This is a genomic window from Stenotrophomonas maltophilia, assembly GCF_006970445.1.
Taxonomy (GTDB): Bacteria; Pseudomonadota; Gammaproteobacteria; order Xanthomonadales; family Xanthomonadaceae; genus Stenotrophomonas; species Stenotrophomonas maltophilia_AU.
Map to the genome: position 1 here is coordinate 3658382 of NZ_CP033877.1, position 55639 is coordinate 3714020.

Annotated in this window: 56 protein-coding genes, 1 other RNA gene and 1 riboswitch (2 of these 58 cut by a window edge); of the genes, 27 read left to right on the plus strand and 30 right to left on the minus strand. The window is 66.8% G+C overall.

Going from position 1 to position 55639, the window contains the following annotated elements:
- A protein-coding gene (gene pepQ, locus EGM71_RS16755; RefSeq protein WP_188485802.1) for a Xaa-Pro dipeptidase crosses the window boundary here: on the plus strand, window positions 1–44 show its 3' end. Its footprint begins 1288 nt before the window's first position; only the last 44 of its 1332 coding nucleotides appear in the window; its start codon lies off the left edge, out of view; it ends in the stop codon at window positions 42–44.
- A 545-nt stretch (window positions 45–589) separates the two neighbouring features.
- Here the strand turns inward: pepQ and EGM71_RS16760 are convergent.
- Entirely contained in the window at window positions 590–1912 is a 1323-nt protein-coding gene (locus EGM71_RS16760; RefSeq protein WP_188489871.1) for an aminopeptidase P N-terminal domain-containing protein, read from the minus strand.
- A gap of 5 nt (window positions 1913–1917) precedes the next feature.
- Complete coding sequence (locus tag EGM71_RS16765; RefSeq protein WP_188485804.1) at window positions 1918–2466, minus strand: YecA family protein; 549 nt, start codon at window positions 2464–2466, stop codon at window positions 1918–1920.
- 152 nt (window positions 2467–2618) lie between these two features.
- Here EGM71_RS16765 and EGM71_RS16770 point away from each other — a divergent pair, with 152 nt between their 5' ends.
- The 8 genes from EGM71_RS16770 (at window position 2619) to EGM71_RS16805 (ending at window position 6767) form a co-directional block, all read left to right on the plus strand.
- A complete protein-coding gene (locus tag EGM71_RS16770) occupies window positions 2619–2840 on the plus strand; it encodes a TIGR02449 family protein (RefSeq protein ID WP_005410898.1) in 222 nt (73 codons plus the stop codon).
- Window positions 2837–3133 carry a cell division protein ZapA gene (locus EGM71_RS16775; protein ID WP_005410899.1) on the plus strand — a complete coding sequence of 99 codons (297 nt, stop codon included), beginning with the start codon at window positions 2837–2839 and terminating at the stop codon, window positions 3131–3133. Before EGM71_RS16770 ends, EGM71_RS16775 begins: the two co-directional genes overlap by 4 nt.
- A gap of 153 nt (window positions 3134–3286) precedes the next feature.
- Window positions 3287–3472, plus strand: a non-coding RNA gene (gene ssrS / locus EGM71_RS16780) — 6S RNA.
- 83 nt (window positions 3473–3555) lie between these two features.
- Entirely contained in the window at window positions 3556–4149 is a 594-nt protein-coding gene (locus tag EGM71_RS16785) for a 5-formyltetrahydrofolate cyclo-ligase (protein WP_188485806.1), read from the plus strand.
- A complete protein-coding gene (locus EGM71_RS16790; RefSeq protein WP_188485807.1) occupies window positions 4146–4625 on the plus strand; it encodes an EVE domain-containing protein in 480 nt (159 codons plus the stop codon). The genes EGM71_RS16785 and EGM71_RS16790 overlap by 4 nt, the downstream gene beginning before the upstream one ends.
- 22 nt (window positions 4626–4647) lie before the next feature.
- Window positions 4648–5295: a ribose-5-phosphate isomerase RpiA gene (rpiA, locus tag EGM71_RS16795; protein WP_006389802.1), complete on the plus strand. Its 648-nt coding sequence runs from the start codon at window positions 4648–4650 to the stop codon at window positions 5293–5295.
- Between the two features lie 21 nt (window positions 5296–5316).
- The gene (locus tag EGM71_RS16800) at window positions 5317–5760 is read left to right on the plus strand and encodes a DUF192 domain-containing protein (protein WP_100440217.1); all 444 of its coding nucleotides are present in this window, start codon (window positions 5317–5319) and stop codon (window positions 5758–5760) included.
- A 161-nt stretch (window positions 5761–5921) separates the two neighbouring features.
- Window positions 5922–6767 (plus strand): SirB1 family protein, encoded by an 846-nt coding sequence (locus EGM71_RS16805; RefSeq protein WP_188485809.1) that lies wholly within the window; start codon window positions 5922–5924, stop codon window positions 6765–6767.
- 59 nt (window positions 6768–6826) lie between these two features.
- On the opposite strand, the gene EGM71_RS16810 is transcribed toward EGM71_RS16805, so the two are convergent.
- Complete coding sequence (locus EGM71_RS16810) at window positions 6827–7051, minus strand: rubredoxin (protein WP_188485811.1); 225 nt, start codon at window positions 7049–7051, stop codon at window positions 6827–6829.
- Between the two features lie 34 nt (window positions 7052–7085).
- Between EGM71_RS16810 and thiE the strand changes: the two genes are divergently transcribed.
- Together thiE and hemL are read left to right on the plus strand one after the other, a co-directional pair.
- Complete coding sequence (gene thiE, locus EGM71_RS16815; RefSeq protein ID WP_188485813.1) at window positions 7086–7712, plus strand: thiamine phosphate synthase; 627 nt, start codon at window positions 7086–7088, stop codon at window positions 7710–7712.
- A 16-nt stretch (window positions 7713–7728) separates the two neighbouring features.
- Window positions 7729–9018 (plus strand): glutamate-1-semialdehyde 2,1-aminomutase, encoded by a 1290-nt coding sequence (gene hemL, locus EGM71_RS16820; protein ID WP_188485815.1) that lies wholly within the window; start codon window positions 7729–7731, stop codon window positions 9016–9018.
- 69 nt (window positions 9019–9087) lie between these two features.
- Here the strand turns inward: hemL and azu are convergent, their stop codons facing one another.
- On the minus strand, window positions 9088–9537 hold the full coding sequence (gene azu, locus EGM71_RS16825) for an azurin (RefSeq protein WP_188485817.1): 450 nt from the start codon (window positions 9535–9537) through the stop codon (window positions 9088–9090).
- A 122-nt stretch (window positions 9538–9659) separates the two neighbouring features.
- Between azu and EGM71_RS16830 the strand changes: the two genes are divergently transcribed.
- Window positions 9660–10262, plus strand: coding sequence for an HAD-IA family hydrolase (locus tag EGM71_RS16830; protein ID WP_188485820.1), 603 nt, complete (start codon window positions 9660–9662; stop codon window positions 10260–10262).
- Between the two features lie 53 nt (window positions 10263–10315).
- Here the strand turns inward: EGM71_RS16830 and EGM71_RS16835 are convergent, their stop codons facing one another.
- Complete coding sequence (locus EGM71_RS16835; protein WP_188485822.1) at window positions 10316–11542, minus strand: acetylornithine transaminase; 1227 nt, start codon at window positions 11540–11542, stop codon at window positions 10316–10318.
- Window positions 11543–11605: 63 nt separating this feature from the next.
- On the opposite strand from EGM71_RS16835, the gene EGM71_RS16840 reads away from it, so the two are divergent.
- Entirely contained in the window at window positions 11606–12478 is an 873-nt protein-coding gene (locus EGM71_RS16840; RefSeq protein ID WP_014648300.1) for an ion transporter, read from the plus strand.
- 81 nt (window positions 12479–12559) lie between these two features.
- Here the strand turns inward: EGM71_RS16840 and EGM71_RS16845 are convergent, their stop codons facing one another.
- Window positions 12560–13378: an SDR family oxidoreductase gene (locus EGM71_RS16845; protein ID WP_188485824.1), complete on the minus strand. Its 819-nt coding sequence runs from the start codon at window positions 13376–13378 to the stop codon at window positions 12560–12562.
- Between the two features lie 108 nt (window positions 13379–13486).
- Between EGM71_RS16845 and EGM71_RS16850 the strand changes: the two genes are divergently transcribed.
- Window positions 13487–14170 carry a hypothetical protein gene (locus EGM71_RS16850; RefSeq protein WP_188485826.1) on the plus strand — a complete coding sequence of 228 codons (684 nt, stop codon included), beginning with the start codon at window positions 13487–13489 and terminating at the stop codon, window positions 14168–14170.
- A gap of 80 nt (window positions 14171–14250) precedes the next feature.
- On the opposite strand, the gene EGM71_RS16855 is transcribed toward EGM71_RS16850, so the two are convergent.
- Window positions 14251–14757, minus strand: a complete 507-nt coding sequence (locus tag EGM71_RS16855; protein WP_188485828.1) for a DUF2867 domain-containing protein — start codon at window positions 14755–14757, stop codon at window positions 14251–14253.
- Entirely contained in the window at window positions 14754–15416 is a 663-nt protein-coding gene (locus tag EGM71_RS16860; RefSeq protein ID WP_032956028.1) for a serine/threonine-protein kinase, read from the minus strand. Before EGM71_RS16860 ends, EGM71_RS16855 begins: the two co-directional genes overlap by 4 nt.
- A gap of 85 nt (window positions 15417–15501) precedes the next feature.
- On the opposite strand from EGM71_RS16860, the gene EGM71_RS16865 reads away from it, so the two are divergent.
- Window positions 15502–17499, plus strand: coding sequence for a bifunctional DedA family/phosphatase PAP2 family protein (locus tag EGM71_RS16865; protein ID WP_188485830.1), 1998 nt, complete (start codon window positions 15502–15504; stop codon window positions 17497–17499).
- 124 nt (window positions 17500–17623) lie between these two features.
- Here EGM71_RS16865 and EGM71_RS16870 read toward each other — a convergent pair whose 3' ends face one another.
- From EGM71_RS16870 to EGM71_RS16880, 3 genes are all read right to left on the minus strand, one after another.
- Window positions 17624–18202 (minus strand): LON peptidase substrate-binding domain-containing protein, encoded by a 579-nt coding sequence (locus tag EGM71_RS16870; protein ID WP_188485832.1) that lies wholly within the window; start codon window positions 18200–18202, stop codon window positions 17624–17626.
- Window positions 18199–19563, minus strand: coding sequence for a UDP-N-acetylmuramate:L-alanyl-gamma-D-glutamyl-meso-diaminopimelate ligase (gene mpl / locus EGM71_RS16875; RefSeq protein WP_188485834.1), 1365 nt, complete (start codon window positions 19561–19563; stop codon window positions 18199–18201). Before mpl ends, EGM71_RS16870 begins: the two co-directional genes overlap by 4 nt.
- Window positions 19564–19892: 329 nt before the next feature.
- The gene (locus tag EGM71_RS16880) at window positions 19893–20456 is read right to left on the minus strand and encodes an adenylate kinase (protein WP_014038375.1); all 564 of its coding nucleotides are present in this window, start codon (window positions 20454–20456) and stop codon (window positions 19893–19895) included.
- A gap of 136 nt (window positions 20457–20592) precedes the next feature.
- Here EGM71_RS16880 and EGM71_RS16885 point away from each other — a divergent pair, with 136 nt between their 5' ends.
- From EGM71_RS16885 to EGM71_RS16895, 3 genes are all read left to right on the plus strand, one after another.
- Complete coding sequence (locus EGM71_RS16885) at window positions 20593–21849, plus strand: 6-phosphofructokinase (protein ID WP_188485836.1); 1257 nt, start codon at window positions 20593–20595, stop codon at window positions 21847–21849.
- Between the two features lie 165 nt (window positions 21850–22014).
- Entirely contained in the window at window positions 22015–22809 is a 795-nt protein-coding gene (locus tag EGM71_RS16890; protein ID WP_049446584.1) for a hypothetical protein, read from the plus strand.
- A 120-nt stretch (window positions 22810–22929) separates the two neighbouring features.
- On the plus strand, window positions 22930–23319 hold the full coding sequence (locus EGM71_RS16895) for a DUF488 domain-containing protein (RefSeq protein WP_188485838.1): 390 nt from the start codon (window positions 22930–22932) through the stop codon (window positions 23317–23319).
- Window positions 23320–23484: 165 nt separating this feature from the next.
- On the opposite strand, the gene EGM71_RS16900 is transcribed toward EGM71_RS16895, so the two are convergent.
- Window positions 23485–23988, minus strand: coding sequence for a hypothetical protein (locus EGM71_RS16900; protein ID WP_188485840.1), 504 nt, complete (start codon window positions 23986–23988; stop codon window positions 23485–23487).
- Between the two features lie 282 nt (window positions 23989–24270).
- Here EGM71_RS16900 and EGM71_RS16905 point away from each other — a divergent pair, with 282 nt between their 5' ends.
- Window positions 24271–26298, plus strand: coding sequence for a sodium-translocating pyrophosphatase (locus EGM71_RS16905; protein ID WP_188485841.1), 2028 nt, complete (start codon window positions 24271–24273; stop codon window positions 26296–26298).
- A gap of 43 nt (window positions 26299–26341) precedes the next feature.
- On the opposite strand, the gene EGM71_RS16910 is transcribed toward EGM71_RS16905, so the two are convergent.
- The 6 genes from EGM71_RS16910 to EGM71_RS16935 form a co-directional block, all read right to left on the minus strand.
- Complete coding sequence (locus EGM71_RS16910) at window positions 26342–26647, minus strand: hypothetical protein (RefSeq protein WP_188485843.1); 306 nt, start codon at window positions 26645–26647, stop codon at window positions 26342–26344.
- A gap of 117 nt (window positions 26648–26764) precedes the next feature.
- On the minus strand, window positions 26765–27484 hold the full coding sequence (locus EGM71_RS16915; RefSeq protein ID WP_188485845.1) for an energy transducer TonB: 720 nt from the start codon (window positions 27482–27484) through the stop codon (window positions 26765–26767).
- Window positions 27481–27906 (minus strand): TonB system transport protein ExbD, encoded by a 426-nt coding sequence (gene exbD / locus EGM71_RS16920; RefSeq protein ID WP_188485848.1) that lies wholly within the window; start codon window positions 27904–27906, stop codon window positions 27481–27483. Before exbD ends, EGM71_RS16915 begins: the two co-directional genes overlap by 4 nt.
- A gap of 9 nt (window positions 27907–27915) precedes the next feature.
- On the minus strand, window positions 27916–28644 hold the full coding sequence (gene exbB, locus EGM71_RS16925; protein WP_188485850.1) for a tonB-system energizer ExbB: 729 nt from the start codon (window positions 28642–28644) through the stop codon (window positions 27916–27918).
- Window positions 28631–29098, minus strand: a complete 468-nt coding sequence (locus EGM71_RS16930; RefSeq protein WP_049446594.1) for a YbaN family protein — start codon at window positions 29096–29098, stop codon at window positions 28631–28633. Before EGM71_RS16930 ends, exbB begins: the two co-directional genes overlap by 14 nt.
- 31 nt (window positions 29099–29129) lie before the next feature.
- Window positions 29130–29717 (minus strand): biliverdin-producing heme oxygenase, encoded by a 588-nt coding sequence (locus tag EGM71_RS16935; protein ID WP_049400694.1) that lies wholly within the window; start codon window positions 29715–29717, stop codon window positions 29130–29132.
- 106 nt (window positions 29718–29823) lie between these two features.
- Here EGM71_RS16935 and EGM71_RS16940 point away from each other — a divergent pair, with 106 nt between their 5' ends.
- On the plus strand, window positions 29824–30081 hold the full coding sequence (locus EGM71_RS16940; protein ID WP_188485852.1) for a DUF2789 domain-containing protein: 258 nt from the start codon (window positions 29824–29826) through the stop codon (window positions 30079–30081).
- Between the two features lie 78 nt (window positions 30082–30159).
- On the opposite strand, the gene EGM71_RS16945 is transcribed toward EGM71_RS16940, so the two are convergent.
- The 5 genes from EGM71_RS16945 to EGM71_RS16965 form a co-directional block, all read right to left on the minus strand.
- On the minus strand, window positions 30160–33078 hold the full coding sequence (locus EGM71_RS16945; protein ID WP_188485854.1) for a TonB-dependent receptor: 2919 nt from the start codon (window positions 33076–33078) through the stop codon (window positions 30160–30162).
- A gap of 189 nt (window positions 33079–33267) precedes the next feature.
- Window positions 33268–34200, minus strand: coding sequence for a FecR family protein (locus tag EGM71_RS16950; RefSeq protein ID WP_188485856.1), 933 nt, complete (start codon window positions 34198–34200; stop codon window positions 33268–33270).
- A gap of 104 nt (window positions 34201–34304) precedes the next feature.
- A complete protein-coding gene (locus EGM71_RS16955) occupies window positions 34305–34805 on the minus strand; it encodes an RNA polymerase sigma factor (RefSeq protein WP_188485858.1) in 501 nt (166 codons plus the stop codon).
- 83 nt (window positions 34806–34888) lie between these two features.
- Window positions 34889–35362: a hypothetical protein gene (locus EGM71_RS16960; RefSeq protein ID WP_188485860.1), complete on the minus strand. Its 474-nt coding sequence runs from the start codon at window positions 35360–35362 to the stop codon at window positions 34889–34891.
- A complete protein-coding gene (locus EGM71_RS16965; protein WP_188485862.1) occupies window positions 35362–35853 on the minus strand; it encodes a hypothetical protein in 492 nt (163 codons plus the stop codon). Before EGM71_RS16965 ends, EGM71_RS16960 begins: the two co-directional genes overlap by 1 nt.
- A 185-nt stretch (window positions 35854–36038) precedes the next feature.
- Between EGM71_RS16965 and ppa the strand changes: the two genes are divergently transcribed.
- Both ppa and EGM71_RS16975 read left to right on the plus strand, forming a co-directional pair.
- Entirely contained in the window at window positions 36039–36575 is a 537-nt protein-coding gene (ppa, locus tag EGM71_RS16970; protein ID WP_005410935.1) for an inorganic diphosphatase, read from the plus strand.
- Window positions 36576–36727: 152 nt separating this feature from the next.
- The gene (locus EGM71_RS16975; RefSeq protein ID WP_188485864.1) at window positions 36728–37849 is read left to right on the plus strand and encodes an HDOD domain-containing protein; all 1122 of its coding nucleotides are present in this window, start codon (window positions 36728–36730) and stop codon (window positions 37847–37849) included.
- Window positions 37850–37908: 59 nt separating this feature from the next.
- Here EGM71_RS16975 and EGM71_RS16980 read toward each other — a convergent pair whose 3' ends face one another.
- From EGM71_RS16980 to thiC, 6 genes are all read right to left on the minus strand, one after another.
- Window positions 37909–38118: a hypothetical protein gene (locus EGM71_RS16980; RefSeq protein WP_188485866.1), complete on the minus strand. Its 210-nt coding sequence runs from the start codon at window positions 38116–38118 to the stop codon at window positions 37909–37911.
- Window positions 38119–38288: 170 nt separating this feature from the next.
- Window positions 38289–41135, minus strand: a complete 2847-nt coding sequence (locus EGM71_RS16985) for a TonB-dependent receptor (RefSeq protein WP_188485868.1) — start codon at window positions 41133–41135, stop codon at window positions 38289–38291.
- 49 nt (window positions 41136–41184) lie between these two features.
- A complete protein-coding gene (locus tag EGM71_RS16990; protein ID WP_049446610.1) occupies window positions 41185–42084 on the minus strand; it encodes a helix-turn-helix transcriptional regulator in 900 nt (299 codons plus the stop codon).
- 115 nt (window positions 42085–42199) lie between these two features.
- On the minus strand, window positions 42200–44524 hold the full coding sequence (locus tag EGM71_RS16995) for a winged helix-turn-helix domain-containing protein (protein WP_188485870.1): 2325 nt from the start codon (window positions 44522–44524) through the stop codon (window positions 42200–42202).
- 259 nt (window positions 44525–44783) lie between these two features.
- Window positions 44784–45455 carry an ion channel gene (locus tag EGM71_RS17000; RefSeq protein ID WP_014038397.1) on the minus strand — a complete coding sequence of 224 codons (672 nt, stop codon included), beginning with the start codon at window positions 45453–45455 and terminating at the stop codon, window positions 44784–44786.
- A gap of 92 nt (window positions 45456–45547) precedes the next feature.
- Window positions 45548–47392 carry a phosphomethylpyrimidine synthase ThiC gene (gene thiC, locus EGM71_RS17005; RefSeq protein ID WP_188485872.1) on the minus strand — a complete coding sequence of 615 codons (1845 nt, stop codon included), beginning with the start codon at window positions 47390–47392 and terminating at the stop codon, window positions 45548–45550.
- Between the two features lie 82 nt (window positions 47393–47474).
- A riboswitch (TPP riboswitch) is annotated at window positions 47475–47576 on the minus strand.
- Window positions 47577–47822: 246 nt separating this feature from the next.
- Here thiC and EGM71_RS17010 point away from each other — a divergent pair.
- A complete protein-coding gene (locus EGM71_RS17010) occupies window positions 47823–49400 on the plus strand; it encodes a BCCT family transporter (protein WP_188485874.1) in 1578 nt (525 codons plus the stop codon).
- 637 nt (window positions 49401–50037) lie between these two features.
- Here the strand turns inward: EGM71_RS17010 and ggt are convergent.
- The gene (gene ggt / locus EGM71_RS17015) at window positions 50038–51831 is read right to left on the minus strand and encodes a gamma-glutamyltransferase (protein ID WP_223224489.1); all 1794 of its coding nucleotides are present in this window, start codon (window positions 51829–51831) and stop codon (window positions 50038–50040) included.
- 611 nt (window positions 51832–52442) lie between these two features.
- On the opposite strand from ggt, the gene ilvC reads away from it, so the two are divergent.
- From ilvC to EGM71_RS17035, 4 genes are all read left to right on the plus strand, one after another.
- A complete protein-coding gene (gene ilvC / locus EGM71_RS17020) occupies window positions 52443–53417 on the plus strand; it encodes a ketol-acid reductoisomerase (RefSeq protein ID WP_188485876.1) in 975 nt (324 codons plus the stop codon).
- A gap of 38 nt (window positions 53418–53455) precedes the next feature.
- Complete coding sequence (ilvG, locus tag EGM71_RS17025) at window positions 53456–55192, plus strand: acetolactate synthase 2 catalytic subunit (protein ID WP_188485878.1); 1737 nt, start codon at window positions 53456–53458, stop codon at window positions 55190–55192.
- A complete protein-coding gene (locus EGM71_RS17030; RefSeq protein ID WP_014038403.1) occupies window positions 55176–55427 on the plus strand; it encodes an ACT domain-containing protein in 252 nt (83 codons plus the stop codon). Before ilvG ends, EGM71_RS17030 begins: the two co-directional genes overlap by 17 nt.
- Window positions 55428–55523: 96 nt before the next feature.
- Window positions 55524–55639: the 5' end (the start) of a threonine dehydratase gene (locus EGM71_RS17035; RefSeq protein ID WP_188485880.1), read on the plus strand. Its footprint extends 976 nt past the window's final position; the window shows 116 of its 1092 coding nt (coding positions 1–116); its start codon is at window positions 55524–55526; the stop codon falls past the right edge of the window.

Consider the following 55639-nt stretch of genomic DNA (forward strand, 5'->3'; position numbering starts at 1 on the left):
CGGACAACCTGACGCGGCCGGAGTTTGCGGCGGCCAACGGCTGAGCCCCTCGTGGTTGGCCGCTTGGAGCAAAAGCCGCGCTTGGCGGTGCGGGTGGGCCATGCAGGGGACGCTGCAAGTACGTCCCTGTAAGCTCGATGGCGCCATCCATGGCGCCAACGCCCCTGCATGGCCCACCCGCCCCACCTTTGACAGTTTCCTGCGCGCGTCCAACCACGGAAAAGAAAAAGGAAAAGCAAAAGCGGGTCGCTCGCTGCGCTCGCTCCGTGTCGACCAAGGTCGACACCTACCAACAGCCGCAGCAGCCAGTAGATCCACGCCATGCGTGGATGATTCATTCGATATCTGACAGATGTGCCGACCAACGGTCGGCACCCACCAACAGCCGCAGGAACCTGTCAGATGTGGGGCGGTGTGGGTGGGCAGGACCGTTGGCGCCATGGATGGCGCCATCGAGCCCCCATGGATGGGTTTACGGCGTGTCCTGACCACCCACACCGCCCCGCCATCCCACGGAATGCCGCTCTTGCTTTCGCCGTTGCCGTTGCATTGAGCAGGTGCAGGGCTGCAAGCCCTGCAGAAAAGCCCCTTACCCCGCCATTACCGCTTCGATCTCGTCGGCGCTGCGCGCCAGGCCTTCGGTCAGCACGCGATGGCCGTCATCGGTGATCAGCACGTCATCCTCGGTACGGATGCCGATACCGCGCCAGCGCGGTTCCACCGTCGTATCGTCCACGCCGACATACAGCCCCGGCTCGATGGTGAACGCCATGCCCGGCTCCAGCAGGCGCGAATCGCCCGCCAGGCGGTAATCGCCCACATCGTGCACGTCCAGCCCGATCCAGTGCCCGGTCTTGTGCCGGTAGAAACGCTGGTACTGGCCTTCGGACAGGTTCTTTTCCAGCGTGCCCTTCAGCAGGCCCAGCCGCAGCAGGCCCTCGGTCAGGGTCTGCACCGCCGCCAGGTGGCCGGCCTCGTACGGCACGCCCGGCTTGGCCTGGGCCAGCGCCGCAGCCTGCGCATCGCCGACCAGGTCGTGCAGCGCGCGCTGCTCGGCACTGAAGCGGCCATTCACCGGGAAGGTGCGGGTGATGTCGCTGGCATAGCCGCGATATTCCGCGCCGGCATCGATCAGCACCAGCTCGCCGTCACGCGAACGTGCGTTATTGTCGCGGTAATGCAGGATGCAGCCGTTGCGGCCCGCACCGACGATGCTGCAGTAGGCCGGCACGGCATCGTTGGCGCGGAACACGCGTTCCAGTTCGGCCTGCAGTTCGTATTCGTGGATGCCGGCCTTCGCCACTTTCATCGCCGCCAGATGTGCGCGCACACTGATCTGCGCGGCGTGGTGCATCAGCGCCACTTCCGCGCCGGACTTGAACAGGCGCTGCTCGTGCAGCAGGTGGCCCAGCTCCAGGAACTCATGCGGCGGCTGCGCACCGTGGCGCACCTGCGAACGCACGCGGTTGACCCAGCCGATCAGCTTCAGGTCGAAATCGGCGTCACGGCCGAAGTGGTAGTAGACGCGCGAACGCCCTTCCAGCAGGCCCGGCAGGATGTCGTCCAGATCGTCGATCGGGTACGCATCGTCCATGCCGTACTGCGCCACCGCGCCTTCCTGGCCGGCGCGGCTCCCGTCCCAGGCCTCACGCTCGGCATCGCGCTCGCGGCAGAACAGGATGGCCTCGCCGTGGCGTCGCCCCGGGATCAGCACCAGCACTGCTTCCGGCTCCGGGAAGCCGCTCAGGTACTGGAAGTCCGAATCCTGGCGGAACGGGTAATGGGTATCGAGGCTGCGCACCTTCTCGGCCGCGGCCGGCAGCACGAGGATCGCGTCCTCGCCGGCCATGTCCATCAGCTGGCGGCGGCGACGCTTGTATTCGCCGGCCGCGATGCCGGTGCGCTGCTTGATATCCATCAGTTCAGGCGCTGCCGATGGCGCGAGGCCAGCACCACGTCACCGTGCAGCAGCAGTACCGCCACGCGGATGAATTCCTCGATCTCCGAGAGGGCTTCGTCGTCATCATCTCCACCGGCTTCGAAATCCTCGCTGGAGGCACGGGCCAGGCTGGCCATGTCGGTCAGCGCTTCTTCGCCCTCTTCGGACAGGGTCGGGCGACGGCCGCCGCTGCCCAGGCCGAAGCCGCCCAGGAAGGAACGGGTCCAGCTGAACATGGCATCGGCCTGCGCGGACACGTCGTCAGTGTCGGTCAGCAGCAGCTCGAAGGCGAAGTCGCGGTCTTCCAGCTGCTTGATGGTGGCCTGCAGCAGCTGCCCCAGCACGCTGTCGGCGGCCACCGGCGGCAGGTTGTCGTCGGCCAGCACGCGCGCCGGCCAGTCATTGCCGGGGGCGCCGCCGGCGGCCAGCCAGCCACACAGCGCGCCGTGCAGCTCGGCAGCGGTGGCGCCCAGGCCCAGCTCCTGGCTGGCGCGGGTAACGTCGTCGACGGAGGGAAGTTCGGTCATCGTGCGGCTCGTTCGGAATAAGGAAACCGGGGCGCACACGCGCGCCCGTGAGACCCCGTAGTGTAGCAACCCGACGGCATCCTCTCTGCGGCCGTCAGGCCTTGCTGCGACAACGCTTGACCGCCCTTACCCGGCTTGCCTATCGTGCCTGCATGGAACCCGCCGACCCCCTTGCCCAGCTGCAGGACTTCGCCGCCCGCGTGGAAGCGTTGCTTGAACGCAACCAGCGCTTGGCCGAGGAGAACCGCAGCCTGCGCCACCAGCAGGAACAGCTGGTGGCCGAGCGTTCCACGCTGCTGGCCAAGAATGAGCAGGCGCGCTCGCGGGTGGAAGCAATGATCAGCCGGCTCAAATCCCTGGAGCAGCACACATGAGCGCCGAACCGGTCAGTGTCCGCATCCTCGATCGTGAATACACCGTGGGTGTCGGCGGCGACGAACGCGACAGCCTGATGGCTGCTGCGCGCCTGCTCGATGCGCGCATGCGCGAGATCCGCGGCAGCAACCGCATGGCCGCCGTGGACCGCGTCGCCGTGCTGGCCGCGCTGAACCTGGCCCATGAACTGCAGCTGCTGCGCGACGAGAACGCCCGCCAGGCAGTGGCACTGCAGCAGACGCTGGCCGACCTGAACCGGCGCCTGGACCGCGCGATCGACGGCACCCCATAGAAAAAGGGGACGGAGGGAATTAAGGCGCATTCGCCCCTTCCGTGCTGGAAACGCCTTAATTCCCTCCGTCCCCTTTTCGCGTATCTGAATTGGCACGGACTGTTGCCGACGAACGGCCTATCCAGATCGTGCGTGCTGGCTATAATGGCCACGCGTTCTCTGCGGTACTCGACGGCATGTGCAAACATTCGCCTTGTCCCTTAAGAACGACACCGGGAGCGCGACAGCGCCGGGAGTGCAGGTCCGCCTTGTAGCGGGAAGCCCGATGGTTCTCCAGCGTTCCCACTTGAGCCCCCGGGTTCAAGGTCGTTTCGCATGCATCGACATTGCGGAGAATGCAATATTCCAGCAAGGGCGGCGTCTTCGGGCGTCGCCCTTGTTCTTTCCGGCACAATAACGGCTGATCCTCGCCGCTCGCTGCCATGACCGACCCGCGCCAGGCCCTGCGCCACGACCTGCGGCAACGCCGCCGTGACCTTTCCGCCGGTGAGCGTATCGCCGCCGCCGAATCGCTTGCCGATGCCCTGCTCGCCCTGCCGTTCGCCCCGCGCGAAGGCGCCGTGGCCGGCTACTGGGCGCTGGATGGCGAAATCGCCCTGCACCGCTGGCAGCTGCAGCTGCCCGAAGGGCTCACCTACTGCCTGCCGGTACTGGCGGGTGACGTGCTGCGCTTCGCACCGTGGCGCCCCGGGCAGCCGCTGACCAGCAACCGCTATGGCATTCCCGAGCCGGACGTGGCGATGGAAGACACCCTGGAACCGGCGCAGATGGCGCTGGTAGTGACCCCGCTGGTGGGTTTCGACACACAGTGCCGGCGGCTGGGCATGGGGGGCGGCTGGTATGATCGCAGCTTCGCCTTCCGCCACGACCGGCCGGCGCCGCCCTGGCTGGTCGGTGCTGCATTCGCGGTGCAGCAGGTCGAGTCCTTGCCGGTGGCGTCGTGGGACGTGCCGGTGGATGCGATCTGCACCGAAGACGGCACCCTGTTCCCCTCCGCTGCCCCCGTGAACGCATGACCGCCCGCAAGCGCTACTGGCTGATGAAGTCCGAACCGGACGCCTTCTCCATCGATGACCTCGCCAAGGTCAAGGTCGAACCCTGGAACGGGGTGCGCAACTACCAGGCGCGCAACTTCATGCGCGATGGCATGCAGGTCGGCGACGGCATCCTGTTCTACCACTCCAATACCAAGGTGCCCGGCATCGTCGGCCTGGCCACGGTCGCCAGCCCGGCCTACCCGGACGATACCCAGTTCGATCCCGAATCCGACTACCACGACCCCAAGAGCACGCGCGAGAACCCGCGCTGGATGCTGGTGGACGTGGGCTTCGACCGCAAGCTCAAGCAGGTGATCGCGCTGGACGAGATCAAGCTGCACGCCGAGGAGCTCGGTGAAGGCTTCCCGCTGGTTGCCAAGGGCAACCGCCTGTCGGTGTTCCCGGTGACCGCCGCGCAGTGGAAGCTGCTGCTGTCGCTGGAAAAGAAATCCTGATTCCCTGCCTGAGAGTTCTCCCATGTCCGAAGCCAAGCGCCTGGCCGCCGAGAAAGCCATCGAGTACGTTGAAGACGGCATGATCGTCGGTGTCGGCACCGGTTCCACCGTGGCCTATTTCATCGATGCCCTGGCCCGCATCCAGCACCGCATCAAGGGTGCCGTGTCCAGTTCCGAGCAGAGCACCGCGCGCCTGAAGCAGCACGGCATCGAGGTGATCGAGCTGAACCACAGCGGCAACCTGTCGCTGTACGTGGACGGCGCCGATGAGTGCGACGCCAACAAGTGCCTGATCAAGGGCGGCGGCGCCGCACTGACCCGCGAGAAGATCATCGCCGAGGCCAGCGAGCGCTTCATCTGCATCGTCGACCCGAGCAAGCAGGTGCCGGTGCTGGGCAAGTTCCCGCTGCCGGTGGAAGTGATCCCGATGGCGCGCAGCCTGGTCGCCCGCCAGATCCGCGACATGACCGGCGGCCAGCCGACCTGGCGCGAAGGCGTGGTCACCGACAACGGCAACCAGATCCTGGACATCCACAACCTGCAGATCACCGATCCGGAAAAGCTGGAGCGCGAGCTCAACCAGCTGCCGGGCGTGGTCTGCGTGGGCCTGTTCGCGCGCCGTCGCGCCGATGTGGTGATCGTCGGCGGCGAGCCGCCGGTCGTGCTCTGACCCTTTCGAAGGATCCTGACGATGTCGCTGTTGCGTTCGCTGCTGATGCTTCCGCTGCTGGCCCTGACCGGCTGCGCCACCGACGCGGCCCGCCATTGGGTCGAGCTGGATGGCGCCCGCTACCAGGTCGAGCTGGCCACCAACGATGAAACCCGCGCGCGCGGGCTGATGTTCCGCGACCAGATGTCGACCGACCACGGCATGCTGTTCATCCACGACCGCGAGGAAATGCAGGCGTACTGGATGAAGAACACCAAGATCGCGCTGGACATCCTGTACTTCGACAGCCAGCGCAAGCTGGTCAGCCAGCAGCGCGACGTACCGCCGTGCTCGGCCGGTGACATGTGCCCGCCCTACCCCAGCGGCGGCCCGGCGCGCTACGTGCTGGAGCTCAACGCCGGCCAGGCCGAGAAGTTGCAGTTGAAGGACGGCACCCAGCTGACCTTCGGCCCGGGCATCGAGTAACACGGTTCTGCCGGGCTGCGCCCGGCACCCACGGTAGTGCCGGCCGCTGGCCGGCAACCCTGCAGGGGTCAGATCCCTTTCGCGTGCGAAAGGGATCTGACCCCTGAATTTTTCACGCGACACCGCTTGAAACCGCCTGCGAATGACGCCAGTCTGTGACCATGCAGGACCGGATCACACTCCCCGACTGGGATGCACTGGCCGACCTCGAAGACGAGGCGCTGCCACTGTTGCCGACCGCGCTGCTGATCGCGCGCGATGAATACCCCGATCTGCAGCCGTCGACCTACGACGCGCTGATCCAGAGCCATGTCGAACACCTCCGTTCGGAAGTGGACAGCATCGAGAACAGCCCGCTGAAGATGGCGGCGATCAACCGCCACCTGTTCGACGAGCTGGGCTACAGCGGCGACCACGACGAGTACTACGACCCGCGCAACAGCTACCTCAACCAGGTATTCGAGCGCCGCCTGGGCAACCCGATCTCGTTGGCACTGGTACAGATGGAAGTCGCGCGCCGGCTGGGCATTCCGCTCGATGGCGTGTCCTTCCCCGGCCACTTTCTGGTGCGCCTGCCGGTAGACGACGGCGTGCTGGTGATGGACCCCTTCAACGGTGGCCGTCCGCTGGACGTGGACGAGCTGCGCGAGCGGGCCAAATCACATCTTGGCGGGCAGATGCCCGACGACCAGGTGCTGGCGCAGATCCTCGACCCGGCGCCGGCCCGCGCGATCCTGATGCGCATGCTGCGCAACCTGCATGGCGTGTACGCCGAGGCGGGCGAATGGGACCGCGCTGCACGCAGCGCCGATCGCGTGCTGAAGCTGGCCCCGGAGCAGGACGACGCGCTGCGGGATCGCGGCCTGGCCTATCTGCAGCTGGAGTACCTGGCCGGTGCCCGCCACGACCTGGGGCAGTACCTGAAGCGCAACCCCGAGGCCAGCGATGCGCAGTGGCTGCGCGAGAAGCTGATCGACCTCGGCGGGCCGGTGCCACGGCTGCATTGAGGATGTCGGTGTGTGGACCAACGGTCCACACCCACCGGATGGGCCGGGTGGCCCACCCGTCAATCGACCTCGACCATCTCGAAATCGGCCTTGGTCACCCCGCAATCCGGGCAGGTCCAGGTCTCGGGAATGTCCTCCCAGCGCGTCCCGGGCTCAATACCCTCCTCCGGCAAGCCTTCCGCTTCGCTGTAAATGAAGCCGCAGACCACGCACATCCAGGTGCGCAAGGTGGTGGGGGTGGCATCGCTCATCGGATAATCAGGACTGGATTCACGGGCCGCCATTGTCCCATCGCGGTCCACTCACCGGTAGCCATCGATGACTTCTGCTTCCCCGGCGCCCCGCGGCGTCTACCTGATCACCCCGGACGAGCCCGATACCGCGCGCCTGCTGGCCCGCACCGCGCCGCTGCTGGCCGCGGGCGCCACCTGGCTGCAGTACCGCAACAAGACCGCCAGTGACGCGCTGCGGCGCGAGCAGGCCACCGCCCTGCAGGCGCTGTGCGTGGAACACGGCGTGCCGCTGATCGTCAACGACGACCCGGCGCTGGCCAGGGCGGTCGGCGCGGCCGGCGTGCACCTGGGCGGCACCGACGGTGACATCCCCAGCGCGCGCGCACTGCTCGGTGCCGAGGCCATCATCGGCGCCTCCTGCTACGACCAGCTGGCCAATGCCGAAAAGGCCGTGGCCGCCGGCGCCAGCTACGTGGCCTTCGGCGCGTTCTTCCCGACCACCACCAAGATCACCACCAGCCGCGCCCATACCGACCTGCTGCGGCAAAGCGCCGCACTGGGCGTGCCGCGGGTGGCGATCGGCGGCCTGACGCCGGACAATGTCGGTCCCATCATCGACGCCGGCGCCGATCTGGTCGCCGTGGTCAGCAGCGTGTTCGCCGCCGAAGACCCGGTCGCGACCCAGCGCGCCTACCTCGCCCAGTTCGCGTAACGCCCAGGAAAGCCCCATGAACCACGACCAGTCCCACGCCCTGTTCTCCCGCGCCCAGCAGCTGCTGCCGGGCGGCGTCAATTCGCCGGTACGCGCGTTCAAATCGGTCGGTGGCGAACCGTTCTTCGTCGAGCGCGCCGACGGCGCCTACCTGTACGACGTCGATGGCAACCGCTACATCGACTACGTCGGTTCCTGGGGCCCGATGATCGTCGGCCACAACCACCCGGCCGTGCGCCAGGCGGTGAAGAAGGCGATCGACAACGGTTTGTCCTTCGGCGCGCCGTGCGCGGCCGAAGTGACCATGGCCGAGGCCATCACCCGCCTGGTGCCATCGTGCGAGATGGTACGCATGGTCAACTCCGGCACCGAGGCCACGCTGTCGGCGATCCGCCTGGCGCGTGGTGCCACCGGCCGCAACCGCATCGTCAAGTTCGAAGGCTGCTACCACGGCCACGGCGACTCGTTCCTGGTCAAGGCCGGCAGCGGCATGCTGACCCTGGGCGTGCCGACCTCGCCGGGCGTGCCGGCCGGCCTGAGCGAACTGACCCTGACCCTGCCCTACAACGACTTCGAAGCGGCCACCGCCCTGTTCGAGCAGCAGGGTGACGACATCGCCGGCCTGATCATCGAGCCGGTGGTCGGCAATGCCAACTGCATTCCGCCGCGCGAGGGCTACCTGCAGCACCTGCGCGAACTGTGCACGAAGCACGGCGCGCTGCTGATCTTCGACGAAGTGATGACCGGCTTCCGCGTGGCCCTCGGCGGAGCGCAGGCGCACTACGGCATCACCCCGGACCTGACCACCTTCGGCAAGATCATCGGCGGCGGCATGCCGGTGGGTGCCTACGGCGGTCGTCGCGAACTGATGCAGCAGATCGCGCCGGCCGGCCCGATCTACCAGGCCGGTACGCTGAGCGGCAACCCGGTGGCGATGGCCGCCGGCCTGGCGATGCTGGAGCTGATCCAGCAGCCGGGCTTCCACGCCGATCTGGCCGAGCGCACCGCGCGCCTGTGTGCCGGCCTGGAAGCGGCCGCCGCCGAAGCCGGCGTAGCGGTGACCACCACCCGCGTGGGCGCGATGTTCGGGCTGTTCTTCACCAGCGAGAAGGTGGAGACCTACGCGCAGGCCACTGCCTGTGACATCCCGGCGTTCAACCGCTTCTTCCACGCGATGCTGGAGCAGGGCGTGTTCCTGGCCCCGTCAGCGTACGAGGCCGGCTTCCTGTCCAGCGCGCACGACGACGCCGTGATCGAGGCCACCCTCGCCGCTGCACGCGTGGCATTCAAGGCCGCCAAGGGCTGATCGCAAAAGGGGACGGAGGGGATTAAGTCGTTTGTGCACTTACGACTTAATCCCCTCCGTCCCCTTTTTTCAGCCGAAGACGAGCTTGCCCTTCATCATCGCGAAGTGGCCGGGGAACGAGCAAAAGAAGGTGTAGTCACCGCCCTTCTGCAGGCCCTGGGTGGAGAAGCGCACGCGCGTGGTCTCGCCGCCGCCGATCACCTTGGTGTGCGCCAGCACGCGCTTGTCGGCCTTCGGCAGATAGCTGTCGGCCAGGGTCATGCGCATGCCCGCCATCGCCACCGGCTGGTAATCGGCGGTGCGGGTCAGCACCCAGTTGTGGCCCATCGCGGTGGCGGCGAGCTTGCCGGTGTGGCGCAGGGTCAGGTCCACCGCACTGCAATCGGCAGCAACCTTGATCTCGCGGCTGCTGAAACTCATCTGGTCGGTGCTGTCGATGCTTACCGCACACACCCGCGCCATCGCCGACGGCGCCAGCATCAGCGCACCCAGTCCCACTGCCACCATCCGAGCCTTCATCGCTGCATCTCCTGCGGATTCAAGCGCCATTCTAGGCAGGCCCATGCGACCGCGACTGCGACCGTCTGTCGCACGGCCGCTCCAGGGTTTCCGCACATTCACTGCAATGGCATGCTCAGCCGATGCGGATCGACCTGTTGCTGCTGGATGTGGATGGGGTGCTGGTGCAGTACCAGCGCGCGCAGCGCGTGCTGCACCTGGCGCAGGCACTGGCGGTTCCTGCTGCGGCGGTGCAGGCGGCACTGTATGACGGTGGACTGGAAGCGGCGCATGACAACGGCACGCTGGACGGACCGGCCTACCTGGCGCGGCTGGGAGCGTTGCTGGGCAGGACCGTCGATGTACCCAGCTGGATCGCCGCACGCCAGGCCGCCAGCCATCCGCAGTACGCGGTGCTGCAGCGACTGCAGGCCCTGCAGCTGCCACTGGCGGTACTGACCAACAATGGCGCGCTGATGGTGCAGGCGCTGCCCACCCTGCTGCCGGAACTGTTCCCTGCCCTGCAGGGTCGCGTGTTCTGCAGCGCCGATTTCGGCCTGCGCAAACCCGCACCGGAGGTCTTCCAGCGCACGCTCGACGCACTCGGCGTGGCGCCTTCGCACACGCTGTTCGTCGACGATCTGTTCGCCAATGTGCGTGGCGCACGCGCTGCCGGCCTGCACGCGGAAACCGTGCGCGATGGCCGTGGATTGGGCAAAGTGTTGAAGCGTTACGCGGTGAGCTGATCGGGGTCAGAGCCCTCTCTGCAGGAGAGGGATCCGACCCCAGCACGATGGCTTCAGCGCGCGGTGATGAACGCAGCAATCGCTGCGCGCAGGCGCTTCAGGCCTTCGGCCACTTCTTCGTCGGTGATGTTCAGCGACGGCACGAAGCGCAGCACGTCCGGGCCGGCCTGCAGGGTCAGCAGGCCCTGCTCGGCGGCATGGTCGAGGATCGCCCCGGCCTGGCCAGCGAAGTCCTTGCTCAGCACCGCGCCCAGCATCAGGCCACGGCCGCGCACGTCGCTGAACACGCCGAACTCGTCGTTGATGCGGGCAAAGCCATCGCGCAGTGCCTTCGACTGGCGGCTGACATTGGCGGCGATCTCCGCCGAGGCCAGCTTGCGCAGTGCCACGCGGGCCACCGCAGCAGCCAGCGGGTTGCCACCAAAGGTGGTGCCATGCGCGCCAAACTGCATGGTTTCGGCCACCTTCGGGCCGGCCAGCATCGCGCCGATCGGGAAGCCACCACCGAGTGCCTTGGCCAGGGTGACCATGTCCGGCACCACGTCGTCCTGCCAGTGCGCGAACAGCGTGCCGGTGCGGCCCATGCCGGCCTGGATCTCGTCCAGCACCAGCAGTGCGTTGTGCTGGTCGCACAGTTCGCGCACGCGCTTGAGGAAACCGAATTTGGCCGGCATCACGCCGCCCTCGCCCTGGATCGGCTCCAGCATCACCGCCGCCACATCACCGGCGGCCATCGCGGTTTCCAGCTGCACTTCATCGTTGAAATCGATGTAGCGGAAGCCACCGGGCAGCGGCTCGTAACCTTCCTGGTACTTCGGCTGGGCCGTGGCGGTCACCGCGCCCATGGTGCGGCCGTGGAAGCTGCCGCGGAAGGTGATGATCACCCGCTTGTCGGCCGGGCGGCCCTGGCTGGAGGCCCACTTGCGGACCATCTTGATCGCCACTTCGTTGGCTTCGGCGCCGGAATTGCACAGGAACACGCGCTCGGCGAAGCGGCTGGCCTTCACCAGCTCCTCGGCCAGGTGCAGCGGCGGCGCGCTGTAGAACACGTTGCTGGTGTGCCAGAGCTTGCCGGCCTGCTCGACCAGCGCGGCCACCAGGTCCGGATCGTTGTGGCCCAGCCCGCACACGGCGATGCCGGCAGCCAGGTCGATGAACTCACGGCCCTGGCTGTCCCACACGCGGGCGCCCTGGCCTCGCTCCAGTACCACCTGGCGGGGCTTGTAGACCGGCAGGTAATAGTGCGAAAGGGAGATCAGCGGATCGGTAGCGGCGGTCATGGCAGTCGGCAGGGTTCAGGAATCCCCATTCTCGCGCCGGAACCCCTGCGGCACAATGCGCCCATGCGACCGTTTTCTGCCCCCCAGCTGAACCCCGCCACCGAGACCGGCTGGCGCCGTCGGTGGTTCGACATCATCTACCGCCATGACTCGCGGCCCTCGCGCAACTTCGACCTGATCCTGGTGGTGGCGATCGTCGCCAGCATCCTGGTGGTGATGATCGACAGCGTGCAGCACCTGCATGCCGAATGGTCCACCGGCCTGTACATCCTGGAATGGGCCTTCACGATCATCTTCACCGCCGAGTACCTGCTGCGGCTGGCGGTGGTCAAGCGCCCGCTGCGTTACGCGGTGAGCATCTGGGGCATCATCGACCTGCTGTCGATCCTGCCCGCCTACCTGTCGATGTTCATCCCCGGCGCGCAGAGCCTGCTGGTGGTGCGCGCGCTGCGCATCCTGCGCGTGTTCCGCATCCTCAAGCTGACCCGCTACATCGAGGAAAGCGGCGTGCTGATGACGTCGCTGTGGCGCAGCCGGCGCAAAGTGCTGGTGTTCCTGTTCACGGTAATCACCATCACCATCATCGCCGGTGCGCTGATGTACGTGATCGAGGGCCCCGAACACGGCTTCACCAACATCCCGGCCAGCATGTACTGGGCGGTGGTGACCATGGCCACGGTCGGCTTCGGCGACATCGTGCCGCAGACCGTGCTTGGCCGCTTCGTCACGTCGGTACTGATCCTGATCGGCTACAGCATCATCGCCGTGCCCACCGGCATCTACACCGCCGAACTGGCCAGCACCATGCGCGAAGCCGAACTGGCTGCGCGCCGTGATGCCCGAGGCTGCCCGCACTGCGGGCTGGAGGGGCATGAACCGGATGCGCGCCACTGCCGCAAATGCGGTGGCGAACTACCGGATGCATTCAGCCATTGAGGCAGATGCCGGCCAGCGGCCGGCACTACCGAAACAACAGGGTGCGCGCATTAGATCCACGCCCCGCGTGGATCCCCTGGCTCAATCCAGGAACAGATCCGGCAGCAACGGCCGCGACGGATCCACCGCATAGCCGGACAGATCGGTGACGCCGGCCTGTGCCAGCACTTCATCATCGATCAGGAACTGGCCGTGGAAGCCGGCCGCTTCGCGCACCAGCACCGCATGCGCGGCGTCGGCCATGATCTGCGGCGTACGGCAGCCGGCCACATCCACACCCGGAATCATGTTGATCGCATCGGTGGCAATCACGGTGCGCGGCCACAGCGCGTTCACCGCCACACCCTGCGGGCCGAATTCCGCGGCCAGGCCGAGCGTGACGAAGCTCATGCCCATCTTGGCCAGCGTGTAGCCGGTATGCGCGCCCCACCACTTCGGCTCCAGGCTCGGCGGCGGCGCCAGAGTGAGGATGTGCGGGTTCGGCGCCTGCAGCAGGTACGGCAGGCACGCCTGCGCACACAGGAAGCTGCCACGCGAATTGACCTGCTGCATCAGGTCGAAGCGCTTCATCGGCGTGTCCAGCGTGCCGCGCAGCCAGATCGCGCTGGCATTGTTGATCAGGATGTCGATGCCACCGAAGGTATCGACCGTGGCCGCAACCGCCGCCTGCACCTGCTCTTCCTCGCGGATGTCGCACTTCAGCGCCAGCCCCTGGCCACCGGCGGCGGTGACGGCCTCGGCTGCGCTGTGGATGGTGCCCGGCAGCTTCGGGTTCGGCACCGACGACTTGGCGGCGATCGCCACGTTGGCCCCGTCGCGCGCAGCGCGCAGTGCGATGGCCAGGCCGATGCCGCGCGAGGCACCGGTGATGAAAAGGGTTTTGCCCTGCAGACTGCCCACGTTCCACACTCCAGCGTATGCAATGAGCCGCTAGTATGCCGCGCCGACGCGGAGTTCACCCGGCCTTGACGATACTCGAGCCTCCAGTCAACGCACGAGGTCCACGCCATGCGCCGTTCCCGCCTGCTGCTGCCTGCCTTGGGGCTTGCCCTGCTGACCGCCTGCCAGGGCCGTTCGCCGGAACCCGGCAAGGAGCCGCCTGCCGGTGAAGCGCCGAGCGCAGAGCAGGCCGCCGCCGACGGCAAGCTGCGCTGGAGCGAGGCAGTGGTCTGGGATGGCGACCTCAACGCCTGCCGCCAGGGCGAGAACGCCGCCACCCGCGAGTGCCTGCGCGATGCAATGCGCGCCGGTGGTGCCAGCGCCGATGCCATTACTGCCGCCGAGCAGTTGTCCACCGGCGGCGAGCTGGCCTATGTGACCGCCTGGCACGAGAACGGCGGCCTGGGCGTGGCCACGGTCGAATACCCGTTCCGCGCCAACACCAACGAGGGCACCCGCCTGGTCGACGCCAGCGGCAAGCGCATCGACGTGGATGCCGTGCAATTGGACGACACCCTGCGTGCCGACCCCACCGTGCAGGAACTGCTGAAGGCCAACCCACAGGCCACACCGTTCGCACCGGCGCAGTCAGCCGGGGCCACGCCGCTGGAGAACGGCGGCATCCGCGTGATGTATCGCACGCCGCTGCGCGACTGCCACGCCTGCCCGGATGTGGGCCAGCTGCAGATCGCCTACGACTTCGACGCCAAGCGCAACTTCATCGGCCAGCAGGTGGTGCCGGCGACGCCGTAAGGTCACCGGCGTCTGTAGAGCCGAGCCATGCTCGGCTCTACGACACGATTCTGCCCAGCGCATCCACGCATGGCGTGGATCTACCGGTACAACTGCACCTGCTTCTCCAGCAGACGCGGCACGATCAGCCGATGCACCGGGGCGACCGGCAGCATGTACACACGCCCGAACGCGTTATGTGTATGCACCACCGTCGCCACTTCCAGCACATCGCCCTGCCACTGCAGGGCCAGCTGCACACGCAGATGGCGGTCGTCGTCTTCCAGCACGATGGCATCATCGTCCAACGACTGCAGGGTGAAAATGCCCAGCCGCTGGCCGGGTTGAGGATCCTCAACATCCTGCACCGCGCGCAACGAGCCCAGGTGCTTCATGCCGAGCAGGCGCATGCCGCGATTGCGCAGCGCCATCAGCCCATCGAACCAGCCGGGAATGGTCGCCGCCATGTCGCGATAGGCCTGCAAGGCCGAGCGCCCATCGCGACGTGTCGTCGCCTGGCAGGCGTGCACGAAGTCGGCGACGGCCAGCTGTGGGCGCAGGACGCTGCCCGCGCTCGGCGGGCCGGTCACCACCTGCGCAGGGCTCACGGCTTCGGCCCCTGACCCTCGTTGTCTTCCCAATGCAGGATGCGGCGGGTGACGAAGCGGTAGACCGGCTTGCCGGTGGCGAACCACAGTTCGCGTACCCACGAGGTGCGCTTGAGCACGCGCTTCTCCACCGGGGTGAGTGACTCGCGGCAGTACATGCGCTTGTGCTTGAGCAGGTGGCGCAGGTCCTCGCGGGCCAGCAGGCGCATCCAGCGCGAGCGCGGGTTGCCGATCACCGCCAGCTGGAAATCGATCAACGCCGGGCGGCCATCGTCGGTGACCAGCCAGTTGGCTTCCTTGGCCAGGTCGTTGTGGGCCACGCCATTGCGATGCAGCTGCTGCAGCAGGCGACGCGCGGCGCGGAACCAGGCCAGGTCACCGCGTGGCGGGCGCTGGTACATGGCATCGCCGGCCATGAAGCTGCGGTCGAGATGACGGCCATCCCACGCCAGCAGCTGCGGCACATCGGCCATGCCGTGGATGTGGCGCAGCGCGCGTGCTTCGCGGCGAGCCAACCACCAGGCCGGCAGCCGCAACCACAGCGGCGTCGCGCCCAGATCACGGCGTACGAAGGGGCCGGCAGGCCCTTCCACAAGGAGGATGCGACCGAAGCTGTCGGCCTTCAGGGCGTGCGAGGGCGTGTCTGGCGAATGCGGCATGTGCCCATTCTAGGCGATGGCGCCCGTTGCAAACGGTCACGAAGCGGCTGGGAACCAGTCACCTTCACGCCCCTATAATCGGGCAATGGACTCTTCATGGATCGACGCCACGCTTGCGTGGATTGCCGCTCACCCCGTGCTGGCGGGTGCCGTTATCTTCCTCATCGCCTTCTGCGATGCGGTGATCATTCTCGGTGCCATCGTGCCGGCCCTGCCGCTGCTGTTCGCGGTGGGCGTGTTCATCGGCCTGGGCCAGATCTCCGGGCCGTACGCGGTGGCGGCGGCGGCGCTGGGTGCGTTCGCCGGTGATGGCATCAGTTACTGGATCGGCCGCCGCTGGGGCGACCGCCTGCGTGGCGTGTGGCCGTTCAGCCGTTACCCGCAGCTGCTCGACCGCGGCGAGAACCTGTTCCGCCGCAATGCCTTCAAGAGCATCCTGATCGCACGCTACGTGGGCGCCATCCGCCCGTTCGTGCCGGCCATCGCCGGCATGATGAAGATGCCCGCCAGCCGCTACATGCAGGCCAGTGGTATCGCCAGCATTTCGTGGGCGGTGCTGTTCCTGGCACCGGGCTGGGTGCTTGGCGAGGCCTACGACGCGGTGGCGGCGGTGGCCGGGCGGCTGGTGGTGGTGGTCGGCCTGCTGGCGGTGATCCTCGGCCTGGTCTGGGCCATCGTGCTGTACGGCTATCGCTGGTCGGCCGCGCGCATGGACAACTGGCTGGCGCGCCTGCTGGACTGGTCCAACCGCCACCCGACACTGGGCCGCTATACCGTCGGTGTGCTGGACCCGAAGCGCCGCGAGTCGGTGCCGCTGGCGATGCTGGCATTGATGCTGCTGGTGCTGGGCTGGGGCTGGTTCGCACTGCTGACCGTGGTGGTCGCGCACGGTGAACCGCTGGCGATCGACCTGCTGGTGCACCAGGCCATGCTGGCGCTGCGCAATCCGCTGGCCGACTACCCGATGGCCGCGCTGGCGTCGCTGGGCGCCTGGCAGGTACTGCTGCCGGCCACCGCGGCGGCGATGGGCTACCTGATCTGGCGCCGGCGCTGGATGGCGGCCGCGCACTGGCTCGCCGCCCTCGCCTTCGGCCTGGCATTGACCATGCTGCTCGGTGCCACCGTTGATGTGGTGCGACCGATCGACGCCAGCAGCGGCTTCGGCTTCCCGTCGGTGTCGGTGACCATGGCCACCATCACCTTCGGCTTCTTCGCAGTGCTGATCGCGCGTGAGATGCCCGGCCGCACCCGCGTCTGGCCCTATCTGGTGTCGGGCATCGTGGTCAGCCTGATCGGCTTCTCGCGGCTGTATCTGGGCGCGCATTGGCTGAGCGATGTGATCGGCGGCATGCTGTTCGGCACGTTCTGGCTGCTGGTGCTGGGCATCGCCTACCGCCGCCGCTTCAACCGCTCGTTCTGGGTGAAGCCGGTGGCATGGCTGTTCTATGGCGTCTTCGCCGTCGCCGCGATGTGGTACGCACCGCGCCACATTCCGGTGAAGCTGGAACGCTTCGAGCCGACCCTGCCGGCCCCGCAGGCAATGGACACGCAGGCCTGGTGGCAGCACGACTGGGCGAAGCTGCCCGCGCGCCGCAACGAGTTCGATGATGACCAGCGCTGGCCGCTGGACGTGCAGGTGGCGGGCCCGCTGGCGCCGCTGCAGGCGCAGCTGGAAGCACGCGGCTGGAAGCGGCAGGAACAGGCCGGCTGGCAGGAGGCGCTGCTGATGCTGGACAAGAACACCGGTGCCGACGAACTGCCGGTGCTGCCGGCCACGCTGGAAACGCGCGTGGAGGCGCTGCTGATGGTGCGCCAGGGTGCGAAGCCGGATGAGCGCTATGTGCTGCGTCTGTGGCCGGCGCCGACCCAGCTGCAACCGGGCAACACGCCGCTATGGCTGGGCAGCGCGCAGACCCTGCGCTACGAGCGCCATTTCGAATGGATCGGCATGTGGCACCCGCTGCGTGGCGTCGACCCGGCACTGAACGCGGTGAAGGAAGCCGTGCAGGACCTGCCGCAGCGCGAGGATGTGCACAGCGAAACCGGATTGCCGGTGCTGCGGCTGAAGACCACCACGCCCTGAGGGTGCCGCGCCTTGGTGGATGCCAACCTGGGTTGGCGCTTCGGGGAAAGGCTGCCAACCAAGGTTGGCATCTACCGGTTCCGCCGCGCTCTGGTAGTCGCCAACCTTGGTTGGCGTTGACCGGTTACGGCATCCAGCCCAGCAACTGCTGCAGGCGCTGGTGCGGGTCGTCCATCTGCAACAGCTGCAGGCGCTGCTGCTCGCTCAGCGGCAGCAGTTCGGCCAGCCGCCAGCCGACCCAGCTGGCCTGGTCCAGCAACGCCGGGTTGGACGGCGCATAGGCCTCGCCGGCCTGTTCGATGATGTGCCCCAGCACCGTGGCCAGCAGCGCGTGCTGCGGTCGCAGTTCGTCGTCGGGGTCTTCATCACACCAGCGCACGTCGGCGACCAGCAACCCGTTGTCGCGCACACGGGTACGCTCGACATGGAAGCGGCGGGTGCCACGCAGGCGCAGCTGCAGCACGCCATCGGCACCGACATCGAAGTCTTCGATGCGTACCTGCACGCCATAGGCGGCCGGCGTCGCCGGTGGCCCCACTTCCTGGCCATCGAGGATCAGGCAGACACCAAAGCCCTCACCACTACGGCCGCTGTCGCGGACCAGGTCCAGATAGCGCCGCTCGAACACGCGCAGGCCCACCGCCGCACCCGGTACCAGCGTGGTGTGCAGCGGGAACAGCGGCAGCGAACCGTCGCTGATCATCGGGACTGCAGGGCGGCGAGGAAGCGGCGCGGCGCGCCGTCGAAGCCACCGTTGGACATGAACACCACGTGGTCGCCGCTGCGCACGCTGGACTGCAGCTGCGCCAGCAATGCGTCGGTGTCCGGCACTGCGTGCGCCTCACCGCGCACCGCGGCGATCACCGCAGCGGCATCCCAGGCCAGTTCCGGGCGATGCAGGAACACGACTTCATCGGCCAACGCCAGCGACGGTGCCAGCGCCTGCGCATGTGCACCCAGCCGCATCGAGTTGCTGCGGGGCTCCATCGCGACCACGATGCGCGCATCGCCCACCTTTGCACGCAGGCCTTCCAGCGTGCTGGCGATTGCGGTCGGGTGGTGGGCGAAATCGTCGTAGACGGTGATGCCGTCATGGCTGCCGATCACTTCCATGCGGCGCTTGACGCTGCGGAAACGCGCCAGCGCCGGGATCACCTCGGCCGGCGCCACGCCCACGGCATGCGCAGCGGCCAGCGCCGCCAATCCGTTGAGCACGTTGTGGCGTCCCAGCAGCGACCACTGCACGTCGCCCAGCGCCTGCCCACGATGGTGCACGCGGAACGCACTGCCATCGGCAGCCAGCAGCTCGGCATGCCACTCCAGCGATGGATCGAATCCGAAACGCTCGACCGGGGTCCAGCAGCCCATCGCCAGCACTTCGGCCAGATGCTGATCCTCGCCGTTGACGATCAGGCGGCCACGCGCCGGCACCGTCCGCACCAGGTGATGGAACTGCCGCTGGATCGCCGCCACGTCCGGGAAGATGTCGGCGTGGTCGTATTCGAGATTGTTGAGGATGGCCACCAGCGGCCGGTAGTGCACGAACTTGCTGCGCTTGTCGAAGAAGGCAGTGTCGTACTCATCGGCTTCGACCACGAACTCGCGGCCCTGGCCCAGGCGTGCGGAGACGCCGAAATCCTCGGCGACGCCGCCGATCAGGAAGCCCGGCGAGCGCCCGGCGCTTTCCAGCAGCCAGGTGAGGATGGTGGTGGTGGTGGTCTTGCCGTGGGTACCGGCCACGGCCAGCGTGTCGCGCCCCGGCAGCACCTGCTCGGACAGCCACTGCGCACCGGAGATGTAGCGCTGGCCAGCGTCGAGCACGGCCTCCACCGCGGCATTGCCGCGCGACAGCGCGTTGCCGATCACCACCTCGTCGGTGCCGGCCGGCACACTGTCGGCGCGGTAACCCTGGTCCAGGGTGATGCCCAGCTGCTCGAGCTGGGTCGACATCGGCGGGTAGATGGCCTGGTCGCTGCCACTGACCGCATGGCCCAGTTCCCGCGCCAGGGCGGCCACGCCGCCCATGAAGGTGCCGGCGATTGCAAGGATATGTACGCTGCTCATGACCGAGGATTGTGACCGATGACGGCTGTATAGGGCCAATGTCCGCTTCCGGGTAAGACAAGTCCTACACAGGATGTGAGAAAACTCCAATCAGCTGTCAGGGAATTCCCGATAGCGATGTTCTGTGAACCCGGACACAATTCGAACTGCCAGCCGCAGTACCCGAACCGGTCCTACTCCCCAAGAGGCCATCCCCAAGGGAGCTCATGCTGCGGGGCCCTGAGCAAGCCCTTCGCTGGCGCCTATCAAACGACACAGGCCTGATCCTCGCGGACCAGGCCTGTGTTTTTTTATGCCCGAAGGGCCGGACGCATGCCGGCCCTGCCGGATCAGGCCTTGATCGCTGCCAGGATGCGGGCTTCGATCTCGTCCAGCTCGCCGACGCCATCGACGCGGGCCAGGGTGCCACGGCCGGCGTAGAAGTCGACCACCGGGGCGGTCTGGTCGTTGTAAACCTGCAGGCGCTGGCGCACCGCTTCCGGATTGTCATCGGCGCGGCCCTGCTCCTTGGCACGACCGGCGATGCGATCGACCAGCAGCTCGGTGGCCACATCCAGCTGCACCACGGCGTCCAGCGGCTGGCCGATCTTGGCCAGCAGGCCGTCCATCGCATTGGCCTGGGCCACATTGCGCGGGTAGCCATCGAGGATGAAGCCCTTGGCGACATCGGCCTGGGTCAGGCGCGACTCCAGCATGCCCAGCAGGATGTCGTCCGACACCAGGTTGCCGGCATCCATCACCGTCTTGGCCTGCTTGCCCAGCTCCGTGCCGGCGGCGATTTCCGCGCGCAGCATGTCACCGGTCGAAATGTGGGCGATCCCCAGCTTTTCCTTCAGGCGCGTCGCCTGTGTCCCCTTGCCCGAACCGGGCGGTCCCAACAGAACCAATCGCATTGACCTGACTCCAACGTGTTGAAAACAAAGAAGGTTCGCGTCCCGGACGGTCCGGTATCGCTGCACCGCAATAGCGCCACTTTACCGCATCCGGGTAATGTCCCTGCAATGTCCCCTCCCCCGAGCAGGTAGAAGCATGCGCAACGGTACTCTCCTTTATGCCCAGTCCGGCGGTGTCACCGCCGTCATCAATGCCACGGCGGCAGCGGTGATCGAGCAGGCCCGGGCCAAGGGCATCAAGGTCCTGGCCGCCCGCAACGGCATCCTCGGCGCCCTGCGCGAGGAGCTGATCGACACCAGCAAGGAGAGCGCTGCCGCGATCCGCGCCCTCGCCCATACCCCGGGCGGCGCCTTCGGCTCGTGCCGGGTCAAGCTGAAATCGCTGGACGCCGACCGCGCCCGCTACGACCGCCTGCTGGAGGTGCTGCGCGCACATGACGTGCGCTGGTTCCTCTACAACGGTGGCAACGACTCGGCCGATACCGCGCTGAAGGTCTCGCAGCTGGCCAAGGCCTCCGGCTACGACCTGACCTGCATCGGCGTGCCCAAGACCATCGACAACGATCTGGCGGTGACCGACACCTGCCCCGGCTTCGGCTCGGCGGCCAAGTACACCGCCGTCTCGGTGCGCGAAGCGGCGCTGGACGTCGCGGCGATGGCCGAGACCTCCACCCGCGTGTTCATCTACGAAGCGATGGGCCGCCACGCCGGCTGGTTGGCCGCGGCCGCCGGCCTGGCTGGCAACGGTGATGACGAAGCGCCGCACATCATCCTGCTGCCCGAGCGCGCCTACGACGAGGCCGCGTTCCTGACCAAGGTGAAGGCCGTGGTCGAGCGGGTCGGCTACTGCGTGGTGGTGGCGTCGGAAGGCATCGCCACCGCCGATGGCCGCTTCGTCGCCGATGCTGGCGGCGGCAAGGACTCCTTCGGTCACTCGCAGCTGGGCGGCGTGGCTGCCCACCTGGCCGCACGGGTCAAGGACCAGCTGGGCCTGAAGGTGCATTGGGCCCTGCCCGACTACCTGCAGCGCTCGGCCCGCCACCTGGCCAGCAAGACCGACTGGGAGCAGGCGCAGGCAGTCGGCAAGGCCGCCGTGCAGCTGGCGTTGAAGGGCCAGAACGGCGTGATGCCGGTGATCGTGCGCAGCAGCGATGCGCCCTATCGCTGGAAGATCGAAGCGGCGCCGCTGTCGAAGATCGCCAACCACGAGAAGAAAATGCCGGCCGGCTTCATCCGCCGCGATGGCTTCGGCATCACCGCCAAGGCACGCGCCTACCTGTCGCCGCTGATCAAGGGCGAGGCACCGCTTCCCTATGGCGCCGATGGCCTGCCGAAGTACGTCACCCTGAAGAACGTGGCGGTGAAGCAGAAGCTGCCGGCCTTCGAAGGCTGAGGTGCACCTGCGCCCTGTGCGGAGCACGGGGCGCATTGCGGCGACCGCCGATGCACCCCACAATCGGGCTCCGGCCCGGGGCAAAGGGGCCGCCGCAAGCCAGATTCGACGCCGCCCGGCCTGCAAGGCCAGGGCCTGTGCTGCCATTCCACAAGGACTGTAACCATGAAGCACCCGATCCTGATCGCCGCGCTGCTGTGCGGTGCTGCCACGCCGGCCTTCGCTGCGACCTGCGAAAGCAACTTCCAGAAGAAGGGCAATCCCTTCGTCGGCACGACCTTCACTTCATCGGTCACCCATCCGGACCTGACCGTGGCCAGTGCCATCGGCCAGATGCGGGTGATCGCCAAGAACGCCAACATGGACGTCCTCAGCGAGGACGTGGAAGGCGGCTCGATGCTGATCGAAGAGCCGGAATCCATGGCCCACAAGCCGATTCCGATGATCATCAGCGCCACCTCCGAAGGCGGCCAGGGCACCGTCGGCATGGTGGTGAAGGTCAACAAGGGCGCCATCGCCCCCGCCGACGGCGTGCGCGAAGAAATGTGCAAGCTGCTCAACCAGATCAAGCCGGGCAAGGCTGGCGAACAGGCGGCCAAGGCCACTCCGCAGGCGTCGGTGGTGACCATTGCCGCCGACCGTTTCGGCTTCCAGCTGCGCAACCAGAACAAGGACAACCCGGCCGCGATCGAGCCACGCTACAAGGGCAAGACCTACGCCATCACCGGTCGCATCACCACCGTGCTGCGCAGTGGCGGCACCTACAACACCAGCTTCGACCTGCCCAGCGATGGCAGCATCGACTTCGAGCGCGTGGCCATTTCCTGCTCGTTCGCAGCCAACCAGGCCGCGTATGCGCTGGCCCTGCGCCCGCGCGAGAAAGTCACGCTGACCGGCGTGGTCGACAATTACGACCAGATCGGCCGCGTGCTGTGGCTGAAGGACTGCCGCGGCAACTGACCGCTGCCGGCTTGAGCGAAGGCCCGGGTGCGCAGGCGCCCGGGCCTTTTCATTCCCGCAGCGGTTCACGCTTGGCGCACGTGCATCGCAGGATGATGGATGCCCGGCCTGGAGATCATCATGGCACTGCGTGTTGTTCGACTGGGTACGCCGCGCCAACCCGGCGAGGGACTGCGTATCGGCACCGTCAGGCGCCCGCCGCGCGGCGTGCCACGCAGCGAGTTCGCCCGACAGGACTGGTACGACGTCTGGTTTCCGACCCTGTCACCGAGCGCGGAGCTGGTGAAGCGGGCGCATGAAGCGAAGACCGCCGCCGACTGGACTGCTTTCTTCCGCCACTACAAGGCCGAGATGAAGGCGCCCGATGCCGCCCACGCGCTGGACCTTCTGGCTGCGATGTCGCAGCTCAGCGACATCAGCGTGGGGTGCTACTGCGAGGATGAAGCGCACTGCCACCGCAGGGCATTGCGCGAGCTGCTGGTAGCGCGCGGGGCCATGCTGGCGGAGTGATGGTTACAGGGTTGCCGGCCAGCGGCCGGCACTACCAGGTTGCCCGCCGGGCATGGCCCGGCACTACCGATGCGCAGCGAAGTAGATCCACGCCATGCGTGGATGCGCAGCGCCGGGCACGTCAGTAGATCCACGCCATGCGTGGATGCGCGCTGCTGGACGGCCTCAATTGCAGGCCTTGCCTTCCATCTGCAGCTGCGCGGCGAACATCGTCACCTGCGGAATCTGGCCGGCCGCCGCCTGCTTCTTCGCCTCCTCCAGGTAGATGCGCGACTGGCCCTGCCCATCCAGCTCGACCTTGTTGCTCGACGGCAGGCGCCACACCCGCACCACCGCCTGCTGCGCCGGGCACGCGGCGTTGGGCACGCGGATCACATCGTTGAGCTTCCAGCCCTTGTCGGCACTCGGCTGGGCCTTGGTGTAATCGACGAAGCGCGCGCGTGGCTGGCACTGCTCGCTGGTACGCACGGCGGAGAAGCGGTACGGCGCGGCGGCATCGCCAGTGAACGCACCTTCCAGGCGCGCGCAGGCCTCGGGGATCTGACGCAGCGTATGCACCGCGCCCACCGCCTGGGGTGCGCCCACGGCACGCTGCAACTCCGGGGTTTCCGCGGCGAGTGCCGGCACGGCCGGGACCAGGGCGGCGAGCATCAACAGGGACAGGCGCATGGAGGATCTCCTTCAGGACTCCGCGCAGGCTTGCAGAGACTGGCTTAACGGGGTGCAAAGGCGCATCCATCGAGCAGCCACTGCGCTCGCCGGGCACGGCCCGGCGCTACCATCCGGGCGCAGGTGCACGCATACTGCGGGCACCAGGGAATGCTGAACACCGCCATACGTCGGACGACCACCAAGGTCGGTACGGGTTGGTTCCAGGCTGCAGCCCGTCGTCCCCCTCGTGGTGCCGTTCATCGCCACTGGATGCCTACATCCATTCTGCGGAGGGGTCTAATGCTGGAACGTCACGGGCTGTCACTGGCGCTGGGCTGCGCCATTCTCGCGATCCTGTTCGGAATCGTCTCGGCGCGCTGGATCCTGCGCCAACCCACCGGCAATGAGCGCATGATCGCGATCGCCACCGCGATCCAGGAAGGTGCGCGTGCCTACCTCAACCGCCAGTACCTGACCATCGGCATCGCCGGCGTGGTGCTGTTCGTGCTGGTCGGCATCTTCCTCAGCTGGTACACCGCGATTGGTTTCGCGGTCGGCGCGGTGCTGTCCGGCGCCGCCGGCTACATCGGCATGAACGTTTCAGTACGCGCCAACGTGCGCACCGCAGAGGCGGCGCGCCACGGCATCAGCGCGGCGATGGACGTCGCCTTCCGCGGCGGCGCCATCACCGGCATGCTGGTGGTCGGGCTGGGCCTGCTGGGCGTGGCCGGCTACTACGCGCTGCTGCTGCGCATGGGCCTGCCGATGGAACAGGCGCTGCACGCGCTGGTCGGCCTGGCCTTCGGCTCCTCGCTGATCTCGATCTTCGCGCGCCTGGGCGGCGGCATCTTCACCAAGGGCGCCGACGTCGGCGCCGATCTGGTCGGCAAGGTCGAAGCCGGCATTCCCGAGGACGACCCGCGCAATCCGGCGGTGATCGCCGACAACGTCGGTGACAACGTCGGCGACTGCGCCGGCATGGCCGCCGACCTGTTCGAGACCTACGCGGTGACCGTGATCGCCACCATGCTGCTGGGCAGCCTGATGCTGGCCGAGGCAGGCGCCAATGCGGTGCTGTATCCGCTGGTGCTGGGCGGCGTATCGATCATCGCCTCGATCATCGGCGCACTGTTCGTCAAGGTGAAGCCGGGCGGCTCGATCATGGGCGCGCTGTACAAGGGCGTGATCGTCTCAGGCGTGCTGGCCGCCATCGCCTTCTATCCGATCACCACCGGGCTGATGTCCGACAACGTGCATGGACCGATGGCGCTGTATGGCTGCGCGTTGATCGGCCTGGTCCTGACCGGGCTGATCGTGTGGATCACCGAGTACTACACCGGCACCCAGTACAAGCCGGTGCAGCACGTGGCGCAGGCATCGACCACCGGCCACGGCACCAACATCATCGCCGGCCTCGGCATTTCGATGAAGTCGACCGCGCTGCCGGTGGTGGCCGTGTGTGCGGCGATCTGGGGTGCGTTCGCGCTGGCCGGCCTGTACGGCATCGCCATCGCCGCCACCGCGATGCTGTCGATGGCGGGAATGATCGTTGCCCTTGATGCCTATGGACCGATCACCGACAACGCCGGTGGCATCGCCGAAATGGCCGAGCTGCCCTCGGAGATCCGCGACATCACCGATCCACTGGATGCGGTGGGCAACACCACCAAGGCAGTGACCAAGGGCTATGCGATCGGCTCAGCGGCGCTGGCCGCACTGGTGCTGTTCGCCGATTACACCCACAACCTGCAGGCGGCCAATCCCGGCCAGGAGTTCCGCTTCGACCTCAGCGACCACACGGTGATCATCGGCCTGCTGATCGGCGGCCTGATCCCCTACCTGTTCGGTGCGATGGCGATGGAAGCGGTCGGCCGCGCGGCGGGTGCAGTGGTGGAAGAGGTGCGGCGCCAGTTCCGCGAGATCCCCGGCATCATGCAGGGCACCGGCAAGCCGCAGTACGACAAGGCGGTAGACATGCTGACCCGCTCGGCGATCCGCGAAATGATCGTGCCGTCGCTGCTGCCGGTCGCCGTGCCGGTGGTGGTCGGCCTGCTGCTGGGGCCGCGCGCACTCGGCGGTCTGCTGATCGGCACGATCGTGACCGGCCTGTTCGTGGCCATCTCGATGACCACCGGTGGCGGCGCCTGGGACAACGCCAAGAAGTACATCGAGGATGGCCACTTCGGCGGCAAGGGCAGCGAAGCGCACAAGGCCGCGGTGACCGGCGATACCGTCGGTGACCCGTACAAGGACACCGCCGGCCCGGCAATCAATCCGCTGATCAAGATCATCAACATCGTGGCGCTGCTGCTGGTGCCGCTGTTGTAGATCCACGCCATGCGCAAACCCGTAGAGTCGAGCTTGCTCGACTCTACGGCCGCGCCCGCCTCATCCACCGGATGACAAGCAGCACCAGGACGATCATCCAGCAGGCATAGATCGGCCGGTCCCAGCCATCGAAGAGGCTCAGCGGGCTGCCGATGAAGGCGAGCGAGGTCAGCCACGCGCAGAGTACGCCGGGCAGCCACGTGCCACGCCAGATGCAGAAGGCGGCGAACACCAGCAAGGGCAAGGCCAGGATGATCGCTGGCGTGAACGGTGCCAGCGAAAGCACGGCCACGCATGCAGCCAGGAACACGCTGCACCAGGCCAGCACCCTTAACGTCCATGTCGTCATGTCAACCTCCGCGCGTCCATTGACGGTCGTTCACGAGCATAGCGCCTGTGCGCTGCCGTGAATTCCGGTTGGGGTCAGAGCCCTTTCCTGCGGAAAGGGATCCGACCCTGATGGCGGTCACCGCCCGCGCAGGAAGAACGACACCGGCACCATCACTTCCACCGGGTCGCCGGCCACCTCGGCCGGCGGCGACGGGACCGGGCTGGCCCGCTGCACGGTGTCCAGCGTCTCCTGGTCGAGCAGCGCGAAGCCACTGCTGCGGCCCAGCTTCACCCCCGAGACCGCGCCATCGCGGGCCACGGCAAAGCGCACGTAGACCACGCCCTGCTGGCGCAGCCGCTCGGCCTGGCGTGGATAGCGCCGGTGCTTCTGCAGGTGCCCGAGCAGGCGTCCTTCCCAGGTCGCTTCGGCACGACTGCGCTCACCCGCCGTGGTCTGCGGTGCGGTGTAGCGCGCGGCCGCGTCGGCGGCCACCTGCGGCGGTGCGCTGGTCTGCGCGACATTGGCATCGGCGCTGTCCGGCGAGGGCGTTGGTTCCGGCGCTTCTGGCGGAGGCAGCTCGCCCTGCGGCTGCACCGGTGCCTTCGGTTGCTCACGCACGGCTGGCGTCGGCGCCTGCCGCTGCTGTTGCTGCTGCAGCGGCCCAGTCGCGACCTCGCGCGGCGGCACCGGCGGTGCCTGTGCCATCGGTGCCAGCTCCAGCATCAGCGCCGCGGGTGGTGCTGTTGCCGCCTGCACCGGTGCGCGGGCCACCCACCAGCAGGCTGCGCCGATCAGCAGCGCGTGCACCAACAGCACGATCGCCAGGCTGGTCGCCCAGCGCCGCAGTCCACTCATCGTGCGCCCTGCTCCAGGCCAACCAGCGCCACCTTCAGGTAGCCCGCCGCACGCAGCGCATCCAGCGTTGCCATCAGTTCGCCGTAGGGCACGTGGGTATCGGCACGCAGGAAGATGCGCTGCGCGGTATCGCCGTGGGTCGCCGCCTGCAATGCAGCGGCCAGCCCGTCGCGCGCCACCGCCTGCTCGCCGACGCGCAGCGACAGGTCGGCCTGCACGGTCACATACACCGGCGCCTGTTCCGGCGGCGTGGCACCGGCACTGCTGGCCGGCAGCTGCACGGGCACCGACACGGTGGCCAGCGGTGCGGCCACCATGAAGATGATCAGCAGCACCAGCATCACATCGATGAAGGGCGTGACGTTGATCTCGTGCGCTTCTTCGGGGGTATCTTCGCGGTCGGAGGCGGTCCTGATCGCCATCGTCGTGCCTCAGTGCACCGCGCGCAGCGGTGTTGCCGCGGTACGCGGAGCGGTGCGATCGAGATCACGCGAGACCAGCTGCTGCACGGCCGCCGACAGATCGCCGAGCAGCCCACGCAGGCTGGCCAGCACGCGGCTGAAGTGGTTGTAGACCAGTACCGCAGGAATCGCCGCCACCAGGCCGAGCGCGGTCGCCAGCAGGGCCTCGGCAATGCCTGGAGCAACCACCGCCAGGTTGGTGGTGTTGCTGTGCGCGATGCCGATGAAACTGTTCATGATCCCCCACACCGTACCGAACAGGCCGACGAACGGCGCCACCGCGCCGATGCTGGCGAGCACGCCGATACCGCGCCGCTGCACGCGCGCCGTTTCCAGTTCGATGCGGTCCAGGCGCGAAGCAACGCGTTCCTTGATGCCGTCGCGACTATCCAACTCCTGCGACAGGCGCAGCTCGGTTCGCGTCGCGTCCAGCATGGCGAGTGCGGTGCCCTGCTGCAGGCTGGCCTCCGCGCTCCCGCCGGGCAGGCTTGGCGCCTGCAGCAACAGCGCGCGCGCTGCACGCAGCTGCCGACCCTGACGAGCCAGCTCCCAGCCCTTGGCCAGCAGCACGGTCCAGGTGGCCAGCGAGGCAAGTGCCAGCGCGATCATCACCGTCTTCACCACCACGTCGGCGGCCAGGTACATGCCCCACGGGGTCAGTGCAGGAGCAGCCACGGGGGCCAGGTCAGCAGGCAGCATCGTCTCGGTTTCCATCAGCATCAGGGGTCGCGGCGCGACGACGGGCCGCGCGCGGATCATTGGCGTCGTCCACTTCCACGACCGGATTGGGCTCCAGCCGCGGTGCCGGGCGGCTGAGCACGTAGCCGGCGCTGACCGCGAAGAACAGGCCCACGCCCAGCAGCAGGCGCCACGACGGGTGTGCGCCCCAGCAGAACAGCGCGAAGCCCACTGCCATGCCGGCGCTGGCGAACGCCTTGCCCTTGCGCGACACCGCGCCTTGTTCGCGCCACAGACGCAACGAGGGACCGTAGCGCGGATGCGCCAGCAGGCGCTGCTCGAACTTCGGCGAACTGCGCGCGAAGCACCCCACGGCCAGTATCAGGAAGATGGTGGTCGGCATCACCGGCAGCAGCGCGCCGATCACCCCGAGGCCGACCATCAGCCAGCCCAGCACGAACCAGAGCCAGCGCATCAGCGTTGCGCCGATAGGCGGGAGGCGTGCATCAGGCGAATTCCACTTCAACGTGGCCGTGCACGCTGCGGAACGCAGCATCGGCCGCATCGATCACCTGCTGCTCCTGCTCGGCGCTCAGCGGCACCGCGTCCAGCGCAGCAGTGAATTCACGCCAGTGGCGCGCCGCGCCATCCGGGTGTGCGGCCAGGTGACGGGCACCAAAATCGCGGTCCAGGCCGAGCTTGGCGGCCATCTTGTACAGAATGGTGCCGCCGAGATTGGATCCCTCGGCCACATACAGCCACCCCAATGCGGCGGGCAGTTCCAGATCGGACGGCAACGCCGCGATGTCGGCCCCCGGCAGGGTCTGCTCCAGGTCCTGCAGGTCGCGCGCCACCTGGGTCAGGCGGCGGCGTTCGCCCAGGTCGGGCAGCAGTGCATCCAGCGCAGGGTTGGCATACAGCGCATCGATACTGCGGTGGAAGCGGTACTGCACGCGCAGGAAACGGGCGAAGTTGCTGCGGTCGGCGAAGATGTCGCCGGCCATGATGCGCTTGTCCAGCGCGCCATGGCTGTCGCGGGTGGCGGCCTTGAGCCGCAGGCTGCGGCTGTCTTCAGGGGCGATGTGTGCGTTCATGGGGGATGCCAAGGGGGTCGTCCTGCTGTAGACGTTCGCCATGGGGCTTTCCCCAAGGCCATGTGCCCCGATAATGGGGCATCCCTTCTTCCCGCAGGAACCGACGATGATCACCACCGAACCGCGCATGACCAACCTGTTCCTGCAGCTGGGCCTGGACGCCAGCGCCGAGGGCATCGCCCGCTTCATCCGCGAACACCAGTTGGCCACCGATGTGGAAGTGGCCGAAGCGCCGTACTGGAACGATGCCCAGCGCCAGTTCCTGTCCGAATCACTGCAGGCCGATGCGGCATGGACCACGGTGGTGGATGAGCTGAACGAGTCGCTGCACGAAGATGCGGTGAAGGCGGCGACCGGGCTGTAAGCGGGTTACGCACGCTCGCTGGGGTCAGAGCCCTTTCCGCAGGAAAGGGATCCGACCCCACCGCTCATCCGCGACCGATCAGTACTTCCAGGTCAGCGCCAGCCTCGCGGTGCGGCCAGGCGCCGGCATCACGCCCAGGGCCAGCGGGTCCAGGTAGTAACGGTCGGTCAGGTTGTCCACGCCGGCTTCCACCGACAGCTGTTCGTTGAAGCTCCAGCTGGCGAACAGATCCACCAGCGTGTTCGGCCGGTACAGCTGCTGGATCGCCGACAGTCCCACGTTCCAGTCCTTGTCCAGCTTGCTGATCGGGCCGGCGTTGTGGACCACGCGGGTGCCGAAGGTCAGGCGTTCGTCGAACAGGCGCGAGCCCAGGGTCAGGTTGACCATGTAGCGCGGCGGGTTCTGGGTATTGGTGTACGAGCCCTCGAAGCCGCCATCCACGCAGTTGGGCGTGTTGGCCAGCTCGCCGTTCTTGCGCTGTGCCCCATAGGCGCGGCGCTCGGCGGCGATGTCCGGCGCGCAGGTCTTGGCCTTGAAGTAATAGTGCGCGGACAGATCGGCAAACACCTTTCCGCTGTCATAGCTGGACTGGAACTCCATGCCCGAGACCTTGAACTGATCGACGTTGCGGATCAGGCCGGCCGACAGCGTGCGGTAGTCGCGGGTGATCAGGTCGTCGATGCGGGTATCGAAGTACGCCAGCTTCAACGCCAGGCGATCGCCGGCAGTGAACAGGTCATAGCGGATGGTGCTGGCGCCGATTTCCCAGCTGCGCGCGCGCTCGGGCTTCAGCTCACCGACCGGCTTGGCAGCGGTGAACAGGCCCAGCGTGGTCTCGAACAGGCTCGGCAGCTTGGTGCCTTCGGCGTACTTCACGTAGACCATGGTGTCTTCGCTGAAGCGGTAAGCCACGCTGGCAGTCGGCGAGAACGCGCTGTCGCGACGGCGGATCGGCTGCGACCAGCTCCAACTGACCGGCACTTCCAGGTCCTGCGGTTTGCCGGCATCGTAGAAGTTCCAGCCGGCGATGTCGCCCACCGTACCCTTCTTGTACGGCGAGGCCAGCAGCGAGGCCTGGGTGAAGTTGCCGTTGGCATCCGGATACCAGTTCAGCAGCGCGATGCGCTTGGCGCGCCACGAGGGCAGTGCCGGGTTGCCGTTGAGCAGCTCGGTGTAGCGGTACTGGCCCTGCACCTCGTAGGCATCGGGAGTGGCCAGCCGGTTGCGGTCATGCACGTCCACACGGTTCCAGCGGCCACCGGCCAGCAGCTCCCAGTGCTCGTCGGGCTGCCACTTCAGCGAGGCCACGGCACTGTATTCCTTGCGCTCGGCGTTGCGCAGGAAGCGGTTGTTGACCAGGTCGTCGTGCATGATCGGGCCCGAGCTGCCCGGGGCGATGTCTTCGTCACTGTAGGACAGGCCGTAGTCGAGCGTGAACGCACCGGCACGGGTGTCGAACCTGGAGGTATTGCTGGCATCCAGGCCGAAGCGCTTCTGCCGCAGCGGATTGCGGTAGGCATCCTTGTAACCGGGATCGCCACTGAAGCTGGGCGCGTCATACCACTCGGTGCGGCGGTCGAAGTACCACGGCGTGATGCCGGTCAGGCTGTTGTACATCACGCTGTCAGTGTCGGTGTACACAGCGTTGACGCGCAGATCGACCAGTTCACTGTCCGGATTGAAGCGGTAACGCAGGCTGTAGCTGTCCGTGTCGACATGACCCGGATCCCACTGCGGAATGCGGTCACGATCCACACGGATGATCTGCGAGGCCATGATCTCGCCGGCGGTACCTTCATAACGGCGGTACCCGGCCTCCAGCGTCTGCGCGTCGTCGATGCGCCAGGTGCCCTTGAGCAGCGCCGACTTCGAGCGCGAGGAGGTGTTGAACACCTCGGTGCGCGGCGGATTCAGCGGCGCCAGCGTGCGCCGGTCCTGCGGGAAGTCGTCGTAGCCATGGCGGCCGGAGAAGTAGTTGCCGTTGTCGCGGTAGGCGTAGGCAGCGACCAGATCGAAGCGGTCCCAGTGCCCTGCGGCGGCCACGTTGAAGAACTGGCTGCCGGTGGCGCTGCGATCGCTGCGCGGCGCCGCACTGTAGGACGGCAGGTTGTTGGCACTACCGTTGGCGAGACCACCGCGCACGCGCACGCCGAAGTCGCGGCCCTCGCGCAGCACGTCACCGATCTTCAACGTCTCCATCTCGACCACGCCGCCGATGCCACCGGACGCGTTGGCCTGCAGGCTCGGGCCCTTGGTGATGGTCAGGCTGGAGATCAGGTCGGGGTCGAGGTAGGTGCGCTGCGATTGCCCGGCATAGCCACGGTAGGTATCCATGCTGGACTGGCCACCGTCGATGATCACCGGCACGCGGCCCTGGCCCTGGATGCCGCGGATGTTGACGTCAAAGCCGTTGCCCACGCGTGGATCACCGGCGGTGACACCGGCCACGCCCTTGACGATGTCGCCGTTGGAGGTGCCGCGGAAACGCTCCAGGTGCGTGCGGTTGAGCGTGGTGGTCGAACCCACGCTGCGATAGCTGTCAAGCAGGCGCGCTTCATCACTGTTCGTACCGCTGTCGAGGCGGTCACCGGCCACACTCAGCGTGTCGGTGACGATCACACCGCTGTCGGCCTGCACCGGCGTTGCCGCCTCCAGCGTGACTGCGTCGGCGCTGACCCGGCGCACCGCCAGGCCACTGCCCTGCAGCAACTGCTGCAACGCCTCGTTGGCCGACAGGCTGCCGCTGACCGCGCGGGAGGTGACGCCACGTGCCAGCGATGCGGGGTACACCACCTGCACGCCGGACTGGCGCATGTAGCTGCGCAGCGCGTCATCCAGCGGTTGTGCAGGAATATCGAAGCGCTGTACGGCCGCGTGGTCGCTGCTGGCGCTCTGCGCCAGTACGGATGGCGTCGTGCTGGCCAGGCCGGCGGCGAGCAACGCGATGCACAGGCGGGACGGGCGCAGTACGCGGCCCGAGCGGTGGGAGTCGAACATGGAGGAACCTGTCAGGTAATCGGTGCCGCGAACGCGGCGTCATCCGCAACGCGGGCGGACACGGCGACGTACGTGGCGGCGGCGGGTACGTTCGCCGGGTAAGACGGCTGGGCGCGCGACAACCCCAAGAGCGATTTGCGGTCGCGGTGGGTGCCGACCGTTGGTCGACACACTGAAACAGGCGTGGATCTACTGCACGATGGCGACGCCGAAGGGAAGGCGAGTAACCTGAAGACCTGCCGTTGCCGCCAGCGCGTCCAATGCCTGCTCCGGGCGGTCGATGCGCAACGCCGCACTGACCGCTGGCAACCGTGACAGATCGCCGCGCACGAAGGTCGGCCCCGCGCGATAGCGCCCCACCCACTGCACCGCATCGGCCACGCGGGCCTGCTCCAGCAGCAGCTCGCCCTGGCGCCAGGCGCCGACGCTGTCGGCGGTCACGTCAGCCAGTCGGGTGACTCCGCTGTGTTCAGCGTAGGCCGCACGCTGCCCCTGTTGCAGGTAGGTCCAGCCACCATCGGCCGGGCTGGCCACGCGTACCCTGCCCTGCCCGACCTGCGTTTCTACCCTGTCGTCGCCACGTGCGACGGTAAAGGCCGTCGAGATGTCTTCGACCAGGCCATTGCCGGCGCGCACGCTGAAACGCCGCTGTGCATCCGGGCTGACTTCGAACCAGGCGCGCCCGCGCAGCAGCTCCACCTCGCGGGCGTTGGCAGTGAAGTGCACGGCAATCGCACTGTCCGCATCCAGCACCGCGCGACTGCCATCAGGCAGCAGCACGTTCTGCACCTGGTGCGTGCTGCGATGATCGGACTGCAGGCGCAACCACGCCTCCGGCCATGCCACCAGCATCGCCAGCGTTGCCGCCGCAGCCATCGCCCAACGCAGTCGGCGCGGGCGTCGGCGAGCCACGTGCGTGGCCGGCTCGCGCGGCCCAACGCTGCGCCACAGCGCGCGCTCGTGTTCGAAGGCCCGGCGGTGCCCGGGCTGTTGCAGCCAGAATTCGAACGCCTGCATGCGCGCATCGCTGATGTCGCCCGAGGCCAGCCACGCGATCCAGCCCCGGGCCTGTTCGGCCAGGGCATCGTCATTGGCGGCGGGCAGCATGTTCGGCGGGCTCATCGGCTGGCGGACAGGCGCATTCAAGCGCGGGCGGGGGAACTAGACCGCATCCACGGTCCAGTGATCAAGACGTTTGCGCGAAGGCCAGCCCCAAGGCGGCGCGGTCATCGACCGCTGCGCGCCCAGGCCAGCCGTTGCAGCGCGGTGCGTACGTGATTCTCCACCGTGGTCACCGATACGCCGAGGCGACGCGCGATTTCGGCCTGGGTCAGGCCCTGCAGACGGTTGAGCCGGAAGATGGTGCGGGTCGGCTCCGGCAGATGGCCGGCTCCATCGAGCACCCGCTGCAGTTCGTCCTGCGCCATGGCCTGCTCCTCGGTGGAGATCACCTCGTCCGGGCCCCATAGATAGTGGTCGGCCAGCAGCCGGTTACGCCGGGTCGATTCGCGGCCGTGGTCGGTGGCGAGGTTGGCGGCCAGCCGATACAGATAGGCGCGCGGATTGTCGATCGCCTGGCTGTCATCGACCCCACGGGCCTTGAACCAGACCGCCTGGATCACGTCTTCGGCGCCGTTGTCGCCCCCCAGTATCCGTTGCACACGGCGCAGCAGCGCTGGCCGCTCGCGGATCAGCAGTTCGGTGAGGGAGGCAGCATTGGAGGACATGCGCAGAGCCGGGACGACAGACGGGGGCGCCGCGCATGCTACTCCGTTAATGAGAATCAGTCACGTTTGCATTATCGATTTAGTCACATGCAGGCGGTGAGCCCCTCGTAAACGTGGGTATCGGTTCCGGGCAGGGTGGCATGCAGGGCGTCATACCCGGCGCTCTCCCACGCTGCCAGCAGCTCGTCCAAGCGCGTCCCCGCCGCCAGTGGCAGCACGCAGGCATAGCTTCCCTGGTCGACATCGATCCGCCCGGTCTGCTGGACCCAGGTGTAGCTTCCAGCGAACGTCCAGACACAACTGGCCACAACACCGGTGGCCCGTTGCACCGAACAGCGCAGGCGCATCGCCCGCAGGTTGTAATACTGCCCTTCGCAGAAGGTATCCCCACAGATATCGTCAAAGCCGCGTACCAACAGGCGTTCAGCCGCCAGGAAGCGCTCGCGCCCGGTTGCCGGACTGGGGTAGTCACGGGCATCGACAAATTGAGGGGTCGCCTGGGCGTTGGCTGCCATCAGCAGCGCGCAGACCAGCCATCGTGCCGGGAAGAAGCGCATCACCCCACCCTCCCCGGCCTGCGGATGCAATCAGGCAACGCGTCGAACAGACTACGGTCGAGGCCTGGCAAGGGCGCCGTCAGACCTTCCGGCGCCTCCAACGCTGCATAGAAAGATTCGACAGGTACCCCTGGCCCCAGCTCCACCGGACAGACCCAGCGACCATTGTCGACCTGCACCACACCCGTATCGGCCTGCACCTCCAGCTCGCTGGCGGCCACCACCCAGCTGCATCGCTGCACGCTGCCGCGATGTGCCAGCACCAGGCAACGGAACTCCAGGATCTGGTAGTTGCTGTACTCACCTTCGCACCAGGTATCGGCACAGAGCCGGTCGAACTCCCTGGCCAGGGCGGCCTCCAGCCCGTAGGCACGCTCCCAGTTGGCCTCGGGCCGGGGGTAATCGATCAGGTCCACGTGCAGACCGCGGGCGGAGGCAGGCAGGGACGCCAGCAACAGCACGGCCCCCATGCATTGGACATACCAGGACATCGGCAGTACTCCTTGGGAATGGGCGTCCAGCCTGCGCCGGCACACCCCACGGCCCCATCGGTCAAGGCCGGTGTGCCCCGTCAGGCCTTGCCGCGCCGGCAGGTCGGCCCCCTCCCGCTGCACAGCGCCCGGCAAAGGCATAAAATGGTGAGCTATCCGTCTACATCCCCCACCTGGAGCACACCATGGGTCTGGAACTCGTCTCGCCCGGCAAGAACCCGCCGGAAGAAATCAACGTCATCATCGAGATCCCGAAGGACTCGGAGCCGGTGAAGTACGAAGTGGACAAGGAAACCGGCGCGATCTTCGTCGACCGCATCCTGTCCACCCCGATGCGCTACCCGTGCAACTACGGCTACGTGCCGAGCACCCTGTGTGGCGACGGCGATCCGGCCGACGTGCTGGTGGTCCTGCCGCTGCCGCTGGTGCCGGGTTCGGTCGTGCGCTGCCGTCCGGTCGGCGTGCTGAAGATGAGCGATGAGGCAGGCAGCGACGAGAAGATCCTGGCCGTGCCGGTCTCGAAGATCTTCAGCGGCTATGCCCATGTCGAAGACATCGCCCAGGTCTCGAGCCACTGGCTGGAGCGCATCGGCCACTTCTTCGAGCACTACAAGGACCTGGAGAAGGGCAAGTGGGTCAAGCTTGACGGTTGGGGCGGCGCCGCTGAGGCCAAGCAGATCCTGATCGAGGCGCACCAGCGCCATCTCGACAGCAAGGCCTGAGCCTGAACCGGATCGCTCCGGCGGCACCCTGCCGGAGCGATGCGGGTCACGTTTCATGATGACGGCACATCACTCTTGCTGCCGTATTAGGTAAATTGCGTCACTTCACACGTCATCGACATCCATCGTCGAGACAGCCAGGGGAATGTGTCGTGCGTATTCTGCTTGTTGGGGATGAAGCCAGCCTGCCGGCTGAGCTGACCGAATTCATTGCCGATCTTGGGGAAGACTGGCAACCGCTGACCGCCGCCGATGGCCAGACCGCGATGACCGCGGTGGCTACGCAGGGTGTGGACGCGGTGATCGTCTGCCCGCAGTTGCCCGATCTCAATGCCACCACGCTGCTGGGCCAGATCCGGACGCTGCGCCCGGAGACCATCCGCATCGCGCTGATCGATGCACAGCATGGCAACCGCCCGCCGCCGGCGCGCCTGATCGGTGTCGCCCACCGCTTCCTGCCGCTGCCGCTGGCACCGGAAGTGCTGCTGGAGGCGCTGACCAGCCTGGAAGAACTGCGCGAAGTGCTGGACAGCCCGCGCCTGCGCGATGCCATCGGCCGTATCGAGAAACTGCCCTCGCCGCCGCACCTGTACCTGAGCCTGACCCAGGCCCTGGAACACGACGACGATGCCGACAGCGCCGATGTGGCCAAGCTGGTGGCCGCCGATCCGGCCATCGCGGCCAAGGTGCTGCAGCTGTCGAACTCGGCCTTCTTCAGCCAGGGCCGCACCATTGCCGACCTGCGCACCGCAGTCACCCGGCTGGGCCTGGCCACGTTGCGTGACCTGGTGCTGGCCAGCGAAGTGTTCTCCGCGCCGACGCTGTCGGCCGCCGAACGCAATTCGCTGCAGCAGCGCGCACTGCTGGCCTCGCGGCTGGCCGCACGCCTGCTGCCCGAATCCAGTGCCGAACTGGGTGCGACTGCCGCGCTGCTGGCCGACATCGGCCTGCTGCTGCCGGGCGTGCGCAACGAGCGCAGCGAGCCGGCGCTGGCCGGTGACACCCGACCCGGCCATGCCGAGGCCGGCGCCTACCTGCTGGGGCTGTGGGGCCTGCCGATGCCGATCATCGAAGCGGTGGCATTCCACCTGCAGCCACAGCGCGCCAACACCCGCAGCTTCTGGGTGACCGGCGCGGTGCACGTGGCCCTGGCGCTGGTCAATGGCGATCCAGTGGACGAGGACTACCTGCAGCGCGCAGGTGTGCTGAACAAGCTGCCGCAATGGCGCGAACATGCCAATTCACTGATGGGACTGGTGCCCAGCGACGCCTGAGCGCGTTGCGTGATGTCCGGATGACAAAGGGCGCACCCACTCGGTGCGCCCTTTCTACGTCAGCGGGTACCGCAGGCGTCCTGCACGCAACGACGGTACTGCGACTCACAGATGACCGGTGACTTGCCACTGGCCAGGCACTGCTGGCGGAACTCTTCGCAGTAGAGCCCACCGCCGCAGACCCCGAGGCCCTGCGCGAACACCGCGCCCACCAACGTCGCATAGATCAGTACAGCGGCTGATGCCTGGCGCAGCAACGTGTTCGTCATATCCCTCTCCACATGCAAGCGTCCGGTATTGGACCTCCTGACTGTGTTGATTGCGACACGACAGGACCGTGACTGCGCTCACCTTCCAACAGTTTCCGGAATAACCCTACAAAAAAAGAGGGCGGACCTTGCGGTCCGCCCTCCTTCTATTGCTACCGCACTTCGATGGATCAGAAGCGCTGGGTGTACTTCATGTACAGGAAGCGACCCACGTCGAAGCCGCCGTAGTAGGCGAACGCCGAGTTCGGAGCCGAGTACTGCAGCGGACCCTTGTGGTCGAACACGTTGTTCGCGCCCAGGGCGATCGTCGCATCCCACGGTGCCTTCCAGCTGACCTGCAGGTCGTGGAAGGTGTTGGAACCGGTGTGACGCAGCGGATCGGTCTCACCGTTGGCCATGTGGTTCGGAGCATCGCACCAGCCATCAGCCAGCGAGATGCAGCTTTCCTTCATGCCCGAGTAGTAGCGCGCGGTGTAGTTCACACCGAAATCGCCGTACTGCCAGTTGACGCCCAGGTTCGAACGCACGCGGAACAGGCCCGGCTCGCCAACGCGGCCGATCATGATGTTGTCGCCGGCGCTGTTCTGGCCCTGCTCGTCGTACTTGGCGGTGTAGCTGGTCTGCCAGTCGATGCTGAACTGACCGATGGCCAGTTCCGGCAGGCGGTACTTGACGCCCAGGTCGTAACCTTCGGTCTTCATCTTGCCGAGGTTGGCGGTGCCGTAGGTGATCGCACTGACGTGGCCGTCGGCGGCGCGGGTCACGCTCGAGCAACGCTCGGAGTTGCCCAGCACGTAGCAGTCACGCAGGATGCGGTCGACGCTGTCAGCGATGATCATGTCGCTGATTTCGTACTTGTACCAATCCAGCGACAGGTCCAGGCCCTGCACCCAACGCGGGCTCCACACCAGGCCGAAGGTGGTGCTCTTGGAGGTTTCCGGCTTCAGGTTCGGGTTGGCACCCGAGACGAACTGGTCACCCGACTGGCACGGCAGGGTCGAGCACGGCAGGTTGCCCTGGCCCAGCTGCACGTAGTTGGCCGGAGCGCCAGCGGCGGTGCACGCGGCATTGCCGGCAACGCTGCCCGGAGCCTTCACGCCGCACGGATCGATGTACGACTCGAAGCTCGAGCTCAGGCCACCGTACAGGTCGCTGATGGTCGGAGCACGGAAGCCCTGGGCGTAGGTGCCGCGGACCAGCAGTTCATCCAGCGGACGCCAGGTCAGGCCGAACTTGCTGTTGGTGGTGCCACCGAAGTTGCTGTAGTCCGAATAACGGCTGGCAACGTTCAGGGTCAGTTCCTTGGCAAAGGCCATGTCGGCCAGCAGCGGCACGTTCAGTTCGAGGTAGACCTCGTTCAGATCGTACTGGCCGCGGGTCGGCTTCTGGCCCAGGCCGGTGGACTGGCCCGACTGCGCGAAGGCGTCCGGCACGTAGCTGCCTTCTTCCTTGCGGTGCTCGACACCCAGGGCGAAGCCCAGGTCGCCGGCCGGCAGGGTCACGATGGCACCCGACAGGTTGGCGGTGAAGCTGGTGGTCTTGGTGACACCACGGGTGGTGAAGGTCGGGAACAGGAAGTCCTGCAGCTCCTGGTTCGCCAGCGAACCCTGGCTGTCAACGCCGTACGGCAGCAGCGGGTTCCACGGGCGGCAGTCGCCCAGGATCGGCTTGGCCGAGGTACCGCAGCGTGCAACGCCGCCGGCATCGATGAACGACGGGCCCAGGGCCTGGCCTGCAGCGATCAGGCTCATGTCACCGCGGTTGGTCTTGATCGACTCGTTGCGGTTCCACAGCGCGCCGACATCCCAGTCGAAGGTCTTGCCGCCGAGCTCGAAGAAGCCGGTCAGGGTCGGAGCGAAGCGCAGGGTCTTCAGCTGGCTGTCAGTGGTACGCGGCACTTCCCACAGGCGACGGCGGAAGTTGACGTCCTGGCCGACCGGGTTGAAGGCGCTCGAGCCCTCCAGCGGGGTGCCGAACGAACCGGACTGGAACGGATAGCCGGCGATCTGCTGGAACGTCTGGCGCTCGTTGTAGAGCACGTCGGTGTTCAGGCTGATCGAGTCGGTGAAGTCGTAGGTGCCGTTGATGTAGACCGACTTGCGCTTCACACCGGTGAGCAGGGTCATCTGCTCGTTGGAGTTGGCGAACTCGTCCGCCGTAATGACGTGGTAGTCATTCGGGTTCTTCGGGTTGCCGCCGGCGTTCAGGGTCTTCCAGACCGCCTTCTTGGAGTCGCTGCAATCGACCTGGGTCGGGTTGCACCAGCTGCCGTTCTGGCTGATAGGGCTCCAGGTGGCCGAGGTCGAGTTCGGACCCAGCGAGCCGTCACGGCTGTACCAGCGGTCCTTGGCCCACACCGGATCCTGCTTCGAGTACTCGGCCGACAGGGTCAGGCTGCCACGCTCGCCGCGGGCACCGAGGGTCATCGAATAGGTTTCGGTGTCGCCGTCGCCCTTGCCGTACTGGCCGACGTAGACATTGGCTTCGCCGCCGTCGAAGTTCTTGCGGGTGATCACGTTGACCACGCCGGCGATGGCGTCGGAACCGTAGATCGAGGACGCGCCGTCCTTCAGGATCTCGATGCGCTCAACGGCCGACATCGGGATCTGGCTGAGATCCTGGTAACCGGCGGTGGTTGCGCCCAGGCGCTTGCCGTTCATCAGCACCAGGGTGCGCTGTGCGCCCAGGTTGCGGATGTCGACGTAGTAGCCGCCCACGTTCTCGCCCGAAGCCAGCGACTCCGAACGCGAGATGGCCGGGGAACCGGCCGAGGTCAGGTTGTTCAGCACGTCGGCGACGCTCGAGAAGCCCTGCTTTTCCAGGGATTCACGGGTCATCGTCAGGATCGGCTGCTGGGTCTCCACCGAGGCGCCGCGGATGCGCGAGCCGGTGACCGAAATGCGGTCCAGGTCGGTGGTGCCCTTTGCTTCCTGAGCCGAAGCAAAGGCCGGCGCCAGCGCCAGCGCAATGCCGGCCGGCAGCAAGCCGAACCGCACTGCGGGATTACGAACGTTCATCTATCTCTCCAAGGTACGTGTTAGCAGCGTGTTAAAACACCCCAGCACGTTACGATTGCGTTGCAGCGCTGTATTTGCGCGAACCAACCGGAGACTTTGCGGATTGTGGCGGGAGCAAGCCGCCGTTCTCCCTGAAGCGCGATGCGGACTGGCCGTAGCGGGCGCGGAACGCACGCGCGAAGCTGCAGCAGTTGTCGAAGCCGCTGGCGGCGGCGACCTCGCCCACCATCATGTCGGTGTCGCGCAGCAGGTCAGCGGCGCGCTCAAGGCGCAGTCGTGCAGAAAGCGACTGCGGGCTTTCCTCGTACAGGCTCTGGAAGGTCTTGGAGAGATACCAGCTGGAGAAGTTGGTCAGCTCGGCCAGTTCGCCGATGCGCACCACCCGGTGGCTGTTGCCTTCCAGATACAGGCGCGCGCGCTGCATGCGGCCGAATACCTGGCGCTTGCGGCTGCGCGAGCGGCCCGGGCAACGCTGCACGTTGTCGGCCAGGCCACGCTGCAAGCCTGCGAGGTGCAGCAGCAGCGGGCGCAGGGCCTGTGCCGGCTGGCCGCTGGCCAGCGCATCGCGCCACAGCCGCAGCGCCACGCGGGCATCACTGCGGTTCATGCGACCACGACCGGCATACAGGCCGCAGTCGGCCATCTCGGTCAGCACGCGAAGCGCTTCGACGTTCAGGTTCAGACCAACGCACAACCCGTTGCGACCGGCCTGCACCAACGGCCGCGATTCCTTCTCGAAGGCGATCCACTCGCCCTGGCGCAGGCGGAAGCGTCCTTCCTTGGCCTCGACCCACGAGCTGCCACGCACCTGCATCCAGACGGTGAAGCTGGAGCCGGCGGTCTGCAGGCTGCCCAGCCGGGCCACGCCCAGGCAGGTCGGCGCGACGTCGTCGAGCGAGCGGTCCAGGGAGACGGTTTGGCCGCGATCGGCCAGCGAGAGTTGACGCATGGGGGCACCACGGATTTGCCTAGTACAGGACTCCGTTTTGCCAAATCAGGCGGCACCGCGTCAGGAAAGTCAGGCGAGATCGCCACGAATTCGCGGCGAGATCCCGACGAAGAAATTACGAAGGACCATTTCCCTTGAACAACAACAACTTGGAGAACGCCGGGAACAGCGCGGGCGGCCGTTCGGGCAACCGCATCACGCCGATGTCGGCGCCATCACTGACCGCCATCGCCACGAACAGGTCATGTCCGTCGGTGCTGGCACTCAGCCCGTTGCCGGCACTGAGCCGTTCTGCGTCCAGGCAGCGTTCCGGCTCCTCGCGGCCGGGCAGGATACGCACGAAGGTGGTGCCACACGTGGTCGAGGTGCCGAGGTAGCCGATGCCGCTGTTGCCGGCTACGGTCCAGGCCCGGTATCGCCAACGGCTGGGCCGGTCATCGCTGATCTGCTGCACGCTGGCCGACGACAACGCGGCATCCGCCGACCATAGGCCACCGGCCGCCAGGCGGGTGAACAACACACGGCCACTGCTGCGGTCAAAGCGCGCCTGCGACACCCCATCGATGCTGGCCAAACGGCGCCAGGGCTGGGCGCTGCGGTCGAACAGGCTCAACCGGGTGCGCTGGTCGGCATCGCGCTCGACCACAAACAGCTGCTCCGGCGACGCGCCATACAGCGCCTGCAGCGGCTGTTCGGCCGGGACCGGCAAGGGTTGCAGGCGTTCATCGCGTGGCGCGATCTCGTAGACCACCGTGCGCCCATGCGCATCGCGGCCAACCACGAGCAACTGGCGGCTGTCGGCCGACCAGTCCGGTGCCTGCCGCGCTTCCGGCCGCAGCCCTTCGATGGGGCGCAGCGAATCCGGCCGCTGCATGTCGGCCCACCACAGGGCGAAGCTGCCGGAGCGATCCGAGGTGAAGACCAGCTGGCGGCCATCAGGCGCCGCCATCGGCTGTCCATCGCGGCCGCTGGAGGCAAACAATCGCTCGGGCGTGCCACTGCCCTGCATCGGCACCTTGAATACGCCGAACTGCGCGCGCCGGTGGACGAAGGCCAGCATGCCACCGCGTCGCGACACGGCGGGCCACTGCGCATCATCCAGGCCGGCATCGCGCAGCGTGTGCCGCTCGACGTCCAGGTAATAGAGCCGCGCCTCGCTGTCGACACGACGGCCGAACACGATGGTGCGTCCATCGTCCAGCCAGGCCCAGCCGCGCAGCTCTGCCGCTTCGTTGGTCAATTGCTCGGGCGTACCGCCCGTGGCCGGTACCCGCCACAGATCACCCAGCTGCGGATTACGCACGAACACCAGCCATTGCCCATCGGGCGAATAACGCGGTGCGTAGTCGAAGTCATCCTGGTCGACGCTGTAGGCCAGCGCGCGCCACTCGCCACTGGCCAGGTCCAGTACGCGGATGCCACGGTGGGCGTAGTGCCCGACCATGCTGCCGAACACCAGCCCACGCCCATCGGGCGTCCAGTCGAAGCTGAGCAGCTCCGTGCCATCGCAGCGTGTGGCCTGGCGCAGTGCGCCACCGGTGGCGCTGGCGATCAGCACCTGGCAGCCACCGTCGGCGGAGAACCGTGCGAAGGCAATCTCGCGACCATCCGGCGACCAGTTCGGGAATCGATCGACCGCGCCGGCCGGCGGCACCAGCAACTGGCGCGCCGGCGCGTTGCCGGAGGTCTGCACCTTGATCGCGCCACCGCCGTTGCCATCTTCGTTGGCGCCTTCATAGGCGACCAGCGAACCATCCGGTGACAGCGTGGGATAGGTTTCAAAGCCGCTGGTCGCGGTGATCAACCGATAGGGACGCTGTGGGCTGCCGATCACCCGCGTGCCGTTCTCCACGGCAGCCTCCACCGGCGAACTGCTGGCCGGTGCACGGCGCAGCAGCAGCGTGGTCATCACCAGCAGCGTGGCCAGCATCAATACACCCAGCGCCAGCAGCACGCGACGGCGGACATGGCGCCAGCGGCGGCGCGATTCCTGCGCGCGCGGGGGTAGCACCGCGGCGTCGGCGGGTGCCGGCTGCGCATCCACGCCTTCGTCGTCAGGTGCTACTGCGGCCGATGGCACCACATCGTCCAGCACCTGCACCGGCACGCACAGCCGGTAGCCGGTCTTGGCGATGGTTTCGATATAGGCCTGGCCGTTGTCGTCGTCGTTGCTGAACGCCTTGCGCAGCTGGGTGACAGCCTGGGTAAGCACATCATTGGTCGGCAGCGTGTCCGGCCACACCTCGGCGAACAACTCGTCGCGTGTGACAACGCGGCCCGGCTGCCGCAGCAGCACGCGCAGCACGCCCAGCGCCTTCGGTGTCAGCCGGCGCGCGCGACGCGCGCCGACGACCTCGACTTCGCGCGAGGACAGAGTGACGGTGCACTCTCCTATCCGTATCCGATCGGATACGGGTGGCTGTATTTCGCTGCTGTTCATTTTCTGCTACACAGTAGAGACAGGTCCCGGGCAGTGTTTGCCTTCGTTACGGTCCCGTCCTGGGAACAGCGAAAAGCCAGACTCCGCACAAAGCATCGGCGCATACCGCAAAAACAATCGAGCGCGCGAATACTAGCCTATGCAAGTTACCTCGCCTATCGCGTGGTCGACATCAGGCTCTCTCTCGCCGACGCATTCACATAATTCGCGACACCATTCGCGCCCTCTTGGGCGCGAAATTTTTATCTGGCGTTCATTTTCACATGCGCCGCAACATGGTCAATCCGACCAGCCGCGAAACCACCAAAGCCACGTACATCACGCCGGAAAACTGCTCCAGCATGACCAGTGCGCGTGCCTGTGGATGCAGGGGTACGACGTCACTCAAGCCAACTCCAGACAGCAAGCTGAAGCTGAGATAAAGCAACTCCATCCAACTGCGCTGTGCACCCCCGCCGGTGCCCTGGAAGCTGCCCGGATACCACTGCTGGCATACCGCGAACGCGAACGCGAATGCCCACGCCAGCAGGGTGAAGGTTGCGCCTGCGGCGAACAGTTCGTCGCGGGTGACCTTGTGGTCCTGGAGCATGTAGGCAATCAGGGCGCCGGCCGTATAGAAGTACAGCAGGCTCTCCAGCAGCTGCGCGGTGGTCAGCAGTGCGGTGCGGTCGAGCAATGCGCCTGCCAACGAGAACACCACCGAGGGAATGGCCAGCAACAGCGCCAGCCAGGTGCCCAGCGGGCTGCGCTGGACCACCCACAGCGCCAGGCCGAGTACCGCCATGCCGAACATGCCCAGTGCGGCGCGGCCCGCAGCGGTGTCATCCAGCGCGGGATACAGCAGCACCGCCAGCAGCTGCGCGCCCAGCAACCAGGCCGAGGGGTGACGGCGGGCAATAGCCAGCCAACGCGTGGTCATGGCAACGGGCATGGTGTCCTTTCCCCTGGATGATGGGCGGAGGATAGCCGGGAGCGGCGTGATGAGCGGTAGTGCCGGCCGCTGGCCGGCACCCCGTTTCCGCATCACCCCTGGTGGTACACCTCAGCGCCGGCGGCGCGGAACTCCGCCGACTTCTCCTTCATGCCGGCCTCGGCGTAGTCACGCACATCCTGGGTGATCTTCATCGAACAGAAGTGCGGGCCGCACATCGAGCAGAAGTGCGCCAGCTTGTGCGCATCCTTCGGCAGCGTCTCGTCGTGGAATTCCTTGGCCTTCTCCGGATCCAGCCCAAGGTGGAACTGGTCTTCCCAGCGGAACTCGAAACGCGCCTTGCTCAGCGCGTTGTCGCGCACCTGCGCACCCGGATGGCCCTTGGCCAGGTCGGCCGCATGCGCGGCGATGCGGTAGGCCATGATGCCGTCGCGCACGTCCTGGCGATTGGGCAGGCCGAGGTGCTCCTTCGGCGTCACGTAGCAGAGCATCGCCGTGCCGAACCAACCGATCATCGCCGCACCGATCGCGCTGGTGATGTGGTCGTAGCCCGGTGCGATGTCGGTGGTCAGCGGCCCCAGCGTATAGAACGGCGCTTCGCCGCATTCGCGCAGCTGCTTGTCCATGTTCTCCTTGATCAGCTGCATCGGCACGTGGCCGGGGCCTTCGATCATGGTCTGCACATCATGCTTCCAGGCGATCTTCGTCAGCTCGCCCAGCGTCTCCAGCTCACCGAACTGCGCCGCGTCGTTGGCATCGGCGATGCAGCCCGGGCGCAGGCCGTCACCCAGCGAGAAGGTCACGTCGTAGGCCTTCATGATCTCGCAGATCTCTTCGAAGTGCGTATAGAGGAAGTTCTCCTTGTGGTGCGCCAGGCACCACTTGGCCATGATCGATCCACCGCGGCTGACGATGCCGGTGACCCGCTTGGCGGTGAGCGGCACATAGCGCAGCAGCACGCCGGCATGGATGGTGAAGTAGTCCACGCCCTGTTCGGCCTGCTCGATCAGCGTGTCGCGGAAGATCTCCCAGGTGAGTGCTTCGGCACGGCCATCGACCTTCTCCAGCGCCTGGTAGATCGGCACGGTACCGATCGCCACCGGCGAATTGCGGATGATCCACTCGCGGGTTTCGTGGATGTGCTTGCCGGTGGACAGGTCCATCACCGTGTCACCACCCCAGCGGATCGCCCACACCAGCTTTTCTACTTCCTCGGCAATGCCCGAGGAAACGGCGCTGTTGCCGATGTTGGCATTGATCTTGGTCAGGAAGTTACGGCCGATGATCATCGGCTCGCTTTCCGGATGGTTGATGTTGTTGGGCAGCACCGCGCGGCCGCGCGCGATTTCATCGCGCACGAACTCCGGCGTGATGATCTTCTGGATCGAGGCGCCGAACGCCTCGCCCGGGTGCTGCTGCAGCAGGCCCGCATCGCGGATCGCTTCCAGCCGCTGGTTCTCGCGGATGGCGACGAATTCCATTTCCGGCGTGATGATGCCGCGGCGCGCATAGTGCATCTGGGTGACGTTCGCGCCTGCACGTCCACGGCGCGGCAGGCTGCGCGCGGGGAAGCGCACGGCATCGAGCTTCGGGTCATGCTCGCGATCGCGGCCGAACGACGAACTCAGGCCTTCGAGCTGCTCGGTATCGCCACGTTCCTCCACCCAACCGCGACGCAGTGCCGGCAGCCCTGCGGACAGATCGATACGCACGCCCGGATCGGTGTAGGGGCCCGACGTGTCGTAGACCGTGACCGGTGCATTCTCTTCGCCGCCAAACAGCGTCGGCGTGCGGGTCAACGCGATCTCGCGCATCGGCACCTGCAGATCCGGACGCGAACCGGGCACGTGGATCTTGCGCGAGCCGGGAATGGGCCGGGTCACGGATTCGGAGAGTTGCTGGGCCTGTTGCTGCAGGGCGGAGAGCTGTGCGTTCATCGGGCATCGTCCAGGAAGGTCAGGGACGAAGCGGCGGCGCACTGCGCCCGCGCACGAACGGTCCTTGGGCGGAGTCCGGGCACGGCTGCATTGCAAAGCTTCCCTACGCCGGTATGAGCCGGATCAGGTTCCAAGGGACTGTCTCAACCGTGGCCATAGGGCCGCGGTACCCCCGCTTCTTGGTGTGCATTAGAGCATAGAAAGCACTGCAGCTCGTGGTGGTTCCATCCACGCACGGCGTGGATCCACTGTTTCTGTGTTAACAGAACCATGACGTCGCGTTCAGTAACGTGCACGCGCATCGTGTCGCTGCGATCGATGCTTTCCCCGCCGCTCCTGCGGCCCCTGCCCGGACCGTGCTGCATGCCGCCGGCCCCTCGCTGCAAGCTCTGCTCGCTCCCCTCAATCCCTTGATCGGAGAAGCTCCTTCATGGTGTTTCGCGTTTCCATCGCACTGGTCCTGCTGCTGGTGCTGCTTGCCGGCATCGCCCCCGGCCCCTTCAACGCCGTGGTGCAGAGCATCCTCGGTGAACTCATCCGCGGCATCGGCTGGCTGTACCTGCTGGTCGTGTTCCTGGCCCTGGTATTCCTGATGTACCTGGCGTTCGGCCGCTTCGGCAACTTACGCATCGGCGGTGAAGACGCCGAACCGGAGTTCTCGCGCGCCAGCTGGATGTCGATGCTGTTCGCCGCCGGCATGGGCATCGGCCTGGTGTTCTGGGGCGCCGCCGAACCCATCTCGCACTTCAGCAAGCCGCCGGAAGGTCTCGCATCGGAGAGCATGGACGCTGCGCGCGCATCGATGCGCTACGCGTTCTTCCACTGGGGCCTGCACCCGTGGGCCATCTATGCGTTGATCGGCCTGGCAATGGCCTGGTTCCAGTTCAACCGCAACGGCCGTGGGCTGGTCAGTGACATGCTGCAGCCGATCATCGGGCGCCACCACCGCGGCTGGATCGGCCGCGTGGTCAACATCGCTGCCGTCGTCGCCACTGCGATTGGTGTTGCTACCACGCTGGGCTTCGGCACCATCCAGATCGCCGCCGGCCTGGAGCGCGTATTCGGCCTGCACGCGGGCGCTCCGCTGCAACTGGTGATCATCGCGGTGGCGTTCGTGCTGTACATGGCATCCACGCTCAGCGGCGTCGACCGTGGCGTCAAATGGCTGTCCAACTTCAACCTGGCATTGGCGGCTGTACTGTTGCTGCTGGTACTGGTGCTCGGCCCGACCGGCGCGATCTTCAACACGTTCACCACCACGCTGGGTTCCTACCTCAACCAGCTGGTGACGATGAGCCTGCGCATGTCACCGTTCTCATCCAGCACCTGGGTGGCCGACTGGACGATCTTCTACTGGGCCTGGTGGATTTCCTGGGCGCCGTTCGTGGGTTCATTCATCGCGCGTATCTCGCGCGGGCGCAGTGTGCGCGAGTTCGTGATCGGCGTGGTGCTGGCACCGACGCTGCTGGGCTTCTTCTGGTTCTCGGTGTTTGGCGGTACCGCGATCTGGATGCAGATCTTCGGCCAGGCCGATCTGGTGCAGGCACTGGGCAATGGCTATGAGACGGTGCTGTTCACGATGTTCGACAGCATGCCGCTGCCGTTGCTGCTGTCGTGCATCGCGCTGGTACTGCTGATGATCTTCTTCGTGACGTCGGCCGATTCGGCGGTACTGGTGCTCGCCAGCATGTCCACCGATGAAGCGGGTGACCCACCGCCCAAACGCAAGCTGGCCTGGGGCGTGGGCGTGGCGCTGATTGCCGGTGCATTGCTGCTGGCCGGCGGACTGGATGCCCTGCAGGGCATGATCACGATTGCGGCGTTGCCGTTTGCGCTGTTGATGGTGCTGGTGATGGTGTCGCTGTATCGGGTGCTGGACCAGGAGTACACGCGCGAGCGACGGCAGGCGCAGCGCCAGCGGCACATGATCGATGCGTGGATTGCACGCGAGATGGCGGCGCAGGAGGAGACCCAGGCGGAGGCAGCACGCGCGCACGATCAGGATTGAGGGGGTTTTGCAGCCTGCGGCTGCACCGCTTCTTTCAGGCAAGTGCAAGTGCAAGTGCAGGAGCCAAAGCGGCTCTGGGTTTCTGCTGGTTGGACGGGGCGGTGTGGGCTGGCAGGACACGCCGTAAACCCCCAGACCGGCCCAGCCGCTGGCGGCTGTGCGTTCGGGCGCTTGCGAAGCAGTGCTTCGCAATCAAAGCGCCCTCACCCATGGGGGCTCGATGGCGCCATCCATGGCGCCAACGGTCCTGCCAACCCACACCACCCCACCCCCGACAGTTTCCGTGTGACGGTGGGTTTCCCACGCCATGCGTGGATGAGGTGTATCGGAAAACAAGAAGGGGGGGGTCGGATCCGTTTTCCTCTGGAAAACGGATCCGACCCCAATCCACAGCACGCGGCTGTTGCTGTTGCCTTTGCTTTTGATCTTCTTCTTTCTCTTCCGTGGCTGACGCGCATGGAAATTTTCGGGGGGCGTGCGGGTGGGGGTGGCGGGGGTATCCGCGCCATGGATGGCGCGGCTAAGCCTACAAGGACGTATTCACGGCGTCCCCCGACACTCCCACCCGCACGCCCCAGCGCATGAACCCGCTCTGGCGATCAGCCGCGAGGGGGCTCGGCCCGGTGGCCGGGAAACCTCAGTACCCCGCGGCCTGCCCATCCTTGCGGCTCTCCGACGCACCGTAATACACCCCTGTCTCGGGATCGCGCATGATCGCCTGGTATCCGCCATACGGACCATCGGCGAACACGATGCGATGTCCCTTGCGCATCAACGCACGCACCGTTTCATACGGGAAGCCGGTTTCCAGATTCACTTCACCACCGTCGGTCATCGCCGTGGCCTGCCCGGTCGGTTCGGTCGAGCCTTCATGCTGGATGCGCGGCGCATCACCGGCCTCCTGCAGGTTCATGCCGAAGTCCACCAGGTTCATCACGATCTGCGCGTGGCCCTGCGGCTGCATCGCGCCGCCCATCACGCCGAAGCTGGCATACGGCTTGCCGTCCTTGGTGATGAAGGCCGGAATGATGGTCTGGAACGGGCGCTTGCCCGGTGCGTAGCCGTTGGGATGGTTCTTCTGCAGCACGAACATCTCGCCACGATCCTGCAGGATGAAGCCCAGCCCCGGCGGCGCCATGCCGCTGCCCATGCCGCGGTAATTGGACTGGATCAGCGACACCATCATGCCGTCGGCGTCGGCCACGGTCATGTAGATGGTGTCGCCCTCCTCCAGCTGCTTCGGCGTGCCCGGCTGCACTTCCTTCAGCGCCTTGTCCATCGAGATCAGTGCGCGGCGCTGCGCGGCGTACTCCTTGGAGATCAGCTTCTGCACCGGCGCCGGCTGGAACGCCATGTCGGCATAGAAGCGCGCACGGTCGGCGAAGGCCAGCTTCTTCGCTTCGACGAACAGGTGCACGTGTTCCGGTGAGCCGAACGGGATCTTCGAGAAATCGTAGCCTTCCAGCACGTTGAGGATCTGCAGCGCGGCAATGCCCTGGCTGTTCGGCGGCAGTTCCCACACGTCGTAGCCACGGTAGTTGCTGCTGACCGGCTCGACCCATTCACCGTGGTGGTCGGCCATGTCCTGGTAGCTCAGGTAGCCACCATTGGCCTTGAAGTAGTCGCCGATGGTGCGGGCGATATCGCCCTTGTAGAAGGCATCGCGGCCGCCGTCGGCGATCTTCTGCAGCGTGCTGGCCAGGTTCGGGTTCTTCCACATCTCGCCCTTGCGCGGGGCGTGGCCGTTGATCGTGAACTGCTCCTTGAAGCCCGGGTACTGCGACAGCTTGGGTACCGAGCGGTCCCAGTAGTAGGCGATCACTTCGGCCACCGGATGGCCCTCGCGGGCGTAGCGGATGGCCGGCGCCAGGTTGTCGGCCATCGGCTTGCGGCCGAAGCGGTCGTGCAGCGCGAACCAGCCGTCGACCGCGCCGGGCACCGAGACCGGCAGCGGGCCGGTGGCCGGGATGTCCTTCAGCCCACGGCGCTGGAACTCGGCCAGGGTGAGCGACTTCGGCGAGCGGCCCGAGCCGTTGTAGCCATAGAGCTTCTGCGTCTTCGGATCCCAGACGATGGCGAACAGGTCGCCGCCGATGCCGTTGCCGGTGGGCTCCATCAGGCCAAGCGCGGCATTGGCGGCGATCGCCGCGTCCACCGCCGATCCGCCGCCCTTCATCACGTCCAGCGCGATCTGGGTGGCCAGCGGCTGCGAGGTGGCGGCCATCGCGTGTGGGGCGATCACCTCCGAACGGGTGGCGAAGGTGTGGCCGGTGATGCGGTCTGCGGCAAGGGACAGCGCGGGCACGGTGGCCAGCACGGCGGCGGCAAGCAGGGAACGGGCAAGGCGTCGGGACACGGTCGGGTTCCGATGGAAGGGTGGTTCCCCGATCTTCGCCGCTGCGGCCTTCACGCGGTATCGGGCAGAGGTCATGGACGTTGATCCTGGGGTGGGTGCGGAAGGTCCGCACCCGCCAAGGCGAAAACCCGCCGGATTCCGCGCAAAAACCGCGTTGAAAAGAGTGAATTCGGGTTCACCGAAACACTTTCAGCGGCAACCATCCTTGCGCCACAAGCAATTCCGCTGGATGCAACGGAAACCGACAAGAATTCCGTCGCGAGGGTTGACATCGCCGAAACGGCTGTGTTTCTCTCGATCACATGTTGCATCACAACACGCCACCGCGAACCCACATCGAAGCCGCCGATATCGGCGCCGCCTCGCTGCGTTCGATTCTTGTGCTCGTACTTATTACCCAACCAACAGGTGCGGGACGAGCCAGCGTGTAAGCAACAAATACACCGGAACTCATCAAAACCCGCACCCGCCCCGGTGCGGGTTTTTTCATTTCAGGACCTGGTTTCAGACGCAACCACCATGAACAACGCCAACTTCAAAACCTGGACCAGCACCACCACGACACCTCGTGGTGGCTGTGCCTGTGCGACGCATGGCGCCTCCTCCACCGCTTTCCCCTGACCGGCCGGCACGTCACCTCGACGACCGGCCGTTCTTTTTTCTTCCCACCGCAAGGAACCTCCCCCATGAGCACCAACGACCTGCCCCAGACCAAGATCGCCGTCATCGGCTACGGCAGCCAGGGCCGCGCCCACGCACTGAACCTGCGCGAATCCGGCTTCGATGTGGTGGTAGGCCTGCGTCCGGGCGGCCCGACCGAGGTCAAGGCGCAGGCCGATGGCTTCACCGTGAAGGCACCGGCCGATGCGGTGAAGGATGCCGACCTGGTCGCCGTGCTGACGCCGGACATGGTGCAGAAGAAGCTCTACGACGATGTGTTGGCCGCGAACATGAAACAGGGTGCGGTGCTGTTGTTCGCCCACGGGCTGAACGTGCACTTCGACATGATCAAGCCGCGCGAGGACCTGGACGTGGTGCTGGTCGCGCCCAAGGGCCCGGGTGCGCTGGTGCGCCGCGAGTACGAGATCGGCCGTGGCGTGCCATGCATCTGGGCCGTGTACCAGGACAAGAGCGGCAAGGCTGCCGACTACGCCCTGGCCTATGCGGCCGGACTCGGTGGCGCCCGCGCCAACCTGATCCAGACCACCTTCAAGGAAGAGACAGAGACCGATCTGTTCGGCGAGCAGGCGGTGCTGTGCGGCGGTGCCTCGGCACTGGTGCAGGCCGGTTTCGAAACCCTGGTCGAAGCCGGCTACCAGCCGGAGATCGCCTATTACGAAGTACTGCACGAGCTGAAGCTGATCGTCGACCTGTTCTATGAAGGCGGTATCTCGCGCATGCTGGAGTTCATCTCCGAGACCGCGCAGTACGGCGACTACGTCAGCGGCCCGCGCGTGATCGACGCTGGCACCAAGGCACGCATGAAGGAGGTCCTGAAGGACATCCAGGACGGCACCTTCACCAAGAACTGGGTGGCCGAGTACGAAGCGGGCCTGCCGAACTACAACAAGTTCAAGCAGGCCGACCTGGAGCACCCGATCGAAAAGGTGGGCAAGGAACTGCGCGCCAAGATGGTCTGGTTGCAAGGACAGGCCGCGTAACCACGCGGCCTCCCCCACCCGCTTTGCAAGGTTCCCCCATGAACTCTTCCACACACCGCAGCGCGCCGCCCAACGGCGCGCGCTGGCTGACCCAGGCGCTGGAAGCCGAAGGCGTCCACGCGCTGTTCGGCTATCCCGGCGGCACCATCATGCCGTTCTACGACGCGCTGGTGGATTCGTCGCTGAAGCACGTCCTGGTGCGCCATGAGCAGGGCGCCGCGCTGGCCGCCAATGGTTTCGCCCGCGCCAGCAACCAGGTGGGCGTCTGCGTGGCCACGTCCGGCCCGGGCGCCTCGAACCTGGTCACCGGCATCGCCGACGCGATGCTGGATTCGGTGCCGATGGTCTGCATCACCGGCCAGGTCGCCACGCCGCTGCTGGGCACCGACGCCTTCCAGGAACTGGATGTGTTCGGCCTGACGATGCCGATCGTCAAGCACAGCTGGCTGGTGCGCAGTGTCGACGACCTGCCGCGTGTGGTCGCCGATGCGTTCCGCATCGCCCGCGAGGGCCGGCCAGGCCCGGTGCTGATCGACCTGCCCAAGGACGTGCAGCTGGCCGATGCCAGTCATCTGCCGGCGCACGTGCCGAGCAGCGTCGAGCCGCCGCCGGCGCCGGCCGAAGCGGCCATCGTCGAAGCCATCGCCGCACTGGCGGCCGCCGAAAAGCCGGTGGTCTACGCCGGTGGTGGCATCGCGCTGGGTGATGCGGTTCAGGACCTGCGCGACTTCGTCGAGGCCAGTGCCATCCCCACCGTGATGACCCTGCGCGGCCTGGGTGCACTGCCGGCCAGTCATCCGCAGTCGCTGGGCATGCTGGGCATGCACGGCACCCGCGCAGCCAACATGGCGGTGCAGGAAAGCGACCTGCTGCTGGTGCTGGGCGCACGCTTCGACGACCGTGCCACCGGGAAGCTGGCGGAGTTCGCACCGTTCGCCCGCGTCGTCCACATCGATGCGGACGCGTATGAGATCTCCAAGCTGCGCAGTGCCGATGTCGCCGTGCCCGGCAACGTCGGTCACGCCATCCGCGCCCTGCGTGCGGCCTTCCCCTCCCCCAAGGCCCACCAGGACGCATGGCGCAGGCGTTGCGCGCAGCACCGCGATCGCTTCGCCGCCCGCTACGACGCACCAGGCCAGCACATCTACGCACCGGCGTTGCTGAAGCGCCTGAGCGAGCTGGCCCCGGCCGATGCGGTGATCGCCTGCGATGTCGGCCAGCACCAGATGTGGGTGGCACAGCACTGCCGCTTCAACCACCCGCGCAATCATCTGACCAGTGGCGCGCTGGGCACCATGGGCTTCGGCCTGCCTGCGGCGATGGGTGCGCAGTTCGCCTGCCCGGAGCGCACCGTGGTGCTGGTGTCCGGCGACGGCAGCTTCATGATGAACGTGCAGGAGCTGGCGACCATTGCCCGCTGCCGCCTGCCGGTGAAAATCGTGCTGCTGGACAACAGTTCGCTGGGCATGGTGCGGCAGTGGCAGGAACTGTTCTTCGCCGAGCGTTACAGCGAGATCGACCTGTCCGACAACCCGGACTTCGTGGCACTGGCGCAGGTGTTCGGCATCGCCGCCACCCGCATCGACAACCGCGACGACGTGGAAGGCGGCCTGGCCGCGCTGCTGGCCGAACCGGGCCCGGCACTGTTGCACGTGGCCATCGATGCACGCGCCAACGTGTGGCCGCTGGTGCCGCCGAACACCGCCAACAGCACGATGCTGGAAAGCAACCCCGCCCATGCCCGCCAGGAGACCCCCAATGCAATACCGGCTTGACCTGGTGCTGCACCCGGCCGAAGGCGCGCTGCTGCGCGTGATCGGCATGGCCGAACGCCGCGGCTTCGCGCCGCGCGCGATCAGCGGTGCGCCGGTGGCCGCCGACGATGGCCGCTGGCACCTGCAGCTGGTGGTGGATGGCCAGCGCCCCGCGGAAACGCTGTGCCGGCAGATCGAGAAGATCTACGACTGCGTGTCCGTGCAGGTCACCGCCGTGGAAGGAGCATCCGTATGAACACCCGTACCGTAGCGACCACGGTGCCGGTACGGAGGCGTCTTCTTCGTCGCCCGTGCCCGCATGCGGCGGTCGCCTGCACCCCGCTGGTGGCCTATGCCGGCCGCTGATGCCAGCCAGGAAAGCGATGTCGGCGACGTAAGCGTTGCCGACGTTCTGGCAGCGCAGGCCCGCCTGCGCCGCTTCCTGCCGCCCACCCCGCTGCACCACGC

Coding starts and splice junctions, on each gene's coding strand:
- EGM71_RS16870 (WP_188485832.1), bottom strand. CDS start 18,202: ATGATCAGCGACGGTTCGCTGCCGCTGTTCCCGCTGCACACCACGCTG.
- EGM71_RS16850 (WP_188485826.1), top strand. CDS start 13,487: ATGCGCCGTTCCCGCCTGCTGCTGCCTGCCTTGGGGCTTGCCCTGCTG.
- EGM71_RS16905 (WP_188485841.1), top strand. CDS start 24,271: ATGCTGGAACGTCACGGGCTGTCACTGGCGCTGGGCTGCGCCATTCTC.
- EGM71_RS17010 (WP_188485874.1), top strand. CDS start 47,823: ATGGTGTTTCGCGTTTCCATCGCACTGGTCCTGCTGCTGGTGCTGCTT.
- EGM71_RS17030 (WP_014038403.1), top strand. CDS start 55,176: ATGCAATACCGGCTTGACCTGGTGCTGCACCCGGCCGAAGGCGCGCTG.
- ppa (WP_005410935.1), top strand. CDS start 36,039: ATGGGTCTGGAACTCGTCTCGCCCGGCAAGAACCCGCCGGAAGAAATC.
- ilvC (WP_188485876.1), top strand. CDS start 52,443: ATGAGCACCAACGACCTGCCCCAGACCAAGATCGCCGTCATCGGCTAC.
- EGM71_RS17000 (WP_014038397.1), bottom strand. CDS start 45,455: ATGCCCGTTGCCATGACCACGCGTTGGCTGGCTATTGCCCGCCGTCAC.
- EGM71_RS16800 (WP_100440217.1), top strand. CDS start 5,317: ATGTCGCTGTTGCGTTCGCTGCTGATGCTTCCGCTGCTGGCCCTGACC.
- EGM71_RS16965 (WP_188485862.1), bottom strand. CDS start 35,853: ATGTCCTGGTATGTCCAATGCATGGGGGCCGTGCTGTTGCTGGCGTCC.
- thiC (WP_188485872.1), bottom strand. CDS start 47,392: ATGAACGCACAGCTCTCCGCCCTGCAGCAACAGGCCCAGCAACTCTCC.
- thiE (WP_188485813.1), top strand. CDS start 7,086: ATGACTTCTGCTTCCCCGGCGCCCCGCGGCGTCTACCTGATCACCCCG.
- exbD (WP_188485848.1), bottom strand. CDS start 27,906: ATGGCGATCAGGACCGCCTCCGACCGCGAAGATACCCCCGAAGAAGCG.
- EGM71_RS16930 (WP_049446594.1), bottom strand. CDS start 29,098: ATGCGCTGGCTCTGGTTCGTGCTGGGCTGGCTGATGGTCGGCCTCGGG.
- EGM71_RS16985 (WP_188485868.1), bottom strand. CDS start 41,135: ATGAACGTTCGTAATCCCGCAGTGCGGTTCGGCTTGCTGCCGGCCGGC.
- EGM71_RS16860 (WP_032956028.1), bottom strand. CDS start 15,416: ATGCCGCATTCGCCAGACACGCCCTCGCACGCCCTGAAGGCCGACAGC.
- EGM71_RS16900 (WP_188485840.1), bottom strand. CDS start 23,988: ATGCGCCTGTCCCTGTTGATGCTCGCCGCCCTGGTCCCGGCCGTGCCG.
- EGM71_RS16810 (WP_188485811.1), bottom strand. CDS start 7,051: ATGGCGGCCCGTGAATCCAGTCCTGATTATCCGATGAGCGATGCCACC.
- mpl (WP_188485834.1), bottom strand. CDS start 19,563: ATGAGCAGCGTACATATCCTTGCAATCGCCGGCACCTTCATGGGCGGC.
- EGM71_RS16835 (WP_188485822.1), bottom strand. CDS start 11,542: ATGACCGCCGCTACCGATCCGCTGATCTCCCTTTCGCACTATTACCTG.
- rpiA (WP_006389802.1), top strand. CDS start 4,648: ATGTCCGAAGCCAAGCGCCTGGCCGCCGAGAAAGCCATCGAGTACGTT.
- exbB (WP_188485850.1), bottom strand. CDS start 28,644: ATGCTGCCTGCTGACCTGGCCCCCGTGGCTGCTCCTGCACTGACCCCG.
- EGM71_RS16980 (WP_188485866.1), bottom strand. CDS start 38,118: ATGACGAACACGTTGCTGCGCCAGGCATCAGCCGCTGTACTGATCTAT.
- EGM71_RS16865 (WP_188485830.1), top strand. CDS start 15,502: ATGGACTCTTCATGGATCGACGCCACGCTTGCGTGGATTGCCGCTCAC.
- EGM71_RS16990 (WP_049446610.1), bottom strand. CDS start 42,084: ATGCGTCAACTCTCGCTGGCCGATCGCGGCCAAACCGTCTCCCTGGAC.
- EGM71_RS16785 (WP_188485806.1), top strand. CDS start 3,556: ATGACCGACCCGCGCCAGGCCCTGCGCCACGACCTGCGGCAACGCCGC.
- EGM71_RS16830 (WP_188485820.1), top strand. CDS start 9,660: ATGCGGATCGACCTGTTGCTGCTGGATGTGGATGGGGTGCTGGTGCAG.
- hemL (WP_188485815.1), top strand. CDS start 7,729: ATGAACCACGACCAGTCCCACGCCCTGTTCTCCCGCGCCCAGCAGCTG.
- EGM71_RS16945 (WP_188485854.1), bottom strand. CDS start 33,078: ATGTTCGACTCCCACCGCTCGGGCCGCGTACTGCGCCCGTCCCGCCTG.
- EGM71_RS16995 (WP_188485870.1), bottom strand. CDS start 44,524: ATGAACAGCAGCGAAATACAGCCACCCGTATCCGATCGGATACGGATA.
- azu (WP_188485817.1), bottom strand. CDS start 9,537: ATGAAGGCTCGGATGGTGGCAGTGGGACTGGGTGCGCTGATGCTGGCG.
- EGM71_RS16775 (WP_005410899.1), top strand. CDS start 2,837: ATGAGCGCCGAACCGGTCAGTGTCCGCATCCTCGATCGTGAATACACC.
- EGM71_RS16770 (WP_005410898.1), top strand. CDS start 2,619: ATGGAACCCGCCGACCCCCTTGCCCAGCTGCAGGACTTCGCCGCCCGC.
- EGM71_RS16915 (WP_188485845.1), bottom strand. CDS start 27,484: ATGAGTGGACTGCGGCGCTGGGCGACCAGCCTGGCGATCGTGCTGTTG.
- EGM71_RS16955 (WP_188485858.1), bottom strand. CDS start 34,805: ATGTCCTCCAATGCTGCCTCCCTCACCGAACTGCTGATCCGCGAGCGG.
- EGM71_RS16880 (WP_014038375.1), bottom strand. CDS start 20,456: ATGCGATTGGTTCTGTTGGGACCGCCCGGTTCGGGCAAGGGGACACAG.
- EGM71_RS16935 (WP_049400694.1), bottom strand. CDS start 29,717: ATGAACGCACACATCGCCCCTGAAGACAGCCGCAGCCTGCGGCTCAAG.
- EGM71_RS16885 (WP_188485836.1), top strand. CDS start 20,593: ATGCGCAACGGTACTCTCCTTTATGCCCAGTCCGGCGGTGTCACCGCC.
- EGM71_RS16840 (WP_014648300.1), top strand. CDS start 11,606: ATGCGACCGTTTTCTGCCCCCCAGCTGAACCCCGCCACCGAGACCGGC.
- EGM71_RS16890 (WP_049446584.1), top strand. CDS start 22,015: ATGAAGCACCCGATCCTGATCGCCGCGCTGCTGTGCGGTGCTGCCACG.
- EGM71_RS16765 (WP_188485804.1), bottom strand. CDS start 2,466: ATGACCGAACTTCCCTCCGTCGACGACGTTACCCGCGCCAGCCAGGAG.
- EGM71_RS16940 (WP_188485852.1), top strand. CDS start 29,824: ATGATCACCACCGAACCGCGCATGACCAACCTGTTCCTGCAGCTGGGC.
- EGM71_RS16790 (WP_188485807.1), top strand. CDS start 4,146: ATGACCGCCCGCAAGCGCTACTGGCTGATGAAGTCCGAACCGGACGCC.
- EGM71_RS16950 (WP_188485856.1), bottom strand. CDS start 34,200: ATGAGCCCGCCGAACATGCTGCCCGCCGCCAATGACGATGCCCTGGCC.
- EGM71_RS16895 (WP_188485838.1), top strand. CDS start 22,930: ATGGCACTGCGTGTTGTTCGACTGGGTACGCCGCGCCAACCCGGCGAG.
- EGM71_RS16960 (WP_188485860.1), bottom strand. CDS start 35,362: ATGCGCTTCTTCCCGGCACGATGGCTGGTCTGCGCGCTGCTGATGGCA.
- ggt (WP_223224489.1), bottom strand. CDS start 51,831: ATGACCTCTGCCCGATACCGCGTGAAGGCCGCAGCGGCGAAGATCGGG.
- ilvG (WP_188485878.1), top strand. CDS start 53,456: ATGAACTCTTCCACACACCGCAGCGCGCCGCCCAACGGCGCGCGCTGG.
- EGM71_RS16805 (WP_188485809.1), top strand. CDS start 5,922: ATGCAGGACCGGATCACACTCCCCGACTGGGATGCACTGGCCGACCTC.
- EGM71_RS16910 (WP_188485843.1), bottom strand. CDS start 26,647: ATGACGACATGGACGTTAAGGGTGCTGGCCTGGTGCAGCGTGTTCCTG.